Source organism: Enterococcus sp. DIV1937 (assembly GCF_050535975.1).
Classification (GTDB): domain Bacteria; phylum Bacillota; class Bacilli; order Lactobacillales; family Enterococcaceae; genus Enterococcus; species Enterococcus faecalis.
In genome coordinates this window covers 2,613,357-2,671,027 of record NZ_CP172909.1, presented here as the reverse complement: position 1 = coordinate 2,671,027, position 57,671 = coordinate 2,613,357, and the positions used below count along the sequence as shown (strand labels likewise).

General features: G+C 38.1%; 49 protein-coding genes, 1 pseudogene and 1 riboswitch (2 of these 51 cut by a window edge). Of the genes and pseudogenes, 31 read left to right on the top strand and 19 right to left on the bottom strand.

The window, feature by feature from the left end; genetic code table 11:
* Both IGL13_RS12785 and IGL13_RS12780 read left to right on the top strand, forming a co-directional pair.
* Positions 1–419: the 3' portion of a WxL domain-containing protein gene (locus IGL13_RS12785; protein WP_002378866.1), read on the top strand. It extends 2,578 nt beyond the left edge of the window; 419 of the gene's 2,997 nt are visible here — the last part of the coding sequence; its start codon lies beyond the left edge, outside the window; the stop codon is at positions 417–419.
* A gap of 348 nt (positions 420–767) precedes the next feature.
* Entirely contained in the window at positions 768–5,459 is a 4,692-nt protein-coding gene (locus IGL13_RS12780; protein ID WP_194180218.1) for a WxL domain-containing protein, read from the top strand.
* A gap of 194 nt (positions 5,460–5,653) precedes the next feature.
* Here the strand turns inward: IGL13_RS12780 and IGL13_RS12775 are convergent, their stop codons facing one another.
* On the bottom strand, positions 5,654–5,797 hold the full coding sequence (locus IGL13_RS12775) for a putative holin-like toxin (protein ID WP_002396786.1): 144 nt from the start codon (positions 5,795–5,797) through the stop codon (positions 5,654–5,656).
* Between the two features lie 331 nt (positions 5,798–6,128).
* Positions 6,129–7,745, bottom strand: coding sequence for a phosphatase PAP2/LCP family protein (locus tag IGL13_RS12770; RefSeq protein WP_002372620.1), 1,617 nt, complete (start codon positions 7,743–7,745; stop codon positions 6,129–6,131).
* 91 nt (positions 7,746–7,836) lie between these two features.
* Positions 7,837–8,003: riboswitch (M-box (ykoK) riboswitch) on the bottom strand.
* A 426-nt stretch (positions 8,004–8,429) separates the two neighbouring features.
* Between IGL13_RS12770 and IGL13_RS12765 the strand changes: the two genes are divergently transcribed.
* Positions 8,430–9,068, top strand: a complete 639-nt coding sequence (locus tag IGL13_RS12765) for a lytic polysaccharide monooxygenase (RefSeq protein WP_002378863.1) — start codon at positions 8,430–8,432, stop codon at positions 9,066–9,068.
* A 166-nt stretch (positions 9,069–9,234) separates the two neighbouring features.
* On the opposite strand, the gene IGL13_RS12760 is transcribed toward IGL13_RS12765, so the two are convergent.
* Complete coding sequence (locus tag IGL13_RS12760) at positions 9,235–10,227, bottom strand: biotin--[acetyl-CoA-carboxylase] ligase (RefSeq protein WP_002378862.1); 993 nt, start codon at positions 10,225–10,227, stop codon at positions 9,235–9,237.
* Between the two features lie 138 nt (positions 10,228–10,365).
* Here IGL13_RS12760 and IGL13_RS12755 point away from each other — a divergent pair, with 138 nt between their 5' ends.
* The 5 genes from IGL13_RS12755 to rpoC all read left to right on the top strand — a co-directional run bounded on the left by IGL13_RS12755 (position 10,366) and on the right by rpoC (position 19,131).
* Positions 10,366–10,581, top strand: a complete 216-nt coding sequence (locus IGL13_RS12755) for a zinc ribbon domain-containing protein (protein ID WP_002354768.1) — start codon at positions 10,366–10,368, stop codon at positions 10,579–10,581.
* A 173-nt stretch (positions 10,582–10,754) separates the two neighbouring features.
* Complete coding sequence (mazE, locus tag IGL13_RS12750) at positions 10,755–10,985, top strand: type II toxin-antitoxin system PemI/MazE family antitoxin (protein ID WP_002354773.1); 231 nt, start codon at positions 10,755–10,757, stop codon at positions 10,983–10,985.
* On the top strand, positions 10,985–11,326 hold the full coding sequence (locus IGL13_RS12745; protein WP_002354774.1) for a type II toxin-antitoxin system PemK/MazF family toxin: 342 nt from the start codon (positions 10,985–10,987) through the stop codon (positions 11,324–11,326). Before mazE ends, IGL13_RS12745 begins: the two co-directional genes overlap by 1 nt.
* Positions 11,327–11,696: 370 nt before the next feature.
* Positions 11,697–15,311, top strand: coding sequence for a DNA-directed RNA polymerase subunit beta (rpoB, locus tag IGL13_RS12740; RefSeq protein ID WP_002389470.1), 3,615 nt, complete (start codon positions 11,697–11,699; stop codon positions 15,309–15,311).
* Between the two features lie 166 nt (positions 15,312–15,477).
* Positions 15,478–19,131, top strand: a complete 3,654-nt coding sequence (rpoC, locus tag IGL13_RS12735) for a DNA-directed RNA polymerase subunit beta' (RefSeq protein ID WP_002354777.1) — start codon at positions 15,478–15,480, stop codon at positions 19,129–19,131.
* Between the two features lie 48 nt (positions 19,132–19,179).
* Here rpoC and IGL13_RS12730 read toward each other — a convergent pair whose 3' ends face one another.
* Positions 19,180–19,872 carry a prepilin peptidase gene (locus IGL13_RS12730; protein WP_002378860.1) on the bottom strand — a complete coding sequence of 231 codons (693 nt, stop codon included), beginning with the start codon at positions 19,870–19,872 and terminating at the stop codon, positions 19,180–19,182.
* Positions 19,873–19,980: 108 nt separating this feature from the next.
* Between IGL13_RS12730 and IGL13_RS12725 the strand changes: the two genes are divergently transcribed.
* From IGL13_RS12725 to rpsI, 5 genes are all read left to right on the top strand, one after another.
* Positions 19,981–21,501 (top strand): gluconokinase, encoded by a 1,521-nt coding sequence (locus IGL13_RS12725; RefSeq protein ID WP_002378859.1) that lies wholly within the window; start codon positions 19,981–19,983, stop codon positions 21,499–21,501.
* A gap of 83 nt (positions 21,502–21,584) precedes the next feature.
* A complete protein-coding gene (locus IGL13_RS12720) occupies positions 21,585–22,304 on the top strand; it encodes a DUF5105 domain-containing protein (RefSeq protein ID WP_002378858.1) in 720 nt (239 codons plus the stop codon).
* 127 nt (positions 22,305–22,431) lie between these two features.
* Positions 22,432–22,899 carry a Dps family protein gene (locus tag IGL13_RS12715; protein ID WP_002354782.1) on the top strand — a complete coding sequence of 156 codons (468 nt, stop codon included), beginning with the start codon at positions 22,432–22,434 and terminating at the stop codon, positions 22,897–22,899.
* A gap of 236 nt (positions 22,900–23,135) precedes the next feature.
* Positions 23,136–23,564 carry a 50S ribosomal protein L13 gene (gene rplM / locus IGL13_RS12710; protein ID WP_048670019.1) on the top strand — a complete coding sequence of 143 codons (429 nt, stop codon included), beginning with the start codon at positions 23,136–23,138 and terminating at the stop codon, positions 23,562–23,564.
* Between the two features lie 13 nt (positions 23,565–23,577).
* Positions 23,578–23,970, top strand: a complete 393-nt coding sequence (gene rpsI, locus IGL13_RS12705) for a 30S ribosomal protein S9 (protein ID WP_002354786.1) — start codon at positions 23,578–23,580, stop codon at positions 23,968–23,970.
* A 22-nt stretch (positions 23,971–23,992) separates the two neighbouring features.
* Here the strand turns inward: rpsI and IGL13_RS12700 are convergent, their stop codons facing one another.
* The 4 genes from IGL13_RS12700 to IGL13_RS12685 all read right to left on the bottom strand — a co-directional run bounded on the left by IGL13_RS12700 (position 23,993) and on the right by IGL13_RS12685 (position 27,069).
* The gene (locus IGL13_RS12700) at positions 23,993–25,288 is read right to left on the bottom strand and encodes a site-specific integrase (RefSeq protein ID WP_141422834.1); all 1,296 of its coding nucleotides are present in this window, start codon (positions 25,286–25,288) and stop codon (positions 23,993–23,995) included.
* A gap of 65 nt (positions 25,289–25,353) precedes the next feature.
* Positions 25,354–25,629 carry a helix-turn-helix transcriptional regulator gene (locus IGL13_RS12695; protein WP_095803878.1) on the bottom strand — a complete coding sequence of 92 codons (276 nt, stop codon included), beginning with the start codon at positions 25,627–25,629 and terminating at the stop codon, positions 25,354–25,356.
* 39 nt (positions 25,630–25,668) lie between these two features.
* Complete coding sequence (locus tag IGL13_RS12690) at positions 25,669–26,514, bottom strand: rolling circle replication-associated protein (protein ID WP_194180217.1); 846 nt, start codon at positions 26,512–26,514, stop codon at positions 25,669–25,671.
* A 204-nt stretch (positions 26,515–26,718) separates the two neighbouring features.
* Positions 26,719–27,069: a hypothetical protein gene (locus tag IGL13_RS12685; protein WP_096540909.1), complete on the bottom strand. Its 351-nt coding sequence runs from the start codon at positions 27,067–27,069 to the stop codon at positions 26,719–26,721.
* A gap of 180 nt (positions 27,070–27,249) precedes the next feature.
* Between IGL13_RS12685 and IGL13_RS12680 the strand changes: the two genes are divergently transcribed.
* The 6 genes from IGL13_RS12680 (at position 27,250) to IGL13_RS12655 (ending at position 37,003) form a co-directional block, all read left to right on the top strand.
* A complete protein-coding gene (locus IGL13_RS12680) occupies positions 27,250–28,122 on the top strand; it encodes a helix-turn-helix domain-containing protein (protein WP_096540906.1) in 873 nt (290 codons plus the stop codon).
* 123 nt (positions 28,123–28,245) lie between these two features.
* Positions 28,246–30,981: a class I SAM-dependent DNA methyltransferase gene (locus IGL13_RS12675; RefSeq protein ID WP_096540902.1), complete on the top strand. Its 2,736-nt coding sequence runs from the start codon at positions 28,246–28,248 to the stop codon at positions 30,979–30,981.
* A gap of 11 nt (positions 30,982–30,992) precedes the next feature.
* Positions 30,993–32,915, top strand: coding sequence for a DEAD/DEAH box helicase (locus IGL13_RS12670; RefSeq protein ID WP_116491820.1), 1,923 nt, complete (start codon positions 30,993–30,995; stop codon positions 32,913–32,915).
* On the top strand, positions 32,908–34,062 hold the full coding sequence (locus IGL13_RS12665; protein ID WP_096540896.1) for a GIY-YIG nuclease family protein: 1,155 nt from the start codon (positions 32,908–32,910) through the stop codon (positions 34,060–34,062). The genes IGL13_RS12670 and IGL13_RS12665 overlap by 8 nt, the downstream gene beginning before the upstream one ends.
* A 45-nt stretch (positions 34,063–34,107) precedes the next feature.
* Entirely contained in the window at positions 34,108–35,280 is a 1,173-nt protein-coding gene (locus tag IGL13_RS12660) for an SIR2 family protein (protein WP_096540893.1), read from the top strand.
* On the top strand, positions 35,273–37,003 hold the full coding sequence (locus IGL13_RS12655; RefSeq protein WP_116491819.1) for an ATP-binding protein: 1,731 nt from the start codon (positions 35,273–35,275) through the stop codon (positions 37,001–37,003). The genes IGL13_RS12660 and IGL13_RS12655 overlap by 8 nt, the downstream gene beginning before the upstream one ends.
* A 459-nt stretch (positions 37,004–37,462) precedes the next feature.
* Here the strand turns inward: IGL13_RS12655 and IGL13_RS12650 are convergent.
* Positions 37,463–38,199: pseudogene (locus tag IGL13_RS12650) on the bottom strand (transposase); the annotation flags it as partial.
* A gap of 315 nt (positions 38,200–38,514) precedes the next feature.
* On the opposite strand from IGL13_RS12650, the gene IGL13_RS12645 reads away from it, so the two are divergent.
* The 5 genes from IGL13_RS12645 (at position 38,515) to IGL13_RS12625 (ending at position 42,698) form a co-directional block, all read left to right on the top strand.
* Positions 38,515–38,745, top strand: coding sequence for a helix-turn-helix domain-containing protein (locus tag IGL13_RS12645; protein WP_002378856.1), 231 nt, complete (start codon positions 38,515–38,517; stop codon positions 38,743–38,745).
* A gap of 316 nt (positions 38,746–39,061) precedes the next feature.
* Positions 39,062–40,189 carry a GmrSD restriction endonuclease domain-containing protein gene (locus tag IGL13_RS12640; RefSeq protein ID WP_002401675.1) on the top strand — a complete coding sequence of 376 codons (1,128 nt, stop codon included), beginning with the start codon at positions 39,062–39,064 and terminating at the stop codon, positions 40,187–40,189.
* Complete coding sequence (locus IGL13_RS12635) at positions 40,186–40,992, top strand: HEPN domain-containing protein (protein ID WP_002378853.1); 807 nt, start codon at positions 40,186–40,188, stop codon at positions 40,990–40,992. The genes IGL13_RS12640 and IGL13_RS12635 overlap by 4 nt, the downstream gene beginning before the upstream one ends.
* Before the next feature lie 5 nt (positions 40,993–40,997).
* Positions 40,998–41,738, top strand: coding sequence for an adenine-specific DNA-methyltransferase (gene yhdJ / locus IGL13_RS12630; RefSeq protein WP_002378852.1), 741 nt, complete (start codon positions 40,998–41,000; stop codon positions 41,736–41,738).
* Positions 41,739–42,137: 399 nt separating this feature from the next.
* Positions 42,138–42,698 carry a hypothetical protein gene (locus tag IGL13_RS12625; protein WP_002378851.1) on the top strand — a complete coding sequence of 187 codons (561 nt, stop codon included), beginning with the start codon at positions 42,138–42,140 and terminating at the stop codon, positions 42,696–42,698.
* Positions 42,699–42,844: 146 nt separating this feature from the next.
* On the opposite strand, the gene IGL13_RS12620 is transcribed toward IGL13_RS12625, so the two are convergent.
* The 5 genes from IGL13_RS12620 to IGL13_RS12600 form a co-directional block, all read right to left on the bottom strand.
* Complete coding sequence (locus IGL13_RS12620) at positions 42,845–45,364, bottom strand: sigma 54-interacting transcriptional regulator (protein ID WP_002354793.1); 2,520 nt, start codon at positions 45,362–45,364, stop codon at positions 42,845–42,847.
* 147 nt (positions 45,365–45,511) lie between these two features.
* Positions 45,512–46,339 (bottom strand): PTS system mannose/fructose/sorbose family transporter subunit IID, encoded by an 828-nt coding sequence (locus IGL13_RS12615; RefSeq protein WP_002360964.1) that lies wholly within the window; start codon positions 46,337–46,339, stop codon positions 45,512–45,514.
* Complete coding sequence (locus IGL13_RS12610; RefSeq protein WP_002365419.1) at positions 46,336–47,151, bottom strand: PTS mannose/fructose/sorbose/N-acetylgalactosamine transporter subunit IIC; 816 nt, start codon at positions 47,149–47,151, stop codon at positions 46,336–46,338. Before IGL13_RS12610 ends, IGL13_RS12615 begins: the two co-directional genes overlap by 4 nt.
* Before the next feature lie 16 nt (positions 47,152–47,167).
* Positions 47,168–47,659: a PTS system mannose/fructose/N-acetylgalactosamine-transporter subunit IIB gene (locus IGL13_RS12605; protein ID WP_002354800.1), complete on the bottom strand. Its 492-nt coding sequence runs from the start codon at positions 47,657–47,659 to the stop codon at positions 47,168–47,170.
* A 12-nt stretch (positions 47,660–47,671) separates the two neighbouring features.
* Complete coding sequence (locus IGL13_RS12600; protein ID WP_002354802.1) at positions 47,672–48,091, bottom strand: PTS sugar transporter subunit IIA; 420 nt, start codon at positions 48,089–48,091, stop codon at positions 47,672–47,674.
* Positions 48,092–48,348: 257 nt separating this feature from the next.
* Here IGL13_RS12600 and IGL13_RS12595 point away from each other — a divergent pair, with 257 nt between their 5' ends.
* The 3 genes from IGL13_RS12595 to IGL13_RS12585 all read left to right on the top strand — a co-directional run bounded on the left by IGL13_RS12595 (position 48,349) and on the right by IGL13_RS12585 (position 51,209).
* The gene (locus IGL13_RS12595) at positions 48,349–49,284 is read left to right on the top strand and encodes an ABC transporter ATP-binding protein (RefSeq protein WP_002354809.1); all 936 of its coding nucleotides are present in this window, start codon (positions 48,349–48,351) and stop codon (positions 49,282–49,284) included.
* Positions 49,277–50,047: an ABC transporter permease gene (locus IGL13_RS12590; protein WP_002378842.1), complete on the top strand. Its 771-nt coding sequence runs from the start codon at positions 49,277–49,279 to the stop codon at positions 50,045–50,047. The genes IGL13_RS12595 and IGL13_RS12590 overlap by 8 nt, the downstream gene beginning before the upstream one ends.
* A gap of 187 nt (positions 50,048–50,234) precedes the next feature.
* Positions 50,235–51,209 carry a tRNA dihydrouridine synthase gene (locus IGL13_RS12585; protein WP_002413934.1) on the top strand — a complete coding sequence of 325 codons (975 nt, stop codon included), beginning with the start codon at positions 50,235–50,237 and terminating at the stop codon, positions 51,207–51,209.
* Positions 51,210–51,408: 199 nt separating this feature from the next.
* On the opposite strand, the gene IGL13_RS12580 is transcribed toward IGL13_RS12585, so the two are convergent.
* From IGL13_RS12580 to rpsN, 5 genes are all read right to left on the bottom strand, one after another.
* The gene (locus IGL13_RS12580) at positions 51,409–52,944 is read right to left on the bottom strand and encodes a zinc ABC transporter substrate-binding protein AdcA (protein WP_002387410.1); all 1,536 of its coding nucleotides are present in this window, start codon (positions 52,942–52,944) and stop codon (positions 51,409–51,411) included.
* A 20-nt stretch (positions 52,945–52,964) separates the two neighbouring features.
* Positions 52,965–53,087, bottom strand: a complete 123-nt coding sequence (locus IGL13_RS12575) for a putative metal homeostasis protein (RefSeq protein ID WP_002383181.1) — start codon at positions 53,085–53,087, stop codon at positions 52,965–52,967.
* 34 nt (positions 53,088–53,121) lie between these two features.
* The gene (locus tag IGL13_RS12570; protein ID WP_002367488.1) at positions 53,122–54,096 is read right to left on the bottom strand and encodes a CobW family GTP-binding protein; all 975 of its coding nucleotides are present in this window, start codon (positions 54,094–54,096) and stop codon (positions 53,122–53,124) included.
* A gap of 15 nt (positions 54,097–54,111) precedes the next feature.
* Positions 54,112–54,261 (bottom strand): 50S ribosomal protein L33, encoded by a 150-nt coding sequence (rpmG, locus tag IGL13_RS12565; protein ID WP_002354818.1) that lies wholly within the window; start codon positions 54,259–54,261, stop codon positions 54,112–54,114.
* A 110-nt stretch (positions 54,262–54,371) separates the two neighbouring features.
* Positions 54,372–54,641, bottom strand: a complete 270-nt coding sequence (rpsN, locus tag IGL13_RS12560; protein ID WP_002354822.1) for a 30S ribosomal protein S14 — start codon at positions 54,639–54,641, stop codon at positions 54,372–54,374.
* 200 nt (positions 54,642–54,841) lie between these two features.
* On the opposite strand from rpsN, the gene IGL13_RS12555 reads away from it, so the two are divergent.
* The 4 genes from IGL13_RS12555 to IGL13_RS12540 form a co-directional block, all read left to right on the top strand.
* Positions 54,842–55,240: an OsmC family protein gene (locus IGL13_RS12555; RefSeq protein ID WP_002401676.1), complete on the top strand. Its 399-nt coding sequence runs from the start codon at positions 54,842–54,844 to the stop codon at positions 55,238–55,240.
* 362 nt (positions 55,241–55,602) lie between these two features.
* Positions 55,603–56,325 carry an ATP-binding cassette domain-containing protein gene (locus IGL13_RS12550; RefSeq protein ID WP_002378838.1) on the top strand — a complete coding sequence of 241 codons (723 nt, stop codon included), beginning with the start codon at positions 55,603–55,605 and terminating at the stop codon, positions 56,323–56,325.
* Positions 56,322–56,993, top strand: a complete 672-nt coding sequence (locus tag IGL13_RS12545; protein WP_002368484.1) for a methionine ABC transporter permease — start codon at positions 56,322–56,324, stop codon at positions 56,991–56,993. Before IGL13_RS12550 ends, IGL13_RS12545 begins: the two co-directional genes overlap by 4 nt.
* A gap of 12 nt (positions 56,994–57,005) precedes the next feature.
* A protein-coding gene (locus IGL13_RS12540; protein ID WP_002354826.1) for a MetQ/NlpA family ABC transporter substrate-binding protein crosses the window boundary here: on the top strand, positions 57,006–57,671 show its 5' portion. Its footprint extends 153 nt past the window's final position; 666 of the gene's 819 nt are visible here — the first part of the coding sequence; the start codon lies at positions 57,006–57,008; the stop codon falls past the right edge of the window.

Genomic DNA, 57,671 nt, shown 5'->3' with positions numbered 1-57,671 from the left:
AGCACAGCTTGAAAAAAGCCGCTGATTACTATGGCAACGGCACACGCAATCCCTATCTGCGGATCAAGAAAACCCAACCGAATTGGAGTTTAACAGCGCAACTGTCGCAACCGAAATCGGCGACAGACAGCTTGCCGACAACGACCCGCTTGTTGCTAGGAACGGCCGCTGCTGCCAGCTTTACCGATTACAACCAACCAACAGAAACCAAGACGCCGCTTGGCAAGACTGGCACCGTGAATTTAACCGCCGACAATACCGCAACAGCGGTGGTCGCGAACCAACAGTTCACAGGTAGTGACGTTTATCAGTTGGACTTCACGTTTGCTAACATCAAACTAGAAGTGCCCGCCAATCAAGGCATGGTTGGCCAACAATATCAAGCCGCCGTCACGTGGAATTTGGTGACTGGTCCCTAACAACCTTCGGGATTATGTGGCGGACTCCTTTTATAAATAGTAAAAATATCATGAGAAAAGCTCAAAATGTTAGTGTTTGATACTAATATTTTGAGCTTTTGTTTATGAAAATTAAGGAATTTGGCTGAGAATCAGTAGCAAAATGGCAGATTCTCTTGATTATCAAGCACTTTTTCGGTGAAAAAGTGCTCTTCCGCCTTGGTATAATAGGAATCATTGGAAAAGTCACTTAGCTGTAGCAAAATTTAAAATTTCAAGGCCGCCTTTTTTTGATAGAATAATGGAGAAAATTAAAAGGTTTACATATAACAATTAACAATAAAACCAATACATAAAAAGGAGAATAGCATGAATCAAAAATGGCAAAAGTTACTTACAACCGCTTTGTGTTGTTCCTTATTGATAAGTTCACTCAATGGCATCTCAGTACTCGCCGAAACAATGGTTGTTGAAAATGAAACAACCACTGAAACGGGAGAAACAACGGCAAGTGAGGATACCGCTACAAGCGACTCATCGTTAAACGCTAGTCAAGAAAATGAAACAGCCAACACAGTTGCTTCATCAGAAACACCCACAGAACCAGAGACATCAGAATTACCTCAAAAGATGATAGAAGAGCCGCAACTACCATCGGCAGAGGACCAGACTGAAGCAACAGCCGATACAACGACAGCGGCTGTTGAAGCGACTCAGGAGGTGCCGACAAAGCGAGAAAATCGTGCAGTTAAAACGGCTGATATTCCTGAGAAAACCTATAAAATGGCCTTTATTGATGAAAATGGGTTGTTTATTGATCCTGCTAAAGTGACGTTCACAGCCGATGTCACGAAAGTAGAAAGAAAATCAGGTACTCAGACAAAGGTGGGAACCATTACAACTAGTAATCTAGGGAATTTCAAGATGTTGACGGTGCCGAAAGTTACACTTCCTGATGATGACGCCACAGAGGACTACGGTTTTTCGGGACTAACCAATCACAAAATTACGTTGCCAGGGCAATATACTGCCCCCAAGACAACGCCTAATAATTTTTATAAAGGACCAGACACGACAACCTTTCCTTTGGCTGTTTCCCGTCAAGTAACTATAGCTACTGGCAAGGATTATAGTACATACACAACAGGGGAACGTTTTAATATGTTTACTACGGCAACGCCTAAGCAATTTAGTTTGCGAACATATTCTTGGGTCCCTGATCCTCAAAAAGTCCAATTTTCTGCTGCTTACAATATGGCCACGACTGCAGGTGAAAATAATTATTTAATAACCGATGATACGATTTATTATTATGTACCCAATAGACGAGTTAGTATTTATTATAATGACATGACATCGACAGTTTTGCCAACCTATCCGACAGGCTATAATGCAGCCCTTTCGAAAACGGTGGTTGAGTCAGACAATTTTCACTATAAAGCCCCAAAAGCATTTCCAAAAACCTATTCTTCTGGGAATCGTCACTTCCAGTTTAAAGGGTGGTATAAAGGATCCGCTCGACCAGATCCTAAAGCCGTTAAGTTGGAAACCACATTGACACCAGAATTTGATGTTACTTACGATGGTAAAGACAATGTGTATGTTTTTTATGAGGAATTAGAAGAAAAGACAACGACAATCCCGGAAATCACTTATAGCTTTGGGTTTGTAGATGAAAAAGGCGCATTAATAGCGCCAGCGAATTTCGGGATGCAGACTAATTTAACATCGATCATGAACGGAACAGCGAAGCAAGTAGGAACAGCAACAGGTGTTAATAGTGGGAATCTGAAAAAATTAACTATTCCTAGTCAACAATTAACCTACACGAAAACGATAAATCCTGCCTTTTATGGTAGTACTAATTTTCGCTTAACAATCCCTAAACAATACAAACCACCAACAGTAACATCTGGGCCTCATTATACAGGCTCCAGTACGGCTTATCCTGTTGCAACAAAAAGAATGCGTTTTGTGGACAGTACGCTAGCTGACATACGGGTGGAGACAGATGGCAAATATTATAGTTTATATCCTACAACGACAGCCAATCAGTATCGACTGTACTACACTTCTTGGATAGAGGATACGACCAAAACGAGATTTGATTCTATTTTGACTAGTACAAATACAGAAGTAAGTGTGCCAAATTACTATACAACCGATGATACGATGTATTATTTCTTAGAAAATCGGCGCATCACTGAAAATTTTGTAGATGAGAATGGTACGAAGATTACAGCACCGACAGGATTTACCCAGGGAAAGCAAACAGTCATTGACAGCGACACCTACCATTTTAAATTGGCGCAAGAATTACCTTATAGTTACTACGCGAATGACAAAGCCTATCGTTTTAAAGGCTGGTATAAAGGGAAAACGCAACCTCAAAATTTACAAACCACACGAGTGCCGGAATATGATGCCTCCTATGATGATAATGATGATTTAACAATTATATATGAAGAAATTAAATATGGCGGCAATACCGTGCAGTTTGGGTTTGTTGGAGAAAGTGGGCAATTACTCAATCCTGCTGACTTTAAAGTCACCACAGAGGTAGTTCAGATTATCGATGGCGTTAGCACGGTTTTAGATAATATTTCGGCAACGGATCAAACAGGAAACTTAAAAGCCATGACAATTCCACAAAAACAGTACACGTTGACGAATAGCTCGAACTTTTATGGTACAAGGAACTCGTTTATTGAGATTCCTAAATACTATAAGAACCTTTCGTTTCAAAAACCTTCTGGGTATCAAGGACAAGAGTATCCGTTAGCAGGACGAGTAGAAAGGACTTTTGCTGGTAATCCTTATACAGAAGGCGCAAATCCTGTATATTTCACAGTAACGAAGAGTCAGAACCAACGTTATAAACTCCGTGAAATATACTGGGATGATAATCCTGAAAACCTTTTCTCAAGTTTATATAAAACAACACTTATAAGAAATGATAATTCGTTAGCTGGCGTGGAAATGTTTCCTGAAAGCACGTTATATTACTATCTTGTTAATCGCCGTGTAACTGAAAATTTTGTGGATGCATCTGGAACGAAAATTACGCCGCCAACTGGGTTCACACAAGGGAAACAAACAATCATTGATAAGGATAATTTTACATTTACTCAGGCAGGTACGTTGCCTTTTATGTACAAAGTCAATAATCGGCCTTATGTCTTAAAAGGCTGGTATAAAGGCAAAGAAAAACCAGACAAACTAAATGAAATCACCAGAACAAATCGAAATATTAGTTATCCAGTGACTTATGATGACCAAGATGATATCACTATAGTATATGATGAATTTAAGACGGAAGACAAAACGATTAATTTTGGTTTTATCAATGAGACGGGTGACTATGTAGCACCAAGTAATTTCAATATCCGCACAGATATGTCTCAGGTAGTGGGTGGTTTACAAAGCAAGTTGCAAACTATTACCGCGTTACCAACTGGTGATTTTCTACAGTTAAAGCTTCCAGCTGTCAATATTGTGGGAAGTTTTACGTCGGATGAAGAGCTTTATGGAACACGTAATAGCATCGTGACAATTCCTAAGTATTATAAAACGCCGACTATAACCCCGTCGAGTAAATATAATGGTCCGAATTATTCTGGGATTACGGGAATAATTGCGTATCATAATACGAAAAATAGTGCAGAATTTACTGAAAATCGTTTACAAGTGACACCAATTTCGGGGTCTCAAACGGATTACCGGTTTCCTGAAGTAGGGTGGCAAGGGGAAACCACTCGAACAACCTTCTCTTCTCTTTATAAAATGGATTATAATAGTACAGTGAGCGGGGTGACTGCTCACACAGAAATATACGCAACAGGGACAGTAAATTACTATTTAGAAAATCGGCGCATCACTGAAAACTTTGTAGATGAGAATGGTACGAAGATTACAGCACCGACAGGATTTACGCAAGGAAATCAGCTGGTAATGAACAGTGAAACGTATAAATATACCGCTGCAAAAGCGTTGCCGAAAACCTACCAAGTCGGAGAAAAAACCTATGTATTCAAAGGCTGGTACAAGGGGAAAGAAACAACAACACCTTTAAAAACAACAACAACACCAAGCTTTACTCCAACATTTGATGAGAATGACGACATGACCGCTGTATATCAAGAAGCGGTTCCTACAGCAGAATTAACGGTAAAAGGTTCCGCTGACATAGTCGAAAATGGCGCGACAATGGATCACTGGGAAGTGCTGTTAAAAAATACGGGAGAAGCCCCGTTGACGACCATTAAAATCAAACCAACGGCGACATGGGCCGCTGGCATCAGCCCGCCCAATACTATTTTTGTGTTAGGTACAGGGCAGAATGCTAAGGCCTACCCAGTTACGAAAGAACAGTGGGCAGCAGGTTTTTCTCTGCCATTAAATACGCCCTTACCAGCAGGCGGACAGTTACAAATGAACTTATTAGGAACCGCCGTTACAGGAAATCCTGGTCAAGTTTTAACCGCTGAAGTTGAAGTAACGGGCAACTTTGGCAGCTTAATCGCCAAAGATACGGTCCGTATTAAAGACCTAGACCAAGAAATAACTAATCCTGACGGCGACGGCTTCATTAGTACGCCAACATTTGATTTTGGCAAATTAGCGATTTCAGGAAGTAAGCAACAATATGGTTTGAAAAAAGCCGCTGATTACTACGACAACGGCACACGCAATCCCTATTTACGCCTGAATACTAGCCAAGACAACTGGAGCTTAACGGCGCAACTGTCGCAACCAAAATCAGCGACAGACAGACTGCCGACAACGACCCGCTTGTTGCTAGGAACGGCCGCTGCTGCCAGCTTTACCGATTACAACCAATCAACAGAAACCAAGACACCGCTTGGCAAGACTGGCACCGTGAATTTAACCGCCGACAATACCGCAACAGCGGTGGTCGCGAACCAACAGTTCACAGGTAGTGACGTCTATCAGTTGGACTTCACGTTTGCTAACATCAAACTAGAAGTGCCCGCCAATCAAGGCATGTCTGGCCAACAATACCAAGCCGCCGTCACTTGGAATTTAGTGACTGGCCCATAAAAATAAAAATGCCCGAGCCTCTTATTTTTCTAAGGCTCGGGCATTTTTATTGATGGTCTTTTGAGGGTCGTTGTGCTATAATGGTAATGAAAAGAGAGGTATGCGCCAACATACCTCTCTAGTGTAGAGCCGTTTCAGACGGTAGCGATTTTTAGTGATTTATAAAAAATAACCGTGCTCGCTAAAGTTGACGGTTATTTTTTATTGTCTTCTTTAACAGCCTCTAGGATTCCGAAGATTAACGTTGCGATAAAAGAACCGAAACTAATCATCAGAGCTAAAGCTTCTGCGATAGACAAAAGGCCTCTCCTTTCATAGATTTTAGTACTTACATTCATAAGCACCACCACCGAAAGGGAAAGTCTCTGCTCCTACGCTTCTCACTTTGTTGCGATTCTCGTCGCAAAGCGCATGTTCCTGTGCGCTTGCCTCCGCCATAACTTCTCTACACTTAGATTATACCATGTGAAACAAAAAAATAATTAGTTTCCAATATATTTTTTTAGGTAATTGTGCTATAATGGTAATGAAAAGAGAGCTATGCGCTAACATACCTCTCTGATGTAGAGCCGTTACTAACGGTGACAAAAATTAATATTTTTGAAATGACCGTCTAACTAGCCAAAGTAAGCAGCGCCCCTTTCATTAAGGGGCGCTGCTTTTTAGTCGTTATTGCGATTGTTCAGTGTCTTTCGTAGAGAGGTTCATTTGTTCTTTGATGGCATTTTCGACACGTTGGCGTTCACTCTCTTCCACAAGTTGATAAGAAATACCTTCAATCCCTGTCACGCCATCGCCAGTGTAATCGTAGCCTTTTAATTGATCGGTTTCAATCGTTTTTAGTGCGGGGGTGTATTTTTTTAGCATTGCCATCATTTGGTCAAAGGACAAGTCGGTTTCGCCATGCTCGCCGATTACGTCCAGAATTTCTTGATATTTTAGCAAGCTGTTAAAAGAAAGTAGCTTGTTGGTTAATTCGATTAAAACTTCTCGTTGGCGGCGTTGACGACCATAGTCGCCTTCGGGGTCTTCGTAACGCATGCGCGCATATTGTAAAGCTTCCCAGCCCCCTAAATGCTGTTTGCCTTTCGGATAATGAATCCCTTCAGCGTCAAAAGCAAAGGCATTGTCAACAGTGACGCCGCCCACCGCATCGCCAAGGTCCTTCATAGCATCCATATCAATTGAAAAGTAATGATTGATTGGGATGTGCAAGACATTTTCAACCGTTTTAATTTGCATATCGGCACCACCGAAAACGTGGGCCGCATTGATTTTATTGTATTCGCCATTGGTGCCAGCCATTTCCACATAGTAGTCACGTGGGATGCTGGTGATGGTAGTTTTTTGTAATTGATTATTCACTGTAACCACCATCAAGGCGTTGGAGCGGTAATCGGTTTTGCGTTTTGAGTCATTCGCAATTCCCATAATTAAGAAACTAACCGGCTCACCTTTGGCTAAATCGGGACTCTTCGTGGAAGATTTTCTTGGTTTATACATGGTGTTCGCCGTTTTTTGCAAATTACGATACATGCTGACGCCGTAAGCCGAAACAGAAAGTGTGCCTAAAAATAAAAGGGTTAAACTGAAGACCACGAATAAACTTTTTCTTTTACGAGAATGGCGGCGTCGGCGTTGTGTCGGTACTTCTGCTTCCTCTGGTTCAGGTGCCGGCAAATAACGTTGAACAATTTGAAATGAAAAGTTGATCCAGCTATAACTTAGGAGCATCCCAGCGATGACATCACTAGGATAATGAACGCGTAAGATTAAGCGACCTAACACAATCAAAACTAAATAAGTGAGTAAGAAAATTTTGATGCCTTTGGTTTTTTCGACATGAAGATAGGCCAAAATGATCAAAATTGTACAGACTAGCGCCATTGCTAATAATGAATGTCCGCTGGGAAAGCTAGCAGAGCTCCGGTCAGCTAAAGCGCCTAGGTTTGGTCGAGCCCGACCCACCACATGTTTAAAAACGCTCCCTAAGAAGCCGACAGCTAATAGGTTACTGACAGCCCAAAAGGCTAGGATTTTTTCTTTTTTGCGTAAAAGGTATACCATCAATAATAAGAAGAATAGCAGCATTGGTCCAATTGTGGCTGTTTTTGCTAACAGATTGACCGCTGTTAAAAGTGGGGCATTTAATTGCCATTTGATGTGATAGATAGCTTCGTCCATTTGTTGAAACCAATTTGGACTAGCCGCCACTAACAAAGTGAGGAAAGTAAAACCAAGCGTTGTTAGGGCATAAAGTGGAAATTTTTTATTCGATGTTTGCATGAGAATCCCTTTCTTTTTCCCTTGAAAGAGTAGACTAAGCCAGCATCGATTGTAAATAAGCGCTTGCGACTAAACAGGACACAGCAAGCCAATCGGTTCTCATCGTCTGAGCTTTAGCACTATCCAACGTAAAGATTTCTCTTAGCTATTTTTAGAAGAGCCTTAATTCGACCATTCCTGTTTTACACATTGGTGTCTTTCGACATTTCTGCGCAATAGCCTATGTTTGGATAGGAGCCTCACCTAACAAGGTTATTTTATCTAACGCTAGAAGTATAGAATTTATGCAGCGGTTCTCACAATGAAGTTTAAGAAAATTTATTGTTTTTTAAATAAATTTAAAGGTGTGGGGAAGTGAAGAAGTTAAAAAAACAGTACTTGAGCATTCTAAAAAAAGTGTACAAGGCTGTTCTCGGTTAACCGCTATAAATAGTTGGTGTTCAATAATGATAAATTAAAAAACAAACATTTTTTATAAGAGTGCTATAAGTTTTTCTCAGTAAAAAAGGCGGACAGTTGCTATTGAATTGCTAGTTCATTTAAAATAAATATGTCGACAATAATTGTGCACAAAGTTGATGGTCGCTATCGAAAAAGTAAAAATGATGTTGTGGAGATTTTACGTTTCAGTTGATTAAGATTACATGTTTTTTGAAGGGTTTTGCTTATAAGGGAGCGATATACATGAAAAAAATGATGTTATTCATAATTGCAGTGGGCGCAACGATGATCAGTGTTTTTGCTTTAGGAGATGCACAGCAGAGTTATGCACACGGCTATGTTGATAGCCCAGTCAGTCGAGTCAAAAATGCGGAAGCAAACGGATTTGGATGGGGACCTGGTCAAGACAGCTCACAGCCAGAAATTATCACGACACCCCAAGGAATTGAAGCGCCAACTAAATTATTAGACACGGGTCAATTAAATGGAAGGTTGCCTTCAGCTGGCTTAGCAAGCTATTCCAAACTAGATGAACAAACAGCCACTCGTTGGGTAAAAAGTAATATAACAACAGGAGAGAATAATTTTAAATGGGTGATGACGGCAAAACATAAGACCAATCGTTTTAGATACTATATGACGAAACCTGGATGGAATCCTAATGCACCATTAACGATGGACGAAATGGAACTGATTGGCATAGTAGGGCAACCAATAGGTCAAGATTTACCTCCTGGTCAAGGATTTATGGTCAATGATACAGAAACACACAGAATAAAGATTCCCGCTGATAGGAAAGGATACCATGTTATTTATGCCGTTTGGGATATCAATGACACGATTAATTCATTTTATCAAGCGATAGATGTTAATGTTCAATAATCAGGTATCAAGATAATGCGGCTGAGACAAAAGTGCTTAGCGCCAAGAAATAAGAAGAAATTTCCGAAGGGGCTGCTTTTGTTCAGCTGATTATCTTCAGAAGTAGCAAGTGGGACATCAGTCAAAACGACTGATGTCCCACTTTCTTTTTTCTAAACTTCCCCACTTATCCTCGACGCCATTCACCAATCTGGTCCAAACTAATTTCCCCAGAAGACAACGTTTTGGCCGTGCCATCAGGCAACTGAACAATCAATTCTCCATTTCCATTAATGGTTGTCGCAACGCCGCGGAAGTCTTGCCCGTTTTGGGTAAAAGCGACGTCTTTGCCAATCACAAAGGAGCGTTGTCGGTATTCTTCTAAAAAGTCTTTCGTTGAACGTTCGTCTAAAATTTGGTAAAAATGATTCCAAATGTTGGCGACTAATTCATTTCGCGTCGCTGTCGGTTCACCATCTGGGAAAAGAGAAGTCACTTTTTGCCGAATGTCCTCAGGAAATTCGGTTTCTGTAATTGAAAAATTAATCCCCATGCCGATGATGACATTGGAAATCTGCCCTGTTTCCACATTGCTCATGGCTTCCGACAAAATCCCGCAAACTTTTTTGCCATTTAAATAAAGATCGTTGACCCATTTAATTTCTGTCTGAACGCCTGCCAGAGCATCCATTGCTCGAGCGACCGCTACGGCCATAATCACAGTATATTGAGCGATTTCTTCAAAATTTTGGTTCGGTTGAAGCACCATGCTCATGTAAATCCCTTTACCTGGCGTAGCGAAAAATGGTCGGCCGAACCTGCCCCGCGGCATTTCTTGCATGTCAGCAACAATCAATGTATTGTCGGGTGTCTGGTCTAAAATCGCCCGCTTAGCATCGGTCATGGTAGATTCAGATGTTTCTAGGACGGTAATTGTTAAAGGCGGTGTTTGTGGCCATAATGCCAACTGAATGCCTTCTGCAGAAAGGACATCTGATTTCTCAAGGCGATACCCCTTATTTTGCACGCTAGTAATTTGATAGCCATCTTTTTTCAATTCATTAATTGCTTTCCAAATAGCTGTGCGAGATAAGGACAGACGTTGTGCCATCTCTTCGCCCGAAAGGAATGCGGGCGTTTGTTTCATCAATAAAGTTAGGACTTGGCTTTTTGTCGACATATTTTTTCCTCCGATTCGTTATGCTTATTGTAGCGGAAAGGAAAAGGCTTGGTCAACTAGTGAAAAAATCCATCTTAGGATGGAGGAAAATGAAGCAGGCGTTTGCTATACTTATTTTATTGAGAAGGAGTGAGGGGAATGGAAAAGCAACAATATGTTTGTGAGAAATGTGGCAACATGCACTATGTGTCGGACCAATTTCAAGCAACAGGTGGGAACTTTGCGAAAATTTTTGATGTTCAAAATAAAAAATTTATTACAATTAGCTGTACCCAATGCGGCTACACCGAACTTTACCGCAGCCAAACAAGCGGCGGCATGAATGTCCTAGACTTTTTATTAGGTGGCGGTTAGTCAAAAACGAATGCATCTTTGCATTCGTTTTTTTGTGTGCGAATAGGAAGATAAGGGAAAATGCGTAATTATTTATTACGCATTATATAGTAAACTCAGTCACATTAAGTGTGATTTAAAATTCTTTCCATCATTGCAAAGGCATAGTATAATGAAGCGAAGGGAGTGATTTCATGCTAACAACTAAATCAAGAAGACAAGGAAGCTCGGTCGTTTTAACTTTACCCACTGATAATGGTAAAAAACCAAAAGTCGACCAAGAATATATTGTGATGTATTCTGACGACGGTACAATTACATTAGTCCCTAAAATTCAGGATCCATTTAGTGAAGGTCCAGAAGGTGAGTATTATGAAAAAGATGAGTGGCATGATCTTGCACCTGAGGGGAGAGAACTTTTTTAATGAATGTTGAAAAGAAGTACATTCCCAAAAAAGGAGATATTGTATGGATTGATTTTGATCCTGCTGCAGGTAAAGAAATTCAGAAGAGACGCCCTGGTTTAGTCGTGTCAAGATATGAATTTAATCGGAAAACCATGTTTGCTGTGATTTGCCCGATTACTTCCACCATTAAAAATATTCCCACTCGATATACGTTGCCCGATGACATAGAAACCCAAGGACAAGTAGTGATCTCACAACTGAAATCTTTGGACTTCACTGAAAGAAAATTAAGTCAAATTGAGCATTTGCCATTAAAAGATATGGCGAAAATTGACCAAATAATTGAATATATTTTCTAGTTGTTGAAAAAATGCGTAATTATTTATTACGCATTTTTTCGTTTAAACCCTTTACAAAAAAACTCCTTTTTATGAAAAAGAAAACCTTAAAGAAACCCTTGACTTTTCTAGACAAAGGTAGTAGAATCTATAGAGCAAAAACTATCTGAAAGTGACGAAGCAGGAGCGAAATATTGTCCGTTCCGGTTTTTTATAGGAAAACAAAAGTAGAAACGCCAGAAAATTTTTCGGAAGCATGTTCTATTTTTGGTTTTTTTTTGCTTAAAAACTGCAAAAAATGCTTTTTGTTACATATATTTAATATATGTAACGTAAATGTAATTTTTCGGATCGGTGTTTTGATAGACTTATAACTAGAGGGGTGAAGAGCTTGGCTGGACACGTAGTAAAATACGGAAAGCATCGCGAACGTAGAAGTTTCGCACGTATCAGTGAAGTATTGGAATTACCAAATTTAATTGAAATCCAAACAGACTCTTATCAATGGTTTTTAGATGAGGGACTTCGTGAAATGTTTGAAGACATTTTACCAATTGATGATTTCCAAGGAAACTTATCCTTAGAATTTGTTGACTATGAATTAAAAGAACCAAAGTACACAGTAGAAGAAGCCCGCGCACATGATGCCAACTATTCTGCGCCATTACATGTAACATTACGTTTAACTAACCGTGAAACAGGTGAAATTAAATCCCAAGAAGTCTTCTTCGGCGATTTCCCATTAATGACAGAAATGGGTACCTTCATCATCAACGGGGCAGAACGTGTTATCGTTTCCCAATTAGTTCGTTCTCCAGGTGTTTACTTCCATGGAAAAGTGGACAAAAACGGCAAAGAAGGTTTTGGCTCAACAGTGATTCCTAACCGTGGTGCATGGTTAGAAATGGAAACAGATGCGAAAGACATTTCTTATGTTCGGATTGACCGCACACGTAAAATTCCTTTAACTGTGTTAGTTCGTGCTTTAGGTTTCGGTTCAGATGATACCATCTTCGAAATTTTCGGCGACAGCGAAAGCTTACGCAACACAATTGAAAAAGATTTACACAAAAACGCAAGTGATTCTCGTACAGAAGAAGGCTTGAAAGACATTTATGAACGTCTTCGCCCAGGCGAACCAAAAACAGCAGATAGCTCACGTAGCTTGTTAACTGCACGTTTCTTTGATCCAAAACGTTATGATTTGGCAAACGTTGGTCGCTACAAAGTTAACAAAAAATTAGACTTAAAAACACGTCTCTTAAACTTAACCTTAGCTGAAACGCTAGTTGATCCAGAAACTGGTGAAATCATTGTCGAAAAAGGCACGGTTTTAACACACCAAATCATGGAAACATTAGGCGAATACATTGACAACGGCTTAAACAGCGTAACTTACTATCCAAGTGAAGATGCGGTAGTAACTGAACCAATGACAATCCAAGTGATTCAAGTTCTTTCACCAAAAGATCCTGAACGTATCGTAAATGTGATTGGTAACGGCTATCCAGACGACAGCGTAAAAACAGTTCGTCCAGCAGATATCGTTGCTTCAATGAGCTACTTCTTCAACTTAATGGAAGATATCGGCAATGTCGATGACATCGACCACTTAGGTAATCGTCGTATCCGTTCAGTAGGCGAATTATTACAAAACCAATTCCGTATTGGTTTAGCCCGTATGGAACGTGTGGTTCGTGAAAGAATGTCTATTCAAGACACAGAAACATTGACACCACAACAATTAATTAACATCCGTCCAGTGGTAGCAAGTATCAAAGAATTCTTTGGTTCTTCACAGTTATCACAGTTCATGGACCAAACAAACCCATTAGGTGAGTTAACCCATAAACGTCGTCTATCAGCCTTAGGGCCTGGTGGTTTGACTCGTGACCGTGCCGGTTATGAAGTTCGTGACGTTCACTACTCTCACTATGGTCGTATGTGTCCAATTGAAACGCCTGAGGGACCGAATATCGGGTTGATCAATAGTTTATCTAGTTATGCGAAAGTGAATAAATTTGGTTTCATCGAAACGCCTTATCGCCGTGTTGATCGTGCGACAGGCCGTGTTACTGATCAAGTAGATTACTTAACAGCAGACATCGAAGACCATTATATCGTAGCGCAAGCGAACTCACTTTTAAATGAAGATGGCACATTTGCCAATGATGTTGTTATGGCGCGTCTACAAAGTGAAAACTTAGAAGTTGCCGTAGACAAAGTTGACTACATGGACGTTTCACCAAAACAAGTAGTCGCAGTCGCAACAGCATGTATTCCTTTCTTAGAAAACGATGACTCCAACCGTGCCTTGATGGGTGCCAACATGCAGCGTCAAGCGGTGCCGTTAATTCAACCACGCTCTCCGTGGGTAGGTACAGGTATGGAATATAAATCAGCCCATGACTCAGGTGCTGCTTTACTATGTAAACATGACGGTGTCGTAGAATTCGTCGATGCAAAAGAAATTCGCGTTCGTCGCGACAATGGCGCATTAGACAAATATATGGTTACAAAATTCCGTCGTTCTAACTCAGGAACAAGCTACAACCAACGCCCAATTGTTCACTTAGGTGAAAAAGTTGAAAAAGGCGATACTTTAGCGGATGGACCTTCTATGGAAGAAGGCGAAATGGCTTTAGGGCAAAACGTCTTAGTTGCCTTCATGACATGGGAAGGTTACAACTACGAGGATGCCATTATCATGAGCCGTCGTTTAGTTAAAGACGATGTCTACACTTCTGTGCATATTGAAGAATATGAATCAGAAGCACGTGATACAAAATTAGGACCTGAAGAAATTACCCGTGAAATTCCAAACGTTGGGGAAGACGCATTGAAAGACTTAGACGAAATGGGGATTATCCGCATTGGTGCTGAAGTTCAAGATGGCGACTTACTAGTTGGGAAAGTCACACCTAAAGGGGTTACAGAATTATCTGCAGAAGAACGTTTATTACACGCAATCTTCGGGGAAAAAGCCCGCGAAGTTCGTGATACGTCTCTCCGTGTACCTCACGGTGGCGGCGGTATCGTTCATGATGTGAAAATCTTTACTCGTGAAGCTGGCGATGAATTATCACCAGGTGTCAACATGTTAGTTCGTGTCTATATCGTTCAAAAACGTAAAATTCACGAAGGAGATAAAATGGCGGGACGTCACGGAAATAAAGGGGTTGTTTCCCGTATTATGCCGGAAGAAGATATGCCATTCTTACCTGACGGAACACCTGTTGATATCATGTTGAACCCATTAGGGGTACCTTCTCGTATGAATATCGGACAAGTACTTGAATTACACTTAGGTATGGCTGCTCGCCAATTAGGTATTCACGTCGCAACACCTGTTTTCGATGGGGCAACCGATGAAGACGTTTGGGAAACTGTTCGTGAAGCTGGTATGGCTAGCGACGCTAAAACAGTTCTTTACGATGGACGTACAGGTGAACCATTTGATAACCGTATTTCCGTTGGTGTCATGTATATGATTAAATTAGCCCACATGGTTGATGACAAATTGCATGCTCGTTCAATCGGACCTTACTCTCTTGTTACGCAACAACCGTTGGGTGGTAAAGCTCAATTCGGTGGACAACGTTTCGGGGAAATGGAAGTTTGGGCACTGGAAGCTTACGGTGCTGCTTACACATTACAAGAAATCTTAACTTACAAATCTGATGACGTTGTCGGACGTGTGAAAACATACGAAGCCATCGTTAAAGGTGAACCAATTCCAAAACCAGGTGTGCCTGAATCATTCCGAGTATTAGTGAAAGAATTACAATCACTTGGTTTAGACATGCGTGTCTTGGACATTGAGGAAGCTGAGATTGAGTTACGCGATATGGACGATGACGATGATGATTTAATCACCGTTGACGCACTAACCAAATTTGCGGAACAACAATCAGCGAAACAGCTGGAAAAAGAAGCAGAATCAGTCGTGAAAGAAGAAGCACAAGACGTTGTTCAAGAAATTGAAACAGCCGAAGACAGAGACTAATTTGTCGCTACCACTCTGATGAGTTGATTCAACTGCGACTTTGTTGCAACTGCGCAAGCCATTACTTGTTCCAAGTGTCGTCAGACCTTCTTTCAAGTGATGCTTGCCATTTGCTAACAAGTTGCTGACTCAGCTTCTCTAAATAAGGAAATGGAGGGAATTCCTTTTGATCGATGTAAATAAATTCGAAAGTATGCAAATAGGGCTTGCTTCACCAGAAAAGATCAGAAGCTGGTCTTATGGGGAAGTTAAAAAACCCGAAACAATTAACTACCGTACATTAAAACCCGAACGTGAAGGGTTATTCTGTGAACGCATTTTTGGTCCAACCAAAGACTGGGAATGTGCTTGTGGTAAATATAAACGTATCCGTTATAAAGGTATTGTCTGTGACCGTTGTGGCGTTGAAGTCACTCGTTCAAAAGTACGTCGTGAACGTATGGGACATATTGAATTAGCCGCACCAGTTTCACATATCTGGTACTTTAAAGGAATTCCATCTCGGATGGGTCTTGTTTTAGACATGAGCCCTCGTGCATTGGAAGAAGTCATTTATTTTGCTTCATACGTTGTCATCGAACCAGGTGACACAACATTAGAGAAAAAACAATTGTTAACGGAACGCGAATATCGTGAAAAACGTGAACAATATGGCCAAGCCTTCAAAGCTGCTATGGGTGCCGAAGCCGTGAAACAATTATTAGATAACGTCGATTTAGATGGCGAAGTTGCGCAATTAAAAGAAGAATTGAAAACAGCTTCTGGTCAAAAACGGACACGTGCCATCCGTCGTTTAGACATCTTAGAAGCCTTCCGTGCTTCTGGTAACCAACCAAGCTGGATGGTAATGGATGTTATCCCAGTTATTCCACCAGATTTACGTCCGATGGTTCAATTGGAAGGTGGTCGTTTTGCAACAAGTGACTTAAACGACTTATACCGCCGTGTTATCAACCGTAACAACCGTCTAAAACGTTTATTAGACTTAAATGCGCCAAGCATCATTGTTCAAAACGAAAAACGGATGTTACAAGAAGCGGTCGATGCTTTAATCGATAATGGTCGTCGTGGCCGTCCAGTTACTGGACCAGGTAACCGTCCATTGAAATCTCTTTCTCACATGTTGAAAGGGAAACAAGGTCGTTTCCGTCAAAACTTACTAGGTAAACGTGTTGACTATTCTGGTCGTTCCGTAATCGTCGTTGGTCCGTTCTTAAAAATGTACCAATGTGGTTTACCAAAAGAAATGGCGATTGAATTATTCAAACCATTTGTAATGCGTGAATTAGTACAACGTGAAATTGCGACAAACATTAAAAATGCGAAACGTAAAATCGAACGTGGCGAAGATGAAGTTTGGGATATCTTAGAAGAAGTTATCCAAGAACACCCAGTTTTACTTAACCGGGCACCTACGTTGCATAGATTAGGAATCCAAGCTTTCGAACCTGTTCTTGTTGAAGGTCGTGCGATTCGTCTTCACCCATTAGTATGTGAAGCCTACAATGCCGATTTCGATGGAGACCAAATGGCGGTTCACGTGCCTCTAAATGAAGAAGCACAAGCAGAAGCTCGTATGTTAATGCTTGCTGCCCAAAATATCTTGAACCCGAAAGATGGTAAGCCAGTTGTTACACCATCTCAAGATATGGTTTTAGGTAACTACTACCTAACAATGGAAGAAGAAGGCCGTGAAGGGGAAGGCATGATCTTCCGCGACATGAACGAAGCTGTTTTAGCATGGCAAAATGGCTACGTGCATTTACACTCACGGATTGGGGTTCAAACAACACTTTTAGGTGACAAACCATTTACTGATTGGCAAAAAGAACGAATCTTAATCACCACAGTTGGTAAGATCATCTTTAACGAAATCATGCCTGTTGAGTTCCCTTACTTGAACGAACCAACAGACTATAACTTAACTGTTCAAACACCAGATAAATACTTCGTAGAAGCTGGTACAGACATTCCTGCACACATTAAAGAGCAAGAATTAGTTTTACCATTCAAGAAGAAAAATCTTGGAAATATCATTGCTGAAGTCTTCAAGAGATTCCACATTACGGAAACCTCTAAAATGCTTGACCGCATGAAAGACTTAGGTTACAAACACTCAACTTATGCTGGGATGACAGTAGGGATTGCCGATATCATGGTTCTTCATGAAAAACAAGCAATCATTGATGCTGCCCACAAACAAGTTGAAACAATTACTAAACAATTCCGTCGTGGTTTAATTACTGATGACGAACGTTATGAACGTGTAATCGGCGTTTGGAACGGTGCCAAAGACGAAATCCAACAAAAACTGATCGAAAGTATGGAAGCTCGTAACCCAATCTTCATGATGTCTGACTCTGGAGCCCGTGGTAACATCTCCAACTTTACACAGTTAGCTGGTATGCGTGGTTTGATGGCCGCTCCGAATGGACGAATCATGGAATTACCAATCATCTCAAACTTCCGTGAAGGACTTTCTGTCTTAGAAATGTTTATCTCAACTCACGGGGCTCGTAAAGGGATGACCGATACGGCCTTGAAGACAGCCGATTCAGGTTACTTAACACGTCGTTTAGTTGACGTTGCCCAAGACGTAATCATTCGTGAAGACGACTGTGGCACTGACCGTGGTCTTGAAATCGAAGCCATTCGTGAAGGTAATGAAATTATCGAACCATTAGACGAACGTCTATTAGGTCGTTATACACGTAAATCAGTTGTTCATCCAGAAACTGGTGCAATCATCATTGGTGCGGATCAATTAATCACTGAAGATCTTGCCAGAGAAATCGTGGACGCTGGTATTGAAAAAGTAACCATCCGTTCTGTCTTTACATGTAACACAAAACATGGTGTATGTAAGCACTGTTACGGACGTAACTTGGCAACTGGTTCTGACGTTGAAGTCGGAGAAGCAGTTGGTACAATCGCCGCTCAATCTATCGGGGAACCTGGTACACAGTTAACCATGCGTACGTTCCATACCGGTGGGGTTGCCGGTGACGATATCACTCAAGGTTTACCTCGTATCCAAGAAATCTTTGAAGCACGTAATCCGAAAGGGCAAGCAGTGATTACAGAAGTAACCGGTGAAGTTATCGATATTTCTGAAGATCCTGCCACACGTCAAAAAGAAGTAACCATCAAAGGAAAAACAGATACACGTACCTATACTGTCCCTTACACTGCACGTATGAAAGTTGCTGAAGGCGACATCATCCACCGTGGTGCACCGTTGACAGAAGGTTCAATTGATCCAAAACAATTATTACAAGTTCGTGATGTTTTATCTGTTGAAAACTACCTATTACGTGAAGTACAACGTGTTTACCGTATGCAAGGGGTAGAAATCGGCGACAAACATATCGAAGTAATGGTTCGCCAAATGTTACGTAAAATCCGCGTAATGGATCCAGGTGACACTGAAATCCTTCCAGGAACATTAATGGACATCGCAGAATTTAAAGACCGTAACTACGACACATTAGTTGCTGGTGGCGTCCCTGCTACTAGTCGTCCAGTCTTACTTGGTATTACCAAAGCGTCATTGGAAACAAACAGCTTCTTATCTGCTGCATCCTTCCAAGAAACAACACGCGTGTTAACAGATGCTGCTATCCGTGGCAAAAAAGATCCATTACTTGGATTGAAAGAAAATGTTATCATTGGTAAAATCATCCCAGCTGGTACTGGTATGGCTCGTTACCGTAACATGGAACCAAAAGAAGTTGGCGTAGCTAGCGAAAACGTTTATAGTATTTCAGACATTGAAGCACAAATGGCTGCTGAAGATGCGATGAAAAACATCAATAAATAAACCCTAAAAAGCCGTAAGGAGCATGCTCCTTACGGCTTTTTTTATTTGCTATAAGCAACTGATTGTGAGTAAGCCCAAACTTAAAAAGGGGACAAAGGGAAGTGTCTGTTCAACTGGATACCCCAAAAATTTACAGCTGTAGCCATAGATTAGGCCATAACTACTGGCAAAAAATAGTAGCATCAGCAACTGAGGTACCTGTAAAAAACAGCCCCACAAACCCAGTAACAAAAGATCCCCTCGCCCCATGGCTTCCGGAAAATAATGTAAGACGGCTTGGAAAAAACAAAAACAAAAAAGACCAGTCAGTAAGTAAAACGAATGCTGACCCGTCACTTTCAGCAAACAAAGCACAAGAAAACTAGGATAAAGAATCTTCGGTTCAACCACTAAATACCAGTAATCAATCAAGGATAATGTGAAAGCACTCGTCAGCCACCACCAGAGAATCAAAGCATCAATCGTCAGGCCAGCTGAAAAACAGCTTGCGGTTAAGCCGCCCATGACAAGTTCTGCTAAAAGATAACTCTTAGCTACTGGCTGTTGACACTTTCGACAACGAAAGCGCTGCAGCAAAATCGAAACAACTGGAATTAATTCATAGAGTTGTAGAGGCTGGTGGCAACCTTGACAGTGGGAAGGGGGCCACCACAAAGAACGCCCTACTGGTAAGCGCTCCGCCACTAAGCATAAAAAAGAACCGAAACAGGCACCAATCAAAAAGAGACTCAAGAAAAACATAGGTTACCTCCTTAAAAATAAACTACGCTTTTTTTAAACTTTTTCGTTTGACTAGACAAATCTTTTTTTGTTAGGAATAATAAAAGAAACAAGAAATGAGGGAATCAAATGGAAAAATTAGCGATTGGTGTCGACGTTGGCACCACGCAAGCCAAAGCAGTGGCTTTTCAAGCAAATGGCACAGTCGTAGCTTCTAGCTATGTGCGTTATCCATTAATTCAAGAGACTGAAGGAATGGCGGAGCAAGACCCAGAAACGCTGTTCCAAGCTGTGGTGAACTGTATTCGAACCGTCACACAACAAGTGAAGAATCAACCAATTGGGCTCATTTCTTTTGCTTCAGCGATGCATGGCTTAATTGCCATGGATGCGCAAGGACGCCCATTGACCCAAGTGATTACTTGGGCTGACACACGAGCATCTGATTATGCGGAAGCGTTAAAAGAAACGCCAGCGGCCCAATTATTTTATCAATTGACAGGCATGCCAGTTCATCCAATGGCGCCTTTGTACAAGATTCGCTGGCTGCAGGAAAATCAGCCAGCCGTTGCGCAGAGCGCGGCCAAGTTTATTGGGATTAAGGACTACATTTTTTACCGTTTCTTTGGCGAATACTGGACAGATTATAGTAGTGCTTCGGGGATGGGTTTATTTAATATTCACACGCGGCAATGGGAATCGTCGATTTTAGCGTATTTATCTATTGAGGAGGAACAGTTGCCAAAAGTTGCCCCGTCAACGTTCATTTTTCCAGCATTAGCGCCTTCTTGGCAAGAGATGCTTGGTGTTGAGGAGGAAACGGTTTTAGTTCTTGGTGGCGCGGATGGTCCATTGTCTAATTTAGGTTTGGGAGCGCTAGGAATGGGTGTAGCGACTTTGACCGTTGGTACGAGCGGCGCACTTCGGTATATTGTCGAAGAACCTTTTTTGCATCCGCAAGGTGAAACATTTTGTTTTGCTCTAGATGAACAGCACTGGGTGATTGGTGGCGCAAGTAGTAATGGTGCAGTTGCGTTAGATTGGGCGAGCCAAACGATTTTTGCAGAAGAACGTCAGCAAGCTCTCCAAAACGGGACCAATCTCTATGACCCAATTATGGCCAAAATTGCAACCGTGCCAGCTGGGGCAAATGGCTTACTGTTTCATCCTTATTTGCTTGGTGAACGAGCACCGCTGTGGAATGCAGAGGCGAGCGCAAGTTTTATTGGCTTGCGCAAAAATCACCATGCTGGACATTTAGCTCGAGCGGTGGTGGAAGGCATCTGTTTCAATTTAAAAACTATTTTAGAGGATTTGAAACAACTCGGTGGACCCGTTCAGGAGATTCGGGCGACAGGCGGCTTTGCTGATTCCCCTGTGTTCCGTCAAATCATGGCTGATGTGCTGGGAGAAACGTTATCGTTCACTGATAGCACCGAAGCTTCGGCATTAGGCGCTGTTTTGCTAGGCTGGCAAGGCTTAGGGCAGTTACCAAATTTGCAAGCAGCGGCGCAACAGGTGCTGGTTCATGAAACGGTCACGCCACGAGCGGATCAATTGCTAGTTTATCAAGAACTGTATCCTGTTTTTCAAGAAACCCAACAAGTTTTAGCACAAAGTTATCAAAAATTAGCAGAATTCCGCAAATAATTGATAGTAAATAGCTTTGACAAATGGCTGAGAAGTTGCTTAACTAGAAGAGAGACAAAGACTTGAGGAAATGAGGATGAGAAATGAAGAAACAGCTACTACCACTATTTCTGTTATTCATTGGAGCGTTAGCAAGCTGCAGTGCACCGTCTCGTTCCGGCGAAAAAGCAGCGCAACAGTTGGTAGATTACTTTATTTATCAAGAAAAGCCAGAGACATTCTCTCAAACTTTTCGTGAACCGAAAGTCTTAGCGGAGCATTTGCAGACGAGCCGTCAACAGTTCCAGAAGCAATTTTTTAATAGCTTAAAAGAAATGAACGCTGAAGTCACCGAGACTGAAGCCCAGAAGCTTAGCACAGAATTACTGGCTCAAGTGAAGAAAAAAGCGTCATATCAACTAGTAGCCACGAAAGAATTGAATGGACAAGCGACAATCACTTTTCAGATTAAGGGCTTAGATTTTGTGACGGCGATTGAAGATACAACCACTGCTCTTCTTCAGCAAACGCAACAGGCAACACAAGCGCTAGACATGCAGCACACGCTAGCCGTTTTAAAAAAAGAAATCCAACAAATCAATGTCAGCCATGAGCCAGTTGAACTGCCATTAACGGTTAAGCAAGTAGAAGGACAATGGTACTTGCCGGCAGCGGAGCAACTGAGACTGAATCAGTTTTTTTTAGCTTTCGTCACAGGAAAAGAAGATACTGACCAGTTGACAGAGGCACTCGACACGATCCTCACTCAAGCGGAACAAAAAGTCGTCACTGCGGATGAAAAAACAGCGATTTCAGGAAATTAATTAGATTCTTAATTGTAATTATTATAATTTGATAATAATTTTAAAAAAGAAAGGTTTTTAGTGTACTTTTTTCACAATTCATATTACACTAAGAGTGTAGAAAAAATATTTAGGAGGATGACAAAGAATGAAATTTGAAAAAACAAAAGAAATTTTGAACCAACTCGTTGCAGATTTAAGCCAATTTTCCGTGGTAATTCATCAAACACATTGGTATATGCGTGGACCTGAATTTTTAACACTTCACCCACAAATGGATGAATACATGGATCAAATCAATGAGCAATTAGATGTTGTTTCAGAACGTTTAATCACATTGGACGGCTCTCCATTCTCAACATTGCGTGAATTCGCAGAAAATACAAAAATTGAAGATGAAATTGGTAACTGGGACCGCACCATTCCAGAGCGTATGGAAAAATTAGTAGCAGGCTACCGTTACTTAGCAGACCTTTACGCAAAAGGAATCGAAGTTTCTGGTGAAGAAGGCGACGACTGCACACAAGACATTTTCATCGCAAACAAAACAGACATCGAAAAAAATATTTGGATGTTACAAGCCAAACTTGGCAAAGCGCCTGGTATTGACGCATAATTTAAAACAACTCCCAAAGCCGCTGACGTTGACGTTGGCGGTTTTTTTCTGTTTAAAAGGCACAAAAAAATAAGTGAAAATCTATTTTCTGAAAGCGCAGAAAAACATTGACTTTATCAGTGATTGAAGGTAAAATATTAAATGGTATTGTTTGCCCCACAATGAGCCCCGGAAACTCAAGTGTATGTCAAACATCGAAAACAAAATTGGAGGAAAGAAACGTGCGTACAACATATATGGCCAAAGCTGGCGAAGTAGAACGTAAATGGTACGTAGTAGATGCAACAGATGTTCCTTTAGGACGTCTATCAGCAGTTGTTGCTTCTGTACTACGTGGTAAAAATAAACCAACATTCACACCACATGTGGATACTGGAGATTTCGTAATCGTAATTAACGCTGATAAAGTAAAATTAACAGGTAAAAAAGCTACAGACAAAATTTACTACCGTCACTCAATGTATCCTGGAGGATTAAAATCAGTGACTGCTGGTGAATTACGCGACAAAAACTCTCGCCGTCTTATCGAAACTTCTGTAAAAGGTATGCTACCTAAAAACACTTTAGGACGTAAACAATTTACTAAATTGAACGTATACGGTGGAGCTGAGCATCCACATGCTGCACAACAACCAGAAGTATTAGATATCACGAACTTAATTTAAGGAGGGAAATTCATTGGCACAAGTACAATATAGCGGCACAGGCCGTCGTAAAAATGCAGTTGCCCGCGTACGCTTAGTACCAGGTACTGGTAAAATTACTGTAAACAAAAAAGACGTAGAAGAATATATTCCACATGCTGACTTGCGTGAAGTTATCAACCAACCATTTGGCGTAACTGAAACAAAAGGCGCTTACGATGTAATCGTAAACGTAAACGGTGGTGGCTATGCTGGACAATCAGGAGCTATCCGTCACGGAATCGCTCGTGCATTGTTACAAGTAGATCCTGACTTCCGTTCTGCTTTAAAACGCGCTGGGTTACTTACTCGTGACGCACGTATGGTTGAACGTAAAAAACCAGGTCTTAAGAAAGCACGTAAAGCTTCTCAATTTTCAAAGCGTTAAAAACAGCTTCATATCAGTACTTTCAGGCGTTTCGCAATTCACTTTGCGAAGCGTCTTTTTTTGAGTTGACACCATTGTTGACACCATTCCGGTCTGACTCTTTTTGCGACAATTTACGATAAGCAATTTCACCAATAGGCATTTGAATCACATTTGGTGTATTTACATAGGTTCTTGTGATGCTGGTATCGCTGTGAGTCAATGCTTCAGAAATCTGTTCTAGCGCGACACCAGCTTGTTTGGCTAAAGTTGCCCCAGTATGGCGTAACTTATGTGGGGTCGCATGAGTAAGGTGCTTATGTCGTCGCTCAATGGATTTCATACGGTAGTTCAAATAATCTGTATGAAGCCTTTGGTTGATATTCCCTTTATCATCAAAGAAGGTAAAGAGTAGCTGTTCTTCGGTTTGTTCAATTTCAAATTGAGCTAGTTCTTCTTTTTGTTGAACTTTCCACTGTTGAAGTAATTGCTTTAGTTCATTCGGAATATGGAAAATTGTCGTTTTATTCCCTTTTGTGCTTTTTTCATTGCCGAATTTATCTAAGGCTTTACCAATCGTAATCTGGGAAGCAGTGAAATTCACATTCTTCCATTTGATAGCGTAAGTTTCTGATTTGCGATCAGATAAAAAGAAGGTAGTCAGAAATAATACATAGTCTTGTAAAGTCAGTTGACCACTTTCATAATCGTTTTGGACGGCAGTTAGCCATTCTTGGAGTTGTTCAAAGGAGAGGTATAAATCTTCTTCTTTTTTAGCTTCTTGCAATTGGTTTTTCTTAGTAGCATTAATCCGTTTAAGTGATTTTTCTAGTTTATTGCGTTCAATGTATTCAAGCTCTTCCGCCCAATCGAAAATAGAATTAACGTAGCTACGTAGTATTTTGAAGTTTGCGTATTCGGCAGCCTTTTGAGTCATGATTTTTAAAACAAAGGCTTTGTTTTGATTCAGATAGTTCAATGTGTATTTTCCGAACATTGGTAAGATGTGAAGTCGAAAAATATCTTTTGTATTCGCGATTGTGACGGGAGTAGGAGACTTTGTGTTTCGAGAAGTTAAGCCAGCTGTATAAGCATCAATCCAGATATCTTCATAGAAATCTTTGAACAGTGCTTCGCCACCTAGTTCAAAAGCGTTCTTTTCTTTGTTTTCCCGTAGCTCTTTAATCTTGGCATAAAAATCAATTTCTGCTGCTTTTGCCTCCTTTCTAGTTTTGAAAGTTTTTGAATAAAGTTTGTTTACGCCTATCATCTCTTGGATATCTTGTGGATAGTAAAGTCGTAAACGGTAAGTCTCATTTTCTGTTTTGCTAATTGCCATAGTATTTCCCTCCGATTTTGCGAGCCGAAATCAAATACTATATATGGAGTATAACGATGTCGGAATTATTTTGCTAGGCTTGCCAGCCATTGATCAATGGCGATACGGTCAAATCTATTTGATCCGTGGATTTGAATAAGGGGTAAGCCATCTTTAATCCAGCCATCTAACGTATTATTGGAAACCTGTAGATAGTTACAAGTCTGCTTCTTATTCATATAACGGTGTTGCAAGTTTTCCTGTGTCTTAATTTTTTCGATTTCAGTTGTGATTAAATCAGATAGTTGAGTAGAAATAATGCCCATTTGATCATCACTGAGTAAAATTTTCATCTCGGTCATATTTTCACTTCCTTTGAATTTTGCGTAGGGAATAATGAATTATTTTTTTATCTTGGTATAGTGAACAGTGCTTTCTTGAAAATCCATCACTTGTTCAGGAGTTCCACCTTCATTTATCGAACTGTAAAATATTGGACGTCTTACGAGATACTCATTGGTATAAAGTACCTCTTGATTTGTGATGTCAAAAGGTTGATCCACGAGTTGCTTTGTGACGCTGGGTACTTTGAGGTTGCGGGATTTGAAGAATGCCTTTTTCTTATGCTCTTTCATATCCAAGTCCTTCTCAAAATATTTACTGATATAGCGCCCACGATTTTCGATGCTATCCACATCAATCTTGTTGATTTTGACAAATCCATGTCCCCAGATGGTAGTAAGGCGATTGATAGAGATAAAAGGAAAGTCAAACAGGATGATGTGATAATGGATGGCGCCTCGTTCTTGTTTTTCCCACGTGGCAAGGTATTTCAGGTTTGCTTTTTTTGTGTGATAGAGTTCGTAGTTTAGTCGTTTGATAAATTTTTTGAATTCATTATTCGCATAGGCAATGTCTTGAATGTTTTCTCTGAAAGTGAGGGTTAAAAATTTTGTCTGATTGTCAAAGTTCATATCCACGAGTCTGGCGATTTCAAAGCGCATATTTTGATAGTATTTTTGTTTTCGTTTTAAGCTGTCGTATTGCCCTTGAGCGGATAGTTCATCATAGTTTTTTCTTTTATCAGTAGTCGTATTTTCTTCTTCATAAAGCCAAGCTAATTCTTTTTTTCGTTTTGGATTGGTTTCATTTTTGTCTACTTTTTGTTTAGGAGTAATGATTGCTTCATAATCATAAATTTCAAGGTACGTGGGAGTTTCAATGATTTTTTGATTATAAGCTTTCAAAAATCATCACTCCTTGATAGATATTCAGTTGTCAACGAACCATCTTTTTTCTCCTGATGTTGTTCTATAAATCAAGTTAAGGGGAAGTCCTGCAAAGCAGTCCTTCCAGCCTATGTGTTTATTGGGCGGTCTTAACGGACAGAAGCGGCTCTATGGCGCTGCCCCGCCGTTTCGTCCTAACCACCCAACAAACCCATAGGAAAATTAGTTTTGTACAGTGGAACCTTGTTTTTTCGGAATCAAAGTTGCCACATCTGCCGTGGCCGATAAGCCATAACTGACGAATTGACCGTTAGAGCGACCCCAAGGTGCAATCACTAAATTGGCAAATGTAACCATTGCTAAACCTTGTTGGGTAAGTTCTTCCGGAGTGATTATAGGATTTTCAGATTTGACTTTGACACTGATTTTCTCGTAGCGGAGTTTAGGTAGGATACATTCGTAACTCCAACCTAGAATTTCTCCATCTTTTTGCCAACGAGTAACATTAACAACTTGGTATTCCTTTTCGAGTTTTTCTTTTGGTAAAGTAAGATCATTGATTTTAATTGGCATAATAGCCCTCCTTTTTATATACGATAATTTATACGGTTGGTTTAAAAAAATATAGACGGCCATCTATGATTTGTATTTTATACGTTTGTTTATACGAAGTCAAGAGATTTAGCAAAAAATATATACGAAATTGTATACGAGTGATATAATGAGTAAAAATGGACAAGGAGGAAGTAATCTATGTTTGGTTTATTGCAACCTGATAAAGTGAAGGTAGGACAACGAATCAAAGAAATCAAAGAAAGTATGAATCTTTCCTTTACAGAGTTGGGCAATCGCTTGGGAATAAAGAAACCAACAATCAGCTCGTATGTTCAAGGCTATGCGTTAGCCCCTGAAAGTGTCATTAACCAATTATCTAGTATTAGTGGGAAACCGGTGGGCTGGTTTTACTTTGGTGACATTGAAGAATATATTGCGGACTATTTGCAGTTAAAAGGGCAGAACAGAATTGTGCAAGAACATCCAAAAGTTGTGAAAGCAATCAAAGAAGAGTTTTACACTGGGGAATTTAAAAATCCGGCATGGGAAAATGAAGTTGGTTATCCATGTGAGGAGTTTATGGATGATTATTTTTATGAACTGCAACAAGAAGTCATTAAAGAAGAAATTCAAAAAATGGTACGTGATCAGATAAAAAAATTACCGATTGCCGATGAATTATCTAAACAGAAGAAAGATGAGGCAGTCACCGTTATTACGAGCGGTATCATCGAGTATATGGATGTAGCAGGTGAATTTAATTATGAAAAAAAAGATGATATGATTAAACTGGTTAAGCAGGAAGTCGAAAAGTACGATTTTTTTGCGGATAGTAATTTTGAAGATCGATATTTAGTAGGAAAACTAATAAATATATTGGCAGATCAACAAAAAACTGGAGAATTAATCAATCGATTGTCCGAAGAACTAACGAACAAATCTTTTTCCAGAAAATTTGGAGGAGAAGAATTGATAGAAGCATTTGAAACGTTACGTCCGGCACTAATCCGAATTTATAGTAAAGTCAATACGGACGAATTGGAGAATTGGTTTAGAAAGGATATTCGTTAACATATAGATGACTTTTCTAATTATTGAGAGACAAAATATCTAAGAATGCTAGGAAATCATCTAACCAACATTTTGAATTAAGTTATGGAAATTTATTTATGGAGATATGTGGGAGGACTAAACATGGCATTAATTGAAATAGAAGATGAAATTATTGAAATTATTAATAAAGAAAATAAGGAAGACTTTATTTATGACTTTTTAAAAATTTACGATATTCCAAATTCAACAATTACACGTCTAAAAAATGGAACTAATAATCTTTCGAAGATTCCGGGGGAAGTACATTTAAAGAATAAATTATATTTTAAAGAAACAGTAAACGATGTTTTTGAAGCTTTCATTGAAATTGAAAGCAAAGTGAACGATGCGGTTGCTATCCCTAGGTATTTATTTGTTACCGATTTCAAAGTGATTTTAGCTAAAGATACGAAAACTGGGGAGTCATTAGATATTAAGTTTAAAGAATTGCCAATACATTTTAACTTTTTCCTAGCATGGAATGGAATTGAAAAAGTAGATTTTGAAAAAGAGAATCCACTAGATATTAAAGCAGCAGAGCGTTTTGCACGATTGTTCGATGTTTTAAATAAAGAAATAGAATCAGATAGTGAGGAACAGCGCCATGCATTAAACTTATTTTTAATGCGACTTCTATTCTGTTTGTTTGCTGAGGATACAAATATTTTCCATAAGGGTCAATTTACGAATGGTATAAAACAATATACAAGTGATGATGGGAATAATTTAAATGATTATATCGAGGGTTTGTTTAAAGTTTTAGATACACAGTCGAGAGAAAAAACGCCAATTATTTATAAAGACTTCCCTTATGTAAATGGCCAATTGTTTACGGAACCACATCAACCGATTAAGTTTAATAAAAAAGCTCGGAAACTAATACTGGAATGTGGAGAGCTTCTTGAATGGTCAAAAATAAATCCAGATATATTCGGGTCCATGATCCAAGCTGTTGCGACTGAAGATAATAGAAGTCATTTAGGTATGCATTACACAAGCGTTACTAATATTATGAAAGTAATCAATCCTTTGTTTTTAGATGAAGTCAAACAACAGTTTAAAGAAATTAAAGATTCGTGGAACGATTCATTTCAAGAAATACACTTAGGAAAGAAAAAAATATCTGATACAAGAAAAAAACATTTAGATAAGATTTCAACGCTTACCAATAGAATAAAAAACATGAAATTTTTCGATCCGGCTTGTGGTTCAGGTAATTTTTTGATTATTACGTATAAAGAATTACGCCAATTAGAAATTGATATCTATGTGCTGATAAATGAAATAAACAATGCGCAAATGTTGATATACGAACCGATTGTCACTTTATCCCAATTCTATGGAATTGAAATTGATGAATTTGCAAGCGATATTGCTAAGTTGTCATTATGGATTGCAGAGCATCAAATGAATCTAGCATTGAAGGAAGCTGTTGCAGAGGCAATACGTCCTACGTTACCATTAAAATCTGCGGGAGATATTCGCTGTGGTAATGCGTTGAGACTGGACTGGAATGAAGTATGTCCACAAGAACTTAATGGTGAAGTGTATTTATTTGGTAATCCACCATATTTAGGTGGTAAAAAGCAAGATAATAGTCATAAAAGCGATATGGATTTTGTTTTTTCTGGATTTAAAAACTATAGAAATCTAGATTATATCGCTGCATGGTTTTATTTGGGATCAAAATATATTCAAGGGATGAATTCAAAATTAGCATTTGTATCAACTAATTCAATCTGTCAAGGTGAACAAGTGCCGCTTTTATGGGGAAATATATTAGATTATACACAGATATTTTTCACACATACGCAATTTCTTTGGAATAATAATGCCAGAAACAAAGCAGCTGTTTTTGTTGTTATTGTTGGTCTGGTAGATAAAAAGCAAAAATATGAAAGAAAAGCTATTTATAATTCGAACTCAGTGAAATATGTTGAAAACATTAGTCCATATTTATCTGAAGGTAGTGATGTAATTGTTTATAAAGAAAAAAAACCACTATTTCAGGTTCCCGAAATTGAATTTGGGAGTATGCCTAGGGATAATGGGGGACTGATATTAACTCCGGAAGAATATCAGGATGCTATTGAAATGAACCCTAGATTAGCCAATGTCATAAAAAAATATGTAGGTTCTTATGAATTTCTGAATAATCAAGTCAGGTATTGTATTTGGATGAATGATAAGCAATATCAAGAATTTAAAGATTTTACTTTCATAAAGCAAAGAATGGGCATAGTCAGAAAGTTCCGTGAGAATAGTAAAGCAGAATCAACTCGTAAAGCTGCAGAAACTCCCTATAAATTTGTACAATTAGGAGCAACAAAAAAACAACGTTTGAACAATAAAGTAACATTAATAATTCCAAGAGTTTCTTCTGAAAATAGGTATTATTTGCCTATGGGCATAATTGATAATGAAACAATCGTATCTGATTTGGCATATTCCGTAGTAAATGCTGAGTTGGTATTATTAGGAATTCTTCAATCAAAAATGCATATGACTTGGATGAAAAATATGGCTGGAAGATTGAAAGCAGACTATAGATATTCTGCAGGTTTTTGTTATAATCCTTTTCCAATCCCCAAACTTTCTAGTTCAAGAAAGAAAGTTATTGAGGAGATAATTTTGACTATTTTGGACATTAGAGAAGAATATCCTGAATCTTTAGCCACATTATATACAAATGGGAAAATGCCAGAAAACCTGATTCGAGCACACAATTTGCTAGATATGGAAGTTGATAAACTTTATAAGAATGGCATTTTTAATTCTGAAGAAGAACGATTGACAACGCTTTTAAAATTATATGAAATTAAGAAGAACAATGGTTAAGGAGCAGAAGAATGACTTCAAATATTTTTGATATAAATTATCATCAAACTGGTAAAAGTAAATCAACGAACAGTTTGGGCATGCGTAAGATGCAGGAAAGAGTTTTTGAAAAACGCAAGTCGAAGCACTTATTAGTAAAAGCTCCTCCAGCATCTGGAAAAAGCCGAGCTTTAATGTTTATTAGTTTAGACAAGTTAATAAATCAAGGACTTAAAAAGGTAATTGTTGCTGTGCCAGAACGTTCCATTGGAGCATCATTCAAAAATACTGATTTAATCAGTCATGGATTCTTTGCAAATTGGAAAGTTGAGCCGCGAAATAATCTTACTTCAGCAGGAGGAGATAAGAGTAAAGTCCAAGGCTTTATTCGATTCATGGAATCAGATGAGGAAATTCTAATATGTACACACGCAACATTGCGATTTGCATTTGAACAACTAGAGGACTCCATTTTTGATGACTGCTTACTGGCAATCGATGAATTTCATCATGTTTCAGCAGATGTTAATTCAAAATTGGGTGAACTGTTACGAAGTGTTCTTAGAAACTCCACTTGTCACATAGTAGCAATGACTGGCTCTTATTTTAGAGGAGACTCTGTACCTATTTTAGAGCCCCAAGATGAAGAACTATTTGATAAAGTAACATACACATACTATGAACAACTTGATGGATATGAATACTTAAAGTCATTTGGTATTGGCTATCACTTTTATCAAGGAAAATATCTATCAGCTATCAATGAAGTTCTAGATACAAGTAAAAAAACGATTATTCATATTCCAAATGTAAATTCTATTGAGTCTACCAAAGATAAAGAAATGGAAGTAGATCAGATTCTTGATTTAATTGGGGAAGTTGAGGAGGAAAATCCTGAAACAGGAATTCTTAGTGTTAGACGTCATTCGGATGGGAAAATTTTGAAAATTGCTGATTTGGTAAGAGTAGAAGGACGAGATAGGATTGTAGAATATTTAAGAAATACTGATGATGAAGATGATATGGATATTATTATTGCTTTAGGAATGGCAAAAGAAGGGTTTGATTGGCCGTATTGCGAGCATGCATTAACAATTGGGTATCGTGGTTCACTTACAGAAATTGTTCAAATTATTGGCCGTTGTACACGAGATAGTTCAAATAAGACTCATGCACAATTTACCAATTTGATTGCTCAACCTGATGCTAAAGATGATGATGTGACATATTCTGTTAATACTATGCTAAAAGCTATTTCAGCTTCTTTACTTATGGAACAAGTTTTAACACCAGATTTCAAGTTCAAAGCACGAAAAAGTAACTCAGATAGAAACACATCTGGAGAATTGCATATTAAAGGATTTAAAGAACCGTCAACTATTAATACTAAAAAGATCATTGAAAATGATTTGAACGACTTAAAAGCTGCAATTTTCCAAGATTCACAAATTCAAAAAGCAATGGTTAGTAGAGAAATTGAACCAAAGGTGTTGAATAAAGTATTAATTCCTAAAGTGATTCAAGAAAAATATCCGAATCTAACTGATAGCGAAGTCGAAGAAGTTAGACAGACTGTTGTGGCTGATAATGCAATGAAAAATAGTATTAGAGAAGTAAGGGGGAGCAAGGAATTTATTCGCATGACAGATAAGTTTGTTAATATTGAAGACTTGAACATTGATTTAATTGATTCGATTAATCCGTTCCAAAAAGCTTATGAAGTATTATCTAAAGAATTGAATGCGCCAGTATTGAGATTGATTCAAGAAAGCATCGATGCCAAACGCATAAAATTCGACGAAGAAGAGCTTAAATTTATTTGGCCTAAAGTAGAAGCTTTTTTTACTGAGTTTGGAAAAGTACCTGATGAGAAGTCGACAGATCCGATTGAAAAAAGAATGGGTGAAGCAGTCATTTACATGCGTGACCTGAAAAGAGGTCGTTTGAATGGATAAACGTTTCAGTTCAATTGATGATATTATGAACAGTGATTTATTTGATCAAATAGTTGCTCCTTCTAGAAAACAAAAGCAGGTTTTCTATGATACTGAAGTTGAAAACTTTATGGAAATTGTGAAATTTTATCAGGAAAACGGAAGAGAACCTGAAAAAACAAACGATTTTGCTCGTTTGTCTGAACGTTCATTAGCAAGCCGTTTAATTGGGATTAGAAAAAATCCAGATCGGATTGCCAAACTAAAAGAATACGATGATGTTGGTTTGTTAGCACCACCAAAAAAGTTTGATAAAGAAATAAAATCACTTGATGATATACTGAATTTTGGTTCTTCTGAATTATTGGGTGATTTAGCACAATCTGATTCTGAAAAATCAATATTTAACACTTCACGCTTTAGAGAAGTAGAAAACAAACCTGACTTTGTAGCAAAGAGAAAACACATGAAGGACTTTTCAAAATATGAACCACTTTTTCGAAATGTTCAAAAGGAAATTGCCGCAGGAACAAGAAAAATATTACCATTTAAAAATTATGAAATAAAACAAGGTAGCTTTTTGATACAAAAAGGAACAGTTTTATATGTAGAATCGATTGGTGAAAAATTCAAAACAAATAATGGCGAAGAAAATGCACGTTTACATGTGATATATGAGAATGGGACAGAAAGTAATGTACTTTTACGCTCATTAGCTGCGAATTTATATCGCACCGGTAGTGGTGGAAAAATGATAACAGATAATATCGATAATCTTATTGATGGTGTTGAGGAAGAAGACATTTCGTCTGGATATATATACGTTTTACGATCATTATCAGATAATTCACAAATTCAAGAAATTGATAACTTATATAAAATTGGTGTAACAACAGAATCTGTTGAAAAAAGAATTGCTAATGCAATAAATGAATCAACTTACCTTTATGCACCAGTTGAAATTGTAACTAAATACCATGTTTTCAATCTAGATGCTGCAAAGTTTGAAAATGCTATTCATAAAGTGTTAAAAGATAATAAATTAGATGTTGAGATAGTTGGAGTAAATGGTCGAATGATAGTTCCAAGAGAATGGTTTGTAATTCCGTTGAATCAGTTAGATTTTGTTATAAATGAAATTATAACGAAAGTGATTATTTTAGAATAAGAGAATACGAATCCAATCTTAAAATGAAAAAATGGGGGTGTATCGTTGAGCGAGAAGATATATATTGAACACAATAATGATATTGAGTTCACTGAAGAATATGTTAAAGTAAACGGTAAAAAAATTTCTATTGAAGAAAAAAAAGATAATGAAACTTGGGAACAAGTCGCTATCAGGTTGAGAGATGCGGCCTTGCAGAAACACTTAAAACGTCAATATGAAAATACAATCATTTTGACAGGTGCAGGAAGTTCTTTTGGGGTTGGAATTGGTGATAAAAAAGGAAAATTAATGTCGGGATTATGGGAAGAAGCGGTGAACAAATTCGGTTATTCACATTTAAAAAAATTTTGCGAAAAAATAAATTTCAAGGAAATTCAACCTGAAAATGAAACTACTAACTTAGAGTTTCTTCTTACACATGCTCAATTATATCAATATGTTACTGGAGATTCAGACATAGAGGAATTTATAAAGCAACTTAGAAATATGGTAAAAGAAAATTGCACACTTAAGTTACCAAAAGATAGCGCACATCGTAAATTCTTAAGAAAGCTAGCAGCAAAGAAAACTAAGTATGCAAGACCAAAAGTGTTTACGTTGAACTATGATACATTATTTGAACAAGCAGCTGAAAAAAATGGATTTATGATTATTGATGGCTTTTCTTTTAATTTTCCTCGAAAATTCAAAGGAACAAATTTTGACTTAGATGTTGTAACTAGAATAACTAATAAAAATGTTTTAGAGGATAACTTTGTTCCGAATGTAGTTCATGTTTACAAACCCCATGGCTCAGTAAATTGGATAGCTAAAAACAACGAAGTAATCATTAGCGATGAATCCGAAGACCCACTTATGATTTATCCAAGCTCTAACAAGTATGAAAGCTCTTATCAACAGCCCTTTTTCGAAATGATGAGCAGATTTCAGCAAGAAACTAGAGCCAAGAATACACTACTTATAATTGTTGGATATAGCTGTGGAGATGCACATATTAATGCCATGATTTATGAAGCATTAAGTGTTAACTCGAGTATTACAATAGTATTTGTAGCTCCGAATATAGATGCTGAAGATCAATATGAAGATTTAAAAAAAGAAGTATCTCAAACAGGAAATGTAATACTGACTAAGCAAACATTTGAGGAGTTTGTTGAGAGTTATCCGTATTCTGAAATTTACTCATCGGCTAAATGGGGGAGTTCTGATGAATGAAAAAAATCCATTTGATAATAACTATTTTATTGGATATATTAGCCATGTAAGTCCTCAGTTTGTCAAAGTTCATTTCCCTTCTTCTACGTTGCTTAATAAAACGATTTTTTCTGGAGAAGAATTTAATGGTGGGTTAGTAGGGAATTTTGTCACTATTGAAGCAGAGAATGCTGGATTTATTGGTAAAATTTCAGAAATTGACTTACCTGAAAAAGAGAGGCTGACGTTGTCGGAAAAATCATTTCAAAATTCGGATTTTCATCCAACTGCTAAAGTAGAAATTTTACTTTCTTTTGATTATTTCAGTGGAAATGCACAACACACTTTGAATGCTTTTCCTAACATAGGAGCTAAAGTTTTTGTTTGTCCGAGCAGTTTTATTCAGAAATATGTAATGAAATTTGGACAAAAAAAAGATTTGGATGTTCCATATATTAGATTGGGCCATCTAACATCGAATTCAGAAACCAAGGTTTATGTTAGCCAGCAGGCGTTATTTAACCGTCATTGTGCGGTAGTAGGAACAACTGGAGGGGGGAAAAGTTGGACTATAGCAAAATTAATAGAAAGTATGACTAGTAATAAGTCTAAAGTCATTTTGTTAGACCCTACTGGGGAGTATACGGCTATAAAAAAAGGTGTACAATCTGTTGCCATAGGAGAAAGTGCTTTTTTTCCGTATAGAAATCTAACAAAAGAGGATTTGTTTTTTCTAATTAAACCATCTGAAGGTATACAAAAACCAAAGCTCCTTGAAGCAATACGTTCATTGAAAATAGTAAAAATATATCAAGATGAGATTGATAAGCCAAATACTAGAAGTCAGATAAAAAGTTTTATTGATAACGAATCTGGCCTTTTGAAGAAATCTAATGGGATGATAAAAAATTTTGAAAGGTATCAATTACAAAATTTTGAAAAAATCGAGTCAGAAGATATCAATATCAATATAAAAAAACTAAGCAAACAAGTTATCTGTGAGTGTATCTATCCGACAGATAACAATAACAATAATCTTTTTGGTCCGGTTAGTGAACGTGATGTTAATTTTTGCTACGGATTGTCTTCTAGAATAACCAATCTGGTGACTACGAAGATATATGATCGATCGTTTGATTTTAATGATACTCAAAAAAAAGAAACTAACTTGATTGAGATTATCGAAGGATTTCTTTCTGATAAACAACAGAAAAATTTTGTGCTTAGAATAGGGTTCGAAAGTTTAGGCTATGAATTTCAAGCACGAGAAATCTTAGCAAATGCAATTGGAAAATATCTTTTAAAATTAGCAAGAAATCAAAAATTTAAAGAGAATCCTATTGTACTTGTTTTAGATGAAGCCCATCAATTTTTGAATAAAGCAATCGTTGATGATTATTTTCAATCAACAAGCTTGACGGCTTTTGACCAAATTGCAAAGGAAAGTAGGAAATACGGACTATTTCTCTGTATATCTACACAAATGCCAAGGGATATTCCAGTAGGCACTTTATCTCAGATGGGTACTTTTTTAGTTCATCGCTTAATTAATTACAATGATAAGGAAGCAATAAGACAATCTTGCTCCTCTGCTAATTCAGATATTCTAGCGTATCTTCCTGTTTTGGGAGAAGGCGAGGCTATTCTAACTGGAGTAGATTTCTCTATGCCATTAAGTATAAAAGTTATACCACCCATACAACCCCCTGATTCTAGTACTCCATTATTTAAAAAGGGAAATTAAACTATAACCTTTTCTATCTACTTTAAGATTAATGTTAAGAAAAAAATTTCTATTCAATTGTAATTTCAGCTCGCAGTATTTTATTAAAAATTGACACCATTGCTTTCAAATATTTTGAAAGTCAATAAAAATTTTCGTGTTTCCATCTCTCCAAATCGTTGCTACTAAAGCATTATGAAGCTTGTTGAAAAAGTGGTTGGGCTAACCAGGTCTTAAAAAAGCTCGTAAAGCTTCACAATTCTCAAAACGTTAATTACTTGGAGTCGTTGCGAACGTGTTCGCTTACGAAAACAATCTGGGACGAAGATTTCCTTGGAAATCAAGTGCCACTCAATTATCATTTTGAAAGACACTTTCCAATTTGGAAAGTGTCTTTTTTTTGCTCTTTGTCAAATAATGTTGGTAAAGAGCAATTGTAGAATCATGTCGAGTCCAGAGGAGAAAATACTCTGGATTTTTTTATTTGGTCTGTATGGCTTGTTCTTGTTGCACGAGAATCCGTAATTTGAAATTATAAAAGTTACGAAACCCATAGGCATTCCGCTTTAACACTTTGATATGATTATTTAGATACTCCAATGGTCCATTCGAACAAGAATAATTCAAGGCATGATGAATCTGCTTTTGATACTTTTTAAAGGTTTGTAAAGTGGTTTGATGAGTAGCTGACAAGTGAGAAATATTTTGCGTAAGCAAGGTATCAAAATACGTTTGGGTTTGTTTATGAATGGCATATAAAAATTCTTGGTACAACGTGTAACCTTGTGTTAACTCAACGCTATAGGAAAGTACTCTGTCCACAAGCTCTACTTCTGTTAAATAAGTTTTAAAATAATGGTCCAAGTGATTCGATAATTTCGAACGGTTCGACCGATGTGTTGAACGATATGGAAGCAATCAATGACGAGCTTAGCGTTAGGGAAGTAGGAAGTTTTTTCACTAGAGAAACGTAAGATGCATACATGTCAATGACAATAAATTGGACGTTTTCCCGCACGGACAGTGAAAAACAATTAAAATAACATTTTAAATAAGGTGGTTGTCGGTTTTTAACAATATCAAATAATTTTCTTGTCTGCCCATTGAAAATAATAAAACTCATGGCACCCAGAAATCTGACGAACGGATTTAAATTCATTAAGATGAAGAACCGTTGGTAAGGTAGTTTTAAACGAATTTATCGGTTGATAAATCCGTTAAAGATTTTTGATTGTGCATAATATTGTTTAGCGATTTGTTGTTTATTGAATGGGCGCTTTTGGTCGCTAAAAAATCTTTCTACCAACTTTAAAGGCTCATTCTAAGAATTTAATTGTTCAATCATATTGTATAACGAATAGATATCGTGATGATTCATATTTTTAATCGGCAAAATATTTCTTCATTTTGGGCCTTCACGTTTATCTCTCCTTTTAATTAAAATCAATGTCTGTATAAACAACAGAATGAAAATGTTTTACTATATCATGTTCATATAGACAACAAAAAATTATTTTGATGGAGAGAAAAGTATGGATAAAGAAAATCGGGAGTTTAAGGTTGAATTATTAATCAACGACTTATTAGCAGAACGAAGTATGTCTTTAAGAGAACTTGCTCGCTTATCAGGAATAGAACCATCCAATTTAAGTAATCTTGCGAATGGCAAAAGAGAAAGAATTTATTTAGAACACATTGAGAGAATAGCTGATGCCTTAGAAATTACGGATATCTCTAAAATTATGAAATTAATTAGAAAATAATTTACTAAGTATTTTATTGTTTCATGTTTATATAGACAACGTTTTGAAGGATAATAGGCAATGAGTAAAGATAATTACGAATCGAAAGTAGATATACTGATTAATAATTAATTGGTAGAATGAAATATGCCTTTAAGAAAACTTGCTAGTTTATCGAGAATAGAGTCATTTAACCAGAGTAATCTTGCGGTTGGTAAGAGAAAGAAAATTTATTTGGAACATATTGGACGGATAGTGTATGCATCGGAAATAGAGAATATATCAGAAATTATAGCTATAAAAAGTATTTCTAGTAATTATAGAGAGGGGAATTTTAATGAGTACTGATGAAATGATGAAAATTATGGATGAAATAAGAGAGAATAGAAAGAAATTTAGGGTTGATCATTTTGATATTGTGGTATCTGAATATGTAAGTAGATACAAAGAGAGAAAAATAGTATTAGACCCACCATATCAAAGAATTTTTAGATGGGACATAGAGAAGCAATCTGCGTTGATTGAGTCTATTTTAATTGGTATTCCTTTACCACCAATTTTTGCTTTTTCAAATGATAATTATGAGTGGGAAATCATTGATGGAGTTCAACGAACGACTACTTTACTCCATTTTTTAGTTCCAGAATTATTTCCAGAAAAATTTAATGTTAAAAATGGAAAAGGTCCTGTGATTGAAGGATGTACAATATTAAAGGAACTAAATGGAAAGAGGATTGATGATTTACCAGAAAATGCAGTTAATGCATTAAAGAATGCTAGGTTGAGAATCGAACTTGTGGAAGATAACAGTGACTCTTACAGTCAGTATTTGTTATTTAGTAGATTAAATAATAATGGAGAACCACTATCTGCACAAGAATTGAGAAATTTTTTAATTTATAAATTAAATAACAAGTTTTATGATAAGCTTGCTCAGTTACGTGAAAATTTAAAATTTAAGGAAGCATTTAGTTTAAAGAAAAAGAGAATCGATAAACAAGAGGATGTAGAATATATCTTGAGGTTCTTACTTTGTAGAGATATAATGTTTGGAAATAAAAAAGTGAAGAGCAGTTATTCAACAATTGATGAGCTAATCACAAAGGAAATTGAAAAATATCTTCGTAAAAAAAATCAAATGGAGTTAGAAGTAGAATATGAGATATTCGATGAGACTTTTGACTTTATAGTTCAATTGTTAGGTACAAATGCTTTTAGATATTTTCATCCTCGAACTAATTCGGTAATTAATACTTCTATTATTGGTTCTGCTTTAAGTACCAATTTATCTGCTTTCAGAAATATGGACAAACAATATTTACTTAGTAGGATAGGAGAATTTTTTAATAGTGCCAACTATTTAAAAATAACTTCGCAATCGTATTCTCCTACCAGAAGATTCTTTGAGTTAAGTTTATACGCTAAGGAGTATTTCGATGACATTGTTAGTGAGGCTAAAAAGTGAATAAATTAAAAAAAGAATTTCAATATTATAAACTTGAGAAAAGAATTGAAATTTCAACGATGAGCTCTCTTATTGAAAACTTGACAGATGAATTTAGTCCAAAAGAAAAAAATTTACTAATTAGTAGCTATATTGTGCTGGCTTATGCTTATTGGGAAAGCTGTTTTCATAAATTTCAGAGTATAATGTTTGAAGGATTTAAAGTGGTACCTGTTGAAGTCTTACCTTTTGATCTAAGAAATCAAATATTCTTAACACTAGCGAGAACTAGTTGTGGAAAACATAAAAAAAAATTGATTAGCGAAATTAAAAATATAGATGTTTTTGATGCAATCTATAAAACTGTTCATGAGAATGAAAAAGGAAATGTAGTTCAGATTTTAGAAAAATTTAATGACAGATTAGAAGAAAAAGAAATGAAAAAACATTTTTTACTCGATACAGTGAATCCTAACTTGGATAGGTTCTCAGAAATGCTAAAAAATTATGGGATGAAGCTTGAAAAAATTATTGAAGTTGGGATTGAATCTGGTAAAATTAAATCTTACTTTAGTAAAGGATTAAATTTTATAATTTGGCAGAGAAACTCTATAGCTCATAAAAACGAAAAAATAATGTATAATGAAGTGGAATATTCTAATTATGATGATTGCATAAACAAATTATCTATAGACATTGAGTTTACTCCTATTATAAAAGGTCATCCCGAATTGTTTGTTAATGAGATGACATTTCAAATTGACAGCTTTTTTGATTTGATGATAAATGAAATGGAGAAAAAAATAAAAGAACTATTGGAGTAGTGTAAATGTTTAGAATAATAAATAAAGATGTTTTTAAAGGTTTAAATGAAGTAAAAGAAGAATCAGTAGATCTTATTTTTATTGATCCGCCATATAATTTAAAAAAAAGTTATGCTGATGGAATATCTGATTCTTGGATATCAGATAAAGAGTACATGGATTGGGTAGAAAAATGGTTAGAAATAACCATTTCTAAATTGAAGCCAAATGGTTCTCTATATATTATGAATACAACACAAAATATGCCTTTTATTGATATCTATTTGAGAGACAAGTTATATATTCAATCCAGAATTGTTTGGCACTATGATAGTTCTGGGGTACAAGCTAAAAGATACTATGGATCGCTCTATGAACCTATACTGTTTTGCACAAAAAAAAGAAGCGGCTACACTTTTAATGGTTCAGCAATTGAAGTGAAAACAAGAACTGGTTCTGAAAGAAAATTAATAGATTATAGAAAGAATCCACCGCAACAGTATAATGAAACTAAGGTACCAGGAAATGTTTGGTATTTTCCTAGAGTAAGATTTAAAATGAAAGAATATGTGAAGCACCCTTCTCAAAAACCTATATCTCTTTTGAAAAGAATTGTGTTAGCTAGTTCTAATGAAGGAGATACAATTCTTGATGTTTTTGCTGGATCGTTTGCTTTAGGTGAAGTGTGCAAGAATTATAGTAGGGATTATATTGGGATTGAAATGAGTAAAACATATTGTGAAATTGGTAAAAATAGATTGAATTAGTAATTCCATATATTTAAAATTTTCTGATGTGTAAGATGTTTATTTTGGTTACGAATATTGGTAAAGAGTATCTAAAAATTAGTAAAATATAATGGAGCTCTTTTTTTAAAAAATTGACTTAAAAAGCTACTATTATAAGGTTTTATAACTCTATTAAATTATAAAGTATACAACCAGGTCTTAAAAAATCCAGTAAACCTCCACAGTCCTCAAAACGTTAATTATTTGGAGTCGCTACGAACATGTTCGCTTACGAATCAATTACAATGTTTCAAGACACTTTCTCGCAATGAGAAAGTGTCTTTTTTATCAATCTCTCTAACCCAACCCTCTCCAAAAAATGGTATCATTAAGTAATGAAACATAACCATAAAAAATAACAAATATCGGAGGCAAAAAATGAGTAGTGTGGTTTGTCAAAGTTGTGGGGCGAATGCGTTTAGATGGTACGATACCGCTGATCAAGTGGTGGAATGTAAGTATTGTCATTCCAAGCAAGCTTTTATAAAAGGTATGGGCGTCGAGTCAGCCATAAAAGTTGTTGGGGGAAAAGAAGAAGCGGAGACGGATTCTGAATACCAAGAACGGATTCTTCATCAATTTGGTTTGAAAGATCAAGTGATTGAAGTGAAGAATTATTCATTAATCGATATTCCGTTAACATTTATTGTTTGGTTGTATTTGGATATTTTATTAGGAGCGTTGTTTATCTGTGGTGGCTTTCTATCTAAAAACTATCGAGCTTGGTACGCCAATTTACTTCGTTGGCACTTTTATGGTTGGCGTTATACAAAGTCAGCGACTGAAAAAGAGAAGGCAAGTCAACGGATTAGAGGCAGTCTGTTGATTAAATGGCTACTTCAAGAGGACCCCAACAAAACGAAAAAATTAATAATGGTTGGCGTATCCATCCTGTTCACTGTCCTGTTCGTTTACACTACAGGAAATGGCGCTGCCTAAACGAAATATTTATTGAAACACTTTCTGTTGATAGAAAGTGTTTTAACACAAAATAAAAAAAGTGGGCCATAAGTCGAAATGACTTATGGCCCACTAGCTATATTTTAAGATAATCATCTGAACAAAAGAGACTCTCCCTATAACCCTCACCGAGAAGACAAAATTTCATAAATCACATAGAGTTCCCAGTTGGAAATCTCTATTCGATAAAACTGTTCTAGGGTATAGAAAATGTTTTTAGCATTTTGGAAAAATGGTTTTTGGTTAATGGTTAGTTCCTCTAGGTTAGCAGGGATTTCATAGTCTTCAACGCCGAGCATTGTCCGCTCTACCATGAGCGCGTTGTGCATCATTAAGTTAAATTTCATTTTGCCGCTGAGTGTGAGGTCGAAGCGTTTTTCAATGTTTTTTGTAACGTTTTCGACTTGTTTAATAATGACGTCAGGATTTAGAAATTCTAGTTTTTCTGACAAGCCTTCTTTCGAGAAGAAGTGAACAAATTCGTTAATCATGCTATCGATGTTATTGGGATGCATCAAGTTTTGGAAAGGTTCCATCAACTGGGTTCCTGCATCTTCGTCTAACATGTCTAAGAGGTTCACGCTAGCAACATTCGTATGATTGTCTAAGTAGGACGTCGTCAAAATGAGCGAGGTTTCTTTTAAATAATTTTCTTCGGCGTTGGCAATGTCTAACGTGTTCACCAAATCTTTGTATTTTAGGGTAATGACTTTAATATCAGTATACAAGTATTTTTGACAGATTTGTTTGATTTGCTTGGCAATATCCAGACCTGAAATACTAGAGACAATGATATTTTTTTCCACTGAAAAGCCTTCAAAGTACTGTACATCGGTTTTAAATTTTTTTTCAGCGGTTTTAGCAATACCATAGAAAAGTTGTTCGTTCATTAATTGATGACCAATTTCCAACGCATAGGCAGTGGTCAGGTTGTTGATCACCAAAAGTTCTCCAAGAATTTGCGGTTTCAAACTTTTATAAAGTTGTGTCAGGGAACCCATATCGACGAGCATAATGACGCCTTGTGATGTGTCCCGCTGAGAAAGCCACTCTTTAACTTCGGCGACGATATCTCTGACCGAAGAGGTTAAGGGCATGTTAATCGCATCAAAAATATAGGTACCACATAATTTGTTGGCAACGGCTTGAATACTTGTGGCAGTCGATTCACCATGCGCCACGAGGAGCGCTTGGTAAGGAATCGTTTCAGAAATTTCTCCGCTAAGTAATACAGATAAGAGTACCTCTGTCAAGAAACGGTATTCTTCTGGCAGCGGACTGACTAAGTTTTTCACGAGGGAAACCGTTCGCGGATAGTGTTCTTTTAACTGTGCTTGGACTGGAAGGAGCATTGTTTCGTTAAATGTTGGCGGTAAAATTTTCAGCAATTTGGCAACATCTTTCATCGGTTTTTCAGTTTGTTCAGGTTGGTTAATAATTAGTTTGTTTTTGGTTTGGACTTCCGTGACTAGGTTTTGTAAAAAATAATCATTTTCCAAGGTTATTTCATCGTCTAAACAATATTTAATGAATTGTGTCAGTTCAGTTTTTAAGTGGGCCAGTGTTTTTTCTTTTGTAAATAAGGCTTCAAATGTTGCGAAAATATCGGAAGAAAGTGTGTCTTCTTCTAACACTTCTTTGTCTAAAGGAATCGTAATCATTGGTTGAGTCGCATCGCCAATGACGACGGGTTGATTGGGCAAAGTTTTTCGTAATTGCGACGCGCAAAGGAGCTGCACTTTGTTGGATAAACTTCCCACGTTGCCAGGTTCGTCATTTTCTAATAATGCCGTAAAGATTTCTTCGTCCACGTTGATGTCTTTGGTCATTCGTTTCGCTTCTCGGTGGAATAAGTTTTTTAAAATCGCAATCCGTTCTCGAATGGGGCGCTCTTTGAAGTTCGGAAGTGAGACGATTACGGAAATTCGGCGATAAAAGGTTGGTAATAAGACTTTTTTCGGGTTTTCGGTGGTCGCAAATAGTAGCCGGACCTTGGAATGCACCATTTTTCCTTCTTCACCAATAGGGCGGAAGGTCCCTGTATCCATAAACTGAAAGAGTTTTTCTTGGTTTTCGTTGGATAATCGATGTACTTCATCTAAAAAGAGTACGGAATTATTAGCTTGGGCCAAGAGTCCTTGTTTTTCTGATTCAGCCCCAGTGAATGCGCCTTTGGTATGGCCAAAGAGAATGGATGATAGCAATTCGGGATTATTGGCATAATCGGCACAGTTAAAGGTGTAGAATTTTTCCAGGCCAATAATTTGTTCATTTTTCAGATACTCATAAATCAGCTTTGCCAAAAAGCTTTTGCCGACGCCACTGGCTCCATGGATTAATAAAGGCATACCCAATGGGGGATACAACATAGCGGCTTTGCATTGTTCGATGGCTTTTTTGGCGCTGCCTTGGCTACCGATGTATTGTCGAAACACATCGGTCGTGGGGGTTGTTGCACGGGTTAATTGCCAATAAACGGGTTTTTTTCCCGTTTGTTGGACTTCACCTTTTTCCAATAATTTATTTAAGTATAAGCTGGTTACCGAGCGGCTTAATTGAATTTTTGTGGCAATTTCTTGTGTGCTCATCGGGGTGTTGCTGGTTTCTAAAATATCAACTAAGTGTTGGTAGGTCTCCAAGCGCATGATTCATCGTCCTTCCAAAAGAGAGGTCGGGACAGGGGTTGCTTCTGTTCCCGCCGTTTATCAGCTTTTAAGCCTGAGATAAAAATCACTTTGGATTTTTGTCTCAGGCTCTAAGTGTTTAATAATTAAATGTTTATTGTTTCAATTTTAACAGATGCCTAGTAATCCTAGCAAGATGCCTAAGAACATGATACCAAACATCACCACGTTAACATTGACTTTTTTGCGTAATAGCCAGAAAGCAAGTAACGTCACGGCTAATGGTACGATACCGACGAATAGTTGATCCAAATAGTCTTGGATTTTAACTACGTCTTCGCTTCCTTTAACGGAAACTTCAAGAATCGTTTTGAATTTTACATTTGAAGCAGTCATACTGCCCATCATCATTAAGCCTAGCATACTTGATACTTTTGTGAGTATCTTCATTCCGCCTGATTCGTACATTTTTTGGATAAAACTTTCACCGATTGAATAGCCGCTATACAACGCATAATAGTGAATTAAGAACGCAGGAACGTTGTATAAAAGTAAGAAGACAATCGCCCCTAATGGCGAACCAGTGCTGGCTAATGAAATCCCAATACCAGCAGCAATAACACGTAAGATGCCCCAGAAGAAGGAATCACCGATGCCTGAAAGTGGCCCCATTAGTGAGGCTTTAACTGCTGTAATAGAGCTAGCATCAAAGTTTTCGTCTTCACTGTTTTGTTTTTCCATCGAAGCAACGAGCCCCATGATGAAGTTATTGATATGCATGGTTGCATTGAACCAAGTGGTGTGACGCACCAATGCCTCGGCCCGTTCTTCCTTGGTTTTATAAAAACGATTGATAACTGGGAGTAAAGTGTACATGACACCCACTGCGTGGTATTGTGTAGCTCCTGTCCGGCTAGCGTTCATCGTCCAAGAACGCCAGAAAACAGAGCGCATCATTTTTTTCTCTTCTTTAGATAAATTCTCTTTTAACTTCATGCGAAAAAGTCCTCCTCTTCGATTTCTTTCGCGCTGCCTTCAACCGCAGAAGACGCCGCAGGTTTTCTTTTTAGAATGTCGCGAAATTCTACATCCCGTTGGGCACTCACGACACAAATTACTGTCCCGATGACCGCCACCGCAACGGCTGGTAATTGTAGGTATGCGGTTAAAACAAAGCCTAAAATGTAAAAGACGGCTAATTTATTATCCCATAACAGTTTCATTAACATAGCAAACCCAACGGCAGGTAAAAGTCCGCCAGCTGCGCTTAAGCCGTTCATCAAATTTTGTGGAATGCTTTCAACAAACAGATTTACTGGCCCGCTTCCTGCTAAAATTCCGATAAATGAAATCGAAGCGATGATTAAATAATAAATAATCCACGTTCCGTAATGCAGTGTCACAACCATTTTTTGGTTGCCTTCACGTGCTGCTTTGTCAAGAGAAGGAGCAAAGATATTCATAAAGACATTTTTTAAAAACATCACCACGAAAGCGGCTAACATCCCAATTGGTACGGCTAACGTCATGGCGGCTTTTTGTTCGACATTTGAAATAATTGCAAACGTTGTGGCTAAAGTAGTCGCAGTTACAGGTTCCGCTGCGATAACACCACCGATATTAACATTTCCTAAGAAAATTGCTTCTAAAGAGGCCCCCATTAAGACCCCTGTTTTCATGTCGCCCATTAAAATTCCTGTGACTAATCCAACGACTAAGGGACGTTCCATCATACTTTGACCAGTTAAATAATTCCCAGCAAAACAGATAAATACAGCTAAGGCTGCCATTGTTGCATGCATAAGCATTGTTCATTTCCTCCTTTTAATTGACGGCTTGTTTTAGACTTAATTTTGAGTTGGTTGGCAGTACTTGGTTATAGCTTTCCACGTGAGTCAAACTGGCTAATTCTTTGGCAGCTTCTAACTCTTCAGGGTTTAATTGGACACTTGGGAAAACCATTGTTTTGGTGGCTGGATCTGATTTATCAAAGCGGCCAGCGTTGGCAACATTCACACTTTCAATATCTGTCACGTTTTTCGCAATTTTAGTAGCATCCGCTACACTGTTCACAATTACAAAAATTCGTTTGTCTTTGCCACGAGGATCATTGAAGACATCAATCGCATCATCGACTGAGCGAATTAATAGTTTCATGCCATTAGGGACAGCCATTTTTAATGTCATTTGCATTACTTCGTTTTTGGCTGCTTCATCATTCGCTACAACTAATAAGGGGGCATTCAATTCTTTGGTCCAAACTACGGCTACTTGGCCGTGAATTAATCTGTCGTCTACTCGTACTTGTGTAATCATTTTAATTTCCTCCTAAAAAAAGTTTTCTTCTTCATTTGATGGGTTTAATTCAACGAATTGAATTTGTGCTTCAGCAATTGCTGCTTGAATATCTTCTTTGGTTAGCTTTTCGCCTTCTTTTAAGAAAATCAGCGACAAGGCAATGGCTAAGTTGGCATTGGAAATGATAAAAACATTGTCTGGTTTTGTCGTCATGACTTCTTGAACAATTTTTTGATTGACACTACCACCATATAAATCTGTTAAAATAATAGCTTGTTCTTCTGCGCCAAGGGACTGAAGAAACGTTTGAATAATTGGCGTGTAGTCCTCAGGAGTCACATAGGCATTGATGACCGCCAGCTCTTTTCCTTTGTCTGCGAGAATATCCAAGGAACTTTGGAAGCCTTTCGCTAAGTTTCCGTGACTAGCAATTAAAAATTTTCTTTTCATTCTTTTCACCTCACTTTTATATAAAGCAAGTTCTGTGCCAAAAAAAGAGAACTCTAAATCCTTGATTTGAAAGGGTTTTAACGCTCTTGAAACTGTTTAAACAGTTTCGAGTCAAAATAAACACGTTATTCGTTGGCTAGTTTGTTGCTGAAAAACAGCTAAGCAAAACTGTGAAATTTAATCAAAATAACCCCCGTTTTTATCGAGAAGTGTTACAATAATATTCATGAATATTTATACATTAAGGAGAGTTACGAATGACTGATGCTCTTGTGATACAAGATTTACGCAAAGTGTACGCTTCAGGTGTTGAAGCGTTGCGGGGGATTGATTTAACAGTCGAAGAAGGCGATTTTTATGCTCTTTTGGGACCGAATGGCGCAGGAAAATCAACGACGATTGGGATTGTGACCTCGTTAGTTAATAAGACTTCGGGGAAAGTCAAAATTTTTGGGTATGATTTAGATACGGAGATGGTGCGGGCGAAGCAACAGATTGGGTTAGTGCCGCAGGAGTTTAACTTTAATCCGTTTGAAACGGTCCAGCAGATTGTGGTCAATCAAGCGGGCTATTATGGGGTGTCTCGTAAAGAAGCCATGAAACGGAGTGAAAAGTATTTAAAACAATCCAATTTATGGGAAAAACGGAACGAACGGGCTCGAATGCTTTCTGGCGGAATGAAACGTCGCTTGATGATTGCTCGCGCGCTGATGCATGAGCCGAAGTTATTGATTTTAGATGAACCAACTGCAGGTGTCGATATTGAATTGCGCCGTGAAATGTGGGCCTTTTTACAAGAGTTAAATGCGCAGGGAACCACGATTATTTTGACGACCCATTACTTAGAAGAAGCTGAGATGTTGTGTCGCAACATTGGGATTATTCAGTCTGGTGAATTGATTGAAAACACCAGCATGAAGCACTTGTTAGCAAAATTACAATTTGAAACGTTTATTTTTGATTTAGCACCTTATACGCAGGCACCAGTTATTGAAGGCTATCAAAGCGTATTTGAGGACGAGTTAACGTTAGCGGTGGAAGTAGAACGAAACCAAGGAGTCAATCACTTGTTTGAACAGCTAAGTCAACAAGGAATCAAAGTATTGTCAATGCGGAATAAGTCCAACCGTTTGGAAGAGCTCTTCTTGAAGATTACCGAGGATACGTACCAAAGGGAGGATCAACATGTTTAGTCTGTATTTTACTGCTTTAAAAAGTTTAGCTGTGAAGGAAACCAACCGTTATTTACGAATTTGGGTCCAAACACTGGTACCGCCAGTAATTACGACGTCCTTATATTTTGTGATTTTTGGGAAAATGATTGGCGGGCGAATTGGCGACATGGGCGGTTTTTCTTATATGGAATTTATCGTGCCAGGTTTAATTATGATGTCAGCCATTACAAGCTCGTACGCCAATGTTTCATCTTCTTTTTTCTCACAAAAATTCCAGAAAAATATCGAAGAAATTCTCGTGGCGCCAGTTCCAACTCATGTGATTATTTGGGGATTTGTGATTGGTGGCGTTGGTCGTAGTATTTTGGTCGGTGCGTTAGTCACCATCATTTCTCTATTTTTTGTGCCATTGCACGTTGTTTCTTGGCTGATGGTCATCATGACTTTATTGATGACAGCGATTCTCTTTTCTTTAGCTGGTTTGTTAAATGGTATTTTTGCGCAATCCTATGATGATGTATCGATTGTGCCGACCTTTGTGTTACAGCCTTTAACCTATTTGGGTGGGGTTTTCTATGCCATTTCCATGTTGCCGCCATTTTGGCAAGCTGTCTCAAAAGTTAATCCGATTGTTTACATGATTTCTGGGTTCCGCTACGGTTTCCTAGGGGTTCAAGATGTGTCAATTGGTATTTCTATGACCATTTTAATCTTATTTATTGTCGTTTTATATGGCATTTGTTGGTACCTTGTAGAAACAGGGCGTGGCTTACGTAGTTAAGCCGTAAAAAGATTAAACTGTCTGAATCACTCATTCTAGCGAGCAGATTCAGACAGTTTTCTTGTTTCTAAGTATGCCTTTTTTGATTCTTCGTGCATTTCCCTGTATAATAGCAATGTTTCGCACCAGAATATGTCGACAATTGTCGTTGAAAATAAAGAAAAAATCAGAAACGGAGTATATGAAGATGAGCAAGAATTTTTGGGCAACATTGCCAAAGCCCTTTTTTGTTTTAGCACCAATGGAAGATGTCACTGATGTGGTCTTTCGTCATGTTGTGAAAGAAGCTGGGGCGCCAGATGTGTTTTTTACAGAGTTTACTAATTCAGATAGTTATTGTCATCCTGAAGGGAAAGACAGTGTGCGCGGGCGCCTCGTTTTTACAGAAGATGAACAGCCGATGGTGGCACATATATGGGGGGATAAACCGGAATTTTTCCGTGAAATGAGTATCGGCGTAGCGGAGATGGGCTTTCAAGGATTAGATATAAATATGGGCTGTCCTGTGCCCAACGTGGCTGAGCGTGGAAAAGGCAGCGGGCTGATTTTGCGCCCAGAAGTCGCGGCTGAATTGATTGACGCCGCCAAAGCAGGTGGCTTACCTGTTAGTGTCAAAACACGCATTGGGTTTACTGAAATGGCGGAAATGGAGGCGTGGATCACGCATTTATTAGAGCAAGACATTGCGAATCTATCCATTCATTTGCGAACACGAAAAGAGATGAGTAAAGTGGATGCCCATTGGGAGGTCATTCCGCAAATTATGGCTATTCGGGACCGTGTCGCACCGCAAACGACAATTACGATTAATGGGGATATTCCCGATCGTCAAAAGGGCCTAGAATTAGCAGAACAATATGGTGTAGATGGCATCATGATTGGCCGGGGGATTTTTAAAAATCCTTATGCCTTTGAAAAAGAACCCAAAACACATACGCCACAAGAATTGCTGGGCTTGCTACGTTTACAATTGGATTTGCAAGACAAATATGCGGAATTGGTGCCTCGCTCCATTGTTGGGTTGCATCGCTTCTTCAAAATTTATGTCAAAGGCTTTCCAGGTGCCAGTGATTTAAGAGCACAATTAATGAATACAAAATCAACGGATGAAGTGCGCCAGTTGTTAGCGACGTTTGAAGCAGAACATGGTGTGCTTGACTAAATAAAAAAAGAGAGGAGCGTGGGACAAAAATCACTTTGGATTTTTGCTCCACGCTCAAAAACTGATAAACGGCGGGAACAGAAGCAACTCCTTCGGAAATAAGCCGAAATTCTCCAAAAATTAAAGAACAATTTTCGGAAATTTCTTCTTATTTCTCGGAGTTAAACACTTCTGTCCCGACCTCCTCTCTTTTGAATGCTTAATGCGCAATCATTTCTTGGGCAATTTCTTGTTTGCTTAAGTCGCTTGGATAATACGTTGGCCAGTTGTCCATTTCATTGAACAGACTTTCTTGGCTATCGCCGCCGAAGAAGATGTGGAAATGAGCGGCTTTCGTTGGTGCGATGTTGTGGTCGCTAAATTGGACGTATTTAAACCGCCCAGCATTGGCATCGTCTGTTTCAAAAAGGAAACGGACGCCACGGTTGCCTTTTGCATAGTTTAAAATTTTATAACCGGCTGCTTTATAGGTGAATTTTTGTGGTTTGCCATTGACCAGAAATTCAATGGTGGAATCAGTGATGTTGATGTGGTCGACATCGGTTTGATAGCCGGCATCATAGTAGGTTTTGTATTCGGCTGGTGTTTTATCTTTTTTCAGTTTCGCTTTGTAATCGAAGACTTGGTCTAATGTGCCATCTTTTAATAAAGGATAGACGGATTGCCAATTTCCAGCGTAATCTGTCAGTGTTCTCTCAGCCACCTCACTGTCTTTGAAATATCCGTTAGCCACGGTTTTTTCTGTTTTTTCAGAGGTTTCTGGCTGAACCTCTTTCCCGGCTGTATCTGTTGTTTTTTTCAAAGCAGTTAAGTTTTCTTTCATTACAGAAAGATAATCTTCGCCATTGTCCATTTGTTTTTGTGTCAAACTTTCTAGCGGGTTTAGGACTTCCAATTGAACATTTGCTTCGTCAGCTAACGTTTTAGCAATTTTATCGTTGGCATTTTTTTCAAAATAAATATAGCGAATTTGATTGTCTGTGACATATTTTTTCAACTCTGCCAAGCGCCCTGCTGTTGGCTCTTGTTCAGGTGTTAAACCAGCTATTGGTACTTGTTTTAAGCCGTAATCTAAGGCAAGATAACCAAATGCAGCATGTTGGGTAACAAAACTTTTTTGCTTAGCGTCTTTCAAAGCTGTTTGGAACTCTTTGTCTAAGGCTGTTAATTTTGTTAAGTATTTTTCTGCGTTTGTTTCAAATGTTTTGGCTTTTTTAGGGTAAAGTTTGACTAATTGTTCTTTGATGTTTGTGACTTCTTGGATGGCACGATGAGGCGAAACCCAAGTATGCGGGTCTAATTCATGGTGGTGGCCTTCTTCGCCATGTTCGTGGTCATGGTCGTGTCCGTCTTCGTCACTGCCGGGAAGTAAGACCATGTTTTCGGTACCTTTAATGACGTTCGGGGCTCCTTTTTTCCAGCCTTTAGCAGCTTTTGGTACCCAAGATTCCATATTTTCATTGTGGTAAACGAAAACATCCGCATCATGGATGGTAGCCATATCTTTGGCGGATGGTTCATAATCGTGAGGTTCAGAACCAGCAGGGATTAACAATTTGACGTCTCCTTCATCGCCTACAATATTTTTAGTGAAATCGTACATAGGATAAAAAGTCGTGACAATGGATAGTTTTTCTTTACCGTCAGCGGTTTTATCAGAGGTGTTTGTTTTGCCGCAAGCGCCGAAAAGGATTAGCGATAAGGCGGCTAACAGGGGAAGAGTAAATTTTTTCATAGGTGTGCTCCTTTAGTGAATTACGCAATTTTCTTTTGTTTATTGCGCTTATGTTCTTTAATGATTTTAAGTGCGCGTTTTCGTGTTTTGATGTTGGGACTTTTCAGTCGACGATAAGCGCTAGATAAGTCAGTTTTTTCCATTATATATAGGACCTCCATTTCGTAAAAAAATAATTTACGGAGTAGCTATTTTGTTGAGGGTTTGAAAGGTTTCTTGAATTTTTTTTGTCTCTAATTCTTTGCCAATCAGAACAATTGTCGTTTCTTGAGGGGGTTGATTCGTCATTTGAAAGGCCACTTGCTGGTTGACGCCTTGCATGGCAATGGCCAAGTCATGCTCCTGTAAGGCGAGAATCCCTTTGAAACGGTATAACTTTTCCTGATGTGTATACATTAACCAATCAAGCCAACGAGTGAAAAGAGGTTCGTTGAGGGCTGAGGACGCCGTTAACGTGAGGGAGTGAAAGGTATGGTGATGATGCTCGTGGGCGTGCTCATGCGGGGAATGAGTCATTTCGTGTTCTGTAAGTGTTGCCGTAAACTTATTTAATTGAAAAAAGTCACTAGCCAAAAGAGGCTCGTTGGCTTGAAAGGATAAAATATCAGCAAAAGGATTAATGGTACGAAGGGTTTCTTGGAACGTTGGTAGCTGAGTGCTGTCTGCTGGTTCCTTGACAGAAAAAAAGAGGCGATCTGCTAAGGCCAGTTGTTTGATGGCTTCGGCTTCTTGAAGCTGTTGTTGCCAATGATGCCCATCAACGACCGTTAAGAGACTGTCTATATAGAAATGATTTTTGATGTGCGGGGTCGTTAAAATTGTTTGAATGATTGGTTGCGGATCAGCAATGCCCGTTGTTTCTAAAATGACTTGGGCAATGGGTTGTTGTTCTTCTTGATACACTTCTAAGATTGCTGATAAAGAGGCAAGAAGATCTCCTCGTAAGCTGCAGCACATGCAACCGTTATTTAATTGAATAATTCGTTCCGTGGTTTGTAAAAGTAATGCGTGGTCAACGCCTGTTTGACCAAATTCATTTTCAATAATAATAATTTCTTCTTTAGGAAACGGTGACTGCGCAAGCGCATGGTTAATTAAGGTTGTTTTTCCTGCGCCTAAAAAGCCAGAAACAATGGTGATTGGAATGCCCATCAAGTTTTCCTCCTGTTATTTGACTTCAGTGAAAAGTGCGCGGCGCCGTAATTTTGGTGAATATTTTTTCAGCTGTAATTTTTCTGGTGTATTTCGTTTGTTTTTACTTGTTAAGTAAAGGCGCTCGCCAGTTTCAGCGCAAGCTAACGTAATGGTTTGGCGCATAGTACCGTCCTCCAATTTGATTTTTTTAATTGCGTATAAAAGATAAAGGGGGCTGCGAGGTCAGCCCAAATGCGACTGTCCTCGCTAGTTGTCTTTATCGAAATAATGAGTTACCAGCTTGCTTTTTTGACGCCAGGAATCAAGCCTTGGTGAGCCAATTCACGGAAACGAATCCGAGACATGCCAAATTTACGCATGTAGCCACGTGGGCGCCCATCTGTTTGATCGCGGAGTTTTAAGCGACTTGGATGAGCATCTTTTGGCAATTTGCTAAGACCTTCATAATCGCCAGCTTCTTTTAAGGCTTGGCGAATAGGCGCATATTTTGCAATCATTGCTTGTTGTTTTTTTGCTTTAGCAATTTTTGATTTTTTAGCCATAAGGCACTTCCTTTCTTTTTGGATTTATAAAATCTAAATCGTAATGGTTACGATTTGAACGGAAGTATATTATCAGGTGTTGCGTTGTTTGTCAAGTGAGAATTTTGTTTTTTTTAGGACTTGCTAAGTTGAGAAGTTAGAAATGTTTGTTTTAGCGCTGTTTTGTAGTATCTTTTAAGAAAGAGTAAAAAGGAGTGAAGATGGCAATGGTAGAACGTTTGACGATTATTCGTGGTGTGGAAAAATTTGAATTACAAACGAAAACAGCGCACTGGGTGTTAGCAAAAGAAGAGGGATATTCGCCAGTTCAAATGCTCGTTTCGGCAATTGGCGCTTGTGGGGGATACGTATATCAATCCGTTTTGGAAAATTCGCACATTCCCTTTGAGTTTGAAAAAATAGAAGTCACGTATTCAAGAGAAGTAGAGAGACGCGCACAACCATTAAAACAGGTGACGATTCTCTTTTATGTGTCTGTTCCAGAAGACTTTCAAGCACGGGCGACACGGTGTTTGAAGCTTGTCTCCCCAAACTGTCCAGTGATTCAATCATTAGCTGAAAGAATTACTGTCGAAGAAACAGTTGTATTTAAAAAGTAAACCATTAGAGACATTATCGTTACGAGCGCTTTTCCCATTTTGGATGCCTCGTTTCTGAGAATGTCTTTTTTTAGTAGGAGCGTGGGGAAATAGCTGTAGAAACAGGAAATTTTTAATTCATTTGTACAAAATAATACAGACAAAAAACAGATAGTGTTTTTTTCACAAATAAAAAGGTTGCTTTTTTTTCTGTTTTAGTAGATGATGTAAGTAGTTACATCTCTGATATAACGCTGTTTTTCGAAACGTGTGTTATTTTTTAATTCGTAATAGTTTTTTTAAATCGTTTCACAGAATTACTTTAATTGTTATACAGTTTTTTTAGTTGTTATAGTTTGTTTGTCGGCCTTTAGGAGGTAATCATGATTGAGTTAGTGAATGTGTCGAAAGTCTATCAAGAGACACACGCGTTAAAAAATATTCACTTTTCTGTCCAACCAGGAGAAATCGTTGGGATTGTTGGGAAAAGTGGCTCTGGCAAGTCCACGTTGTTACGTTTGTTGAATTTAATGGAACAACCGAGTGAAGGGGAGATTCGTATTGATGGCAGAAATGTTCAAACCTTCTCTAAAAAAGAAGTTCGCCAGCAGCAACAACAAATGGGGATGGTGTTTCAGCATTACAATTTGTTAGAAAATTTGAAAATTTATGATAATGTTGCGTTGACTTTGAAACTTTTAAAAGAGAAACAGCCTGAAAAAATTGAGCGTTTATTAACGTTTGTTGATATGGCCCATAAGGCAGAAGCGTATCCTGCTCAGCTTTCTGGTGGGGAAAAACAGCGTGTCTCTATTGCTCGAGCGTTGAGCCGTAATCCAAAATGGTTATTATGTGACGAGGCAACGAGTTCATTAGATGAAGAAAATACAGAAAGTGTCGTTCGACTATTACATAAGACGCATCAGGAATTCCGGCCGACTATTTTCTTTGTCAGTCACGAATTAGAAACCGTGAAGCGCTTATGTAATCGTATCTTAGTGATGGAAAAAGGTCAGCTAATTGGCGAATTTCTGAATAATCCTCAGCAATATGAGGAAGAACCGCTTTCCTATTTAGAAAAAGTGGAAAGGAGTTTGCGTCCATGACTTTTTCAGAAACCTTTGCCGAATATTGGCCATCTATGCTGGTTGGTTTAAAAGAAACAGGGATTATGATGTCGATTTCGATGGCTATCTGTTTGCTTGTTGGCTTGCCTTTAGGCTTAGGACTATTTTTGGCTAATCCGAAAGTCAAAGGGCATCAACCTTGGCTGTACTGGGTTTTAAATTTCATTGTAACTGTTATTCGCTCGTTTCCTTATTTATTATTTGTGATTGCGTTGATTCCAGTTACTCGTTCTGTTTTAGGAAAGGCGTTTGGCCCAATTCCTTCATCTGTGCCATTGAGTATTGTTGCGATCGCGATTTTTGCTCGCTTGGTTGAACAAGTGCTGTTGGATGTTCCAGAAGAAATTTATTTTTTAGCTAATTCGTTAGGTACCTCGAAAGTCCAATACATTTGGCACTTTTTATTGGTGGAAGCACGTAGCGGATTGGTCCTTGCTTACACAACCACGACAGTGAGTATGGTTTCATATTCCACGGTGATGGGTGTTGTTGGTGGCGGCGGGATTGGCGATTTTGCAGTTCGTGTCGGCTATCAACGGTATGAATACGGTATTATGTATGTTGCCATTGTGATTATGATTGCACTGGTCTTCATTTTACAAATGCTTGGGAACTTCATTGCCCAAAAACTAGACAAAAGAAAGTAGGAGGACAAAAGAATGAAGAAGTTTTATTTAGCAACATTCGCTGTTATTGCAACAGTTATTTTAGCTGCCTGTGGGGGAAATAAACAAGCAGACCAGAAAGAAGACAAGGAGATTACCGTTGCCGTGCAATTGGAATCTTCAAAAGATATCTTGGAGATTGCCAAGAAAGAAGCTGAGAAAAAAGGGTACAAAATTAACATTATGGAAGTGAGCGACAATGTTGCCTACAACGATGCCGTGCAACATGACGAAGCGGATGCTAATTTTGCGCAACATCAACCTTTCATGGAAATGTTTAACAAAGAGAAAAAAGCTGATTTAGTGGCTGTGCAACCGATTTATTATTTTGCTGGTGGTTTCTATTCAAAAGAATATCAAGATGCGAAAGATTTACCTGAAAATGCCAAAGTGGGGATTCCTAGCGATCCAACCAATGAAGGTCGTGCTTTAGCAATTTTAAATGCAAACGGCGTGATTAAATTAAAAGAAGGTGTCGGCTTTAACGGCACGGTGGCAGATGTCGTGGAAAATCCTAAAAACATCACTTTTGAAAGCATTGATTTACTGAATTTAGCTAAAGCCTATGATGAAAAAGACATCGCTATGGTGTTCTGCTACCCAGCCTACTTAGAACCTGCTGGTTTAACAACGAAAGATGCGATTTTGTTAGAAGATGAA

Excerpts from the sequence above, each read along its gene's own strand:
- IGL13_RS12720 (WP_002378858.1), top strand. The coding sequence starts at position 21,585 with ATGAAGAAACAGCTACTACCACTATTTCTGTTATTCATTGGAGCGTTA.
- IGL13_RS12730 (WP_002378860.1), bottom strand. The coding sequence starts at position 19,872 with ATGTTTTTCTTGAGTCTCTTTTTGATTGGTGCCTGTTTCGGTTCTTTT.
- IGL13_RS12715 (WP_002354782.1), top strand. The coding sequence starts at position 22,432 with ATGAAATTTGAAAAAACAAAAGAAATTTTGAACCAACTCGTTGCAGAT.
- IGL13_RS12620 (WP_002354793.1), bottom strand. The coding sequence starts at position 45,364 with ATGCGCTTGGAGACCTACCAACACTTAGTTGATATTTTAGAAACCAGC.
- yhdJ (WP_002378852.1), top strand. The coding sequence starts at position 40,998 with ATGTTTAGAATAATAAATAAAGATGTTTTTAAAGGTTTAAATGAAGTA.
- IGL13_RS12545 (WP_002368484.1), top strand. The coding sequence starts at position 56,322 with ATGACTTTTTCAGAAACCTTTGCCGAATATTGGCCATCTATGCTGGTT.
- IGL13_RS12680 (WP_096540906.1), top strand. The coding sequence starts at position 27,250 with ATGTTTGGTTTATTGCAACCTGATAAAGTGAAGGTAGGACAACGAATC.
- IGL13_RS12590 (WP_002378842.1), top strand. The coding sequence starts at position 49,277 with ATGTTTAGTCTGTATTTTACTGCTTTAAAAAGTTTAGCTGTGAAGGAA.
- IGL13_RS12625 (WP_002378851.1), top strand. The coding sequence starts at position 42,138 with ATGAGTAGTGTGGTTTGTCAAAGTTGTGGGGCGAATGCGTTTAGATGG.
- IGL13_RS12585 (WP_002413934.1), top strand. The coding sequence starts at position 50,235 with ATGAGCAAGAATTTTTGGGCAACATTGCCAAAGCCCTTTTTTGTTTTA.
- IGL13_RS12700 (WP_141422834.1), bottom strand. The coding sequence starts at position 25,288 with ATGGCAATTAGCAAAACAGAAAATGAGACTTACCGTTTACGACTTTAC.
- mazE (WP_002354773.1), top strand. The coding sequence starts at position 10,755 with ATGCTAACAACTAAATCAAGAAGACAAGGAAGCTCGGTCGTTTTAACT.
- IGL13_RS12550 (WP_002378838.1), top strand. The coding sequence starts at position 55,603 with ATGATTGAGTTAGTGAATGTGTCGAAAGTCTATCAAGAGACACACGCG.
- rpsN (WP_002354822.1), bottom strand. The coding sequence starts at position 54,641 with ATGGCTAAAAAATCAAAAATTGCTAAAGCAAAAAAACAACAAGCAATG.
- IGL13_RS12570 (WP_002367488.1), bottom strand. The coding sequence starts at position 54,096 with ATGGGCATTCCAATCACCATTGTTTCTGGCTTTTTAGGCGCAGGAAAA.
- IGL13_RS12600 (WP_002354802.1), bottom strand. The coding sequence starts at position 48,091 with ATGAAAAGAAAATTTTTAATTGCTAGTCACGGAAACTTAGCGAAAGGC.
- IGL13_RS12655 (WP_116491819.1), top strand. The coding sequence starts at position 35,273 with ATGAATGAAAAAAATCCATTTGATAATAACTATTTTATTGGATATATT.
- IGL13_RS12745 (WP_002354774.1), top strand. The coding sequence starts at position 10,985 with ATGAATGTTGAAAAGAAGTACATTCCCAAAAAAGGAGATATTGTATGG.
- IGL13_RS12775 (WP_002396786.1), bottom strand. The coding sequence starts at position 5,797 with ATGAATGTAAGTACTAAAATCTATGAAAGGAGAGGCCTTTTGTCTATC.
- IGL13_RS12640 (WP_002401675.1), top strand. The coding sequence starts at position 39,062 with ATGAGTACTGATGAAATGATGAAAATTATGGATGAAATAAGAGAGAAT.
- IGL13_RS12770 (WP_002372620.1), bottom strand. The coding sequence starts at position 7,745 with ATGCAAACATCGAATAAAAAATTTCCACTTTATGCCCTAACAACGCTT.
- IGL13_RS12685 (WP_096540909.1), bottom strand. The coding sequence starts at position 27,069 with ATGCCAATTAAAATCAATGATCTTACTTTACCAAAAGAAAAACTCGAA.
- rpmG (WP_002354818.1), bottom strand. The coding sequence starts at position 54,261 with ATGCGCCAAACCATTACGTTAGCTTGCGCTGAAACTGGCGAGCGCCTT.
- rplM (WP_048670019.1), top strand. The coding sequence starts at position 23,136 with ATGGCCAAAGCTGGCGAAGTAGAACGTAAATGGTACGTAGTAGATGCA.
- IGL13_RS12645 (WP_002378856.1), top strand. The coding sequence starts at position 38,515 with ATGGATAAAGAAAATCGGGAGTTTAAGGTTGAATTATTAATCAACGAC.
- IGL13_RS12755 (WP_002354768.1), top strand. The coding sequence starts at position 10,366 with ATGGAAAAGCAACAATATGTTTGTGAGAAATGTGGCAACATGCACTAT.
- IGL13_RS12595 (WP_002354809.1), top strand. The coding sequence starts at position 48,349 with ATGACTGATGCTCTTGTGATACAAGATTTACGCAAAGTGTACGCTTCA.
- IGL13_RS12610 (WP_002365419.1), bottom strand. The coding sequence starts at position 47,151 with ATGCTTATGCATGCAACAATGGCAGCCTTAGCTGTATTTATCTGTTTT.
- IGL13_RS12675 (WP_096540902.1), top strand. The coding sequence starts at position 28,246 with ATGGCATTAATTGAAATAGAAGATGAAATTATTGAAATTATTAATAAA.
- IGL13_RS12765 (WP_002378863.1), top strand. The coding sequence starts at position 8,430 with ATGAAAAAAATGATGTTATTCATAATTGCAGTGGGCGCAACGATGATC.
- IGL13_RS12555 (WP_002401676.1), top strand. The coding sequence starts at position 54,842 with ATGGCAATGGTAGAACGTTTGACGATTATTCGTGGTGTGGAAAAATTT.
- IGL13_RS12670 (WP_116491820.1), top strand. The coding sequence starts at position 30,993 with ATGACTTCAAATATTTTTGATATAAATTATCATCAAACTGGTAAAAGT.
- IGL13_RS12665 (WP_096540896.1), top strand. The coding sequence starts at position 32,908 with ATGGATAAACGTTTCAGTTCAATTGATGATATTATGAACAGTGATTTA.
- IGL13_RS12780 (WP_194180218.1), top strand. The coding sequence starts at position 768 with ATGAATCAAAAATGGCAAAAGTTACTTACAACCGCTTTGTGTTGTTCC.
- IGL13_RS12615 (WP_002360964.1), bottom strand. The coding sequence starts at position 46,339 with ATGAAGTTAAAAGAGAATTTATCTAAAGAAGAGAAAAAAATGATGCGC.
- IGL13_RS12605 (WP_002354800.1), bottom strand. The coding sequence starts at position 47,659 with ATGATTACACAAGTACGAGTAGACGACAGATTAATTCACGGCCAAGTA.
- IGL13_RS12695 (WP_095803878.1), bottom strand. The coding sequence starts at position 25,629 with ATGACCGAGATGAAAATTTTACTCAGTGATGATCAAATGGGCATTATT.
- IGL13_RS12725 (WP_002378859.1), top strand. The coding sequence starts at position 19,981 with ATGGAAAAATTAGCGATTGGTGTCGACGTTGGCACCACGCAAGCCAAA.
- IGL13_RS12760 (WP_002378862.1), bottom strand. The coding sequence starts at position 10,227 with ATGTCGACAAAAAGCCAAGTCCTAACTTTATTGATGAAACAAACGCCC.
- IGL13_RS12575 (WP_002383181.1), bottom strand. The coding sequence starts at position 53,087 with ATGGAAAAAACTGACTTATCTAGCGCTTATCGTCGACTGAAAAGTCCC.
- IGL13_RS12580 (WP_002387410.1), bottom strand. The coding sequence starts at position 52,944 with ATGAAAAAATTTACTCTTCCCCTGTTAGCCGCCTTATCGCTAATCCTT.